Annotated in this window: 56 protein-coding genes and 1 other RNA gene (2 of these 57 running past the window's edge); 30 read left to right on the top strand and 27 right to left on the bottom strand. The window is 67.4% G+C overall.

Going from position 1 to position 55,268, the window contains the following annotated elements:
• A protein-coding gene (locus GRI99_RS10455) for a TonB-dependent receptor domain-containing protein (protein ID WP_160771981.1) crosses the window boundary here: on the bottom strand, nt 1–2,264 show its 5' portion. It extends 736 nt beyond the left edge of the window; the window shows 2,264 of its 3,000 coding nt (coding positions 1–2,264); it begins with the start codon at nt 2,262–2,264; the stop codon falls past the left edge of the window.
• 117 nt (nt 2,265–2,381) lie between these two features.
• On the bottom strand, nt 2,382–2,705 hold the full coding sequence (locus tag GRI99_RS10450) for a hypothetical protein (RefSeq protein ID WP_160771980.1): 324 nt from the start codon (nt 2,703–2,705) through the stop codon (nt 2,382–2,384).
• A gap of 191 nt (nt 2,706–2,896) precedes the next feature.
• On the opposite strand from GRI99_RS10450, the gene purC reads away from it, so the two are divergent.
• Nucleotides 2,897–3,700: a phosphoribosylaminoimidazolesuccinocarboxamide synthase gene (gene purC, locus GRI99_RS10445; RefSeq protein ID WP_160771979.1), complete on the top strand. Its 804-nt coding sequence runs from the start codon at nt 2,897–2,899 to the stop codon at nt 3,698–3,700.
• A gap of 105 nt (nt 3,701–3,805) precedes the next feature.
• On the opposite strand, the gene GRI99_RS10440 is transcribed toward purC, so the two are convergent.
• Nucleotides 3,806–4,612 (bottom strand): aspartyl protease family protein, encoded by an 807-nt coding sequence (locus GRI99_RS10440; protein ID WP_160771978.1) that lies wholly within the window; start codon nt 4,610–4,612, stop codon nt 3,806–3,808.
• Nucleotides 4,613–4,848: 236 nt separating this feature from the next.
• Between GRI99_RS10440 and GRI99_RS10435 the strand changes: the two genes are divergently transcribed.
• Nucleotides 4,849–7,740 carry a M16 family metallopeptidase gene (locus GRI99_RS10435; protein WP_160771977.1) on the top strand — a complete coding sequence of 964 codons (2,892 nt, stop codon included), beginning with the start codon at nt 4,849–4,851 and terminating at the stop codon, nt 7,738–7,740.
• A gap of 82 nt (nt 7,741–7,822) precedes the next feature.
• Here the strand turns inward: GRI99_RS10435 and GRI99_RS10430 are convergent, their stop codons facing one another.
• Nucleotides 7,823–8,971, bottom strand: coding sequence for a PepSY domain-containing protein (locus GRI99_RS10430; protein WP_160771976.1), 1,149 nt, complete (start codon nt 8,969–8,971; stop codon nt 7,823–7,825).
• Nucleotides 8,972–9,159: 188 nt separating this feature from the next.
• Between GRI99_RS10430 and purS the strand changes: the two genes are divergently transcribed.
• Nucleotides 9,160–9,393: a phosphoribosylformylglycinamidine synthase subunit PurS gene (gene purS / locus GRI99_RS10425; protein ID WP_160771975.1), complete on the top strand. Its 234-nt coding sequence runs from the start codon at nt 9,160–9,162 to the stop codon at nt 9,391–9,393.
• Nucleotides 9,393–10,064, top strand: a complete 672-nt coding sequence (gene purQ / locus GRI99_RS10420) for a phosphoribosylformylglycinamidine synthase subunit PurQ (protein WP_160771974.1) — start codon at nt 9,393–9,395, stop codon at nt 10,062–10,064. Before purS ends, purQ begins: the two co-directional genes overlap by 1 nt.
• A gap of 11 nt (nt 10,065–10,075) precedes the next feature.
• On the opposite strand, the gene GRI99_RS10415 is transcribed toward purQ, so the two are convergent.
• The 7 genes from GRI99_RS10415 to glmU all read right to left on the bottom strand — a co-directional run bounded on the left by GRI99_RS10415 (nt 10,076) and on the right by glmU (nt 18,624).
• Nucleotides 10,076–11,665 carry a sulfatase gene (locus GRI99_RS10415; RefSeq protein ID WP_237438265.1) on the bottom strand — a complete coding sequence of 530 codons (1,590 nt, stop codon included), beginning with the start codon at nt 11,663–11,665 and terminating at the stop codon, nt 10,076–10,078.
• 162 nt (nt 11,666–11,827) lie between these two features.
• Nucleotides 11,828–14,182 (bottom strand): putative bifunctional diguanylate cyclase/phosphodiesterase, encoded by a 2,355-nt coding sequence (locus GRI99_RS10410; RefSeq protein WP_337192901.1) that lies wholly within the window; start codon nt 14,180–14,182, stop codon nt 11,828–11,830.
• A 58-nt stretch (nt 14,183–14,240) separates the two neighbouring features.
• Nucleotides 14,241–16,064 (bottom strand): glutamine--fructose-6-phosphate transaminase (isomerizing), encoded by a 1,824-nt coding sequence (gene glmS / locus GRI99_RS10405; protein WP_160771972.1) that lies wholly within the window; start codon nt 16,062–16,064, stop codon nt 14,241–14,243.
• A 17-nt stretch (nt 16,065–16,081) separates the two neighbouring features.
• On the bottom strand, nt 16,082–16,450 hold the full coding sequence (locus tag GRI99_RS10400; protein ID WP_160771971.1) for a PIN domain-containing protein: 369 nt from the start codon (nt 16,448–16,450) through the stop codon (nt 16,082–16,084).
• On the bottom strand, nt 16,447–16,719 hold the full coding sequence (locus tag GRI99_RS10395) for a ribbon-helix-helix domain-containing protein (protein ID WP_160771970.1): 273 nt from the start codon (nt 16,717–16,719) through the stop codon (nt 16,447–16,449). Before GRI99_RS10395 ends, GRI99_RS10400 begins: the two co-directional genes overlap by 4 nt.
• Nucleotides 16,720–16,747: 28 nt before the next feature.
• On the bottom strand, nt 16,748–17,254 hold the full coding sequence (locus GRI99_RS10390; RefSeq protein WP_160771969.1) for a hypothetical protein: 507 nt from the start codon (nt 17,252–17,254) through the stop codon (nt 16,748–16,750).
• The gene (gene glmU, locus GRI99_RS10385; RefSeq protein WP_160771968.1) at nt 17,251–18,624 is read right to left on the bottom strand and encodes a bifunctional UDP-N-acetylglucosamine diphosphorylase/glucosamine-1-phosphate N-acetyltransferase GlmU; all 1,374 of its coding nucleotides are present in this window, start codon (nt 18,622–18,624) and stop codon (nt 17,251–17,253) included. The genes GRI99_RS10390 and glmU overlap by 4 nt, the downstream gene beginning before the upstream one ends.
• 62 nt (nt 18,625–18,686) lie before the next feature.
• Here glmU and GRI99_RS10380 point away from each other — a divergent pair, with 62 nt between their 5' ends.
• Entirely contained in the window at nt 18,687–19,361 is a 675-nt protein-coding gene (locus tag GRI99_RS10380) for an HAD hydrolase-like protein (protein ID WP_160771967.1), read from the top strand.
• On the opposite strand, the gene GRI99_RS10375 is transcribed toward GRI99_RS10380, so the two are convergent.
• From GRI99_RS10375 to GRI99_RS10360, 4 genes are read right to left on the bottom strand one after another with little or no spacing between them, the layout of a single operon-like run.
• Nucleotides 19,358–19,717 (bottom strand): DUF2794 domain-containing protein, encoded by a 360-nt coding sequence (locus GRI99_RS10375; RefSeq protein ID WP_160771966.1) that lies wholly within the window; start codon nt 19,715–19,717, stop codon nt 19,358–19,360. The two genes, GRI99_RS10380 and GRI99_RS10375, sit on opposite strands and share 4 nt — an antisense overlap.
• Nucleotides 19,717–20,415, bottom strand: coding sequence for a serine O-acetyltransferase EpsC (gene epsC, locus GRI99_RS10370; RefSeq protein ID WP_160771965.1), 699 nt, complete (start codon nt 20,413–20,415; stop codon nt 19,717–19,719). Before epsC ends, GRI99_RS10375 begins: the two co-directional genes overlap by 1 nt.
• A gap of 50 nt (nt 20,416–20,465) precedes the next feature.
• Complete coding sequence (locus GRI99_RS10365) at nt 20,466–21,074, bottom strand: P-loop NTPase family protein (RefSeq protein ID WP_160771964.1); 609 nt, start codon at nt 21,072–21,074, stop codon at nt 20,466–20,468.
• Between the two features lie 31 nt (nt 21,075–21,105).
• Nucleotides 21,106–22,380: a heavy-metal-associated domain-containing protein gene (locus tag GRI99_RS10360; RefSeq protein ID WP_202393032.1), complete on the bottom strand. Its 1,275-nt coding sequence runs from the start codon at nt 22,378–22,380 to the stop codon at nt 21,106–21,108.
• Nucleotides 22,381–22,449: 69 nt separating this feature from the next.
• Between GRI99_RS10360 and purM the strand changes: the two genes are divergently transcribed.
• Together purM and purN are read left to right on the top strand one after the other, a co-directional pair.
• Complete coding sequence (gene purM, locus GRI99_RS10355) at nt 22,450–23,547, top strand: phosphoribosylformylglycinamidine cyclo-ligase (protein WP_160771962.1); 1,098 nt, start codon at nt 22,450–22,452, stop codon at nt 23,545–23,547.
• Nucleotides 23,540–24,496, top strand: coding sequence for a phosphoribosylglycinamide formyltransferase (gene purN / locus GRI99_RS10350; protein ID WP_160771961.1), 957 nt, complete (start codon nt 23,540–23,542; stop codon nt 24,494–24,496). Before purM ends, purN begins: the two co-directional genes overlap by 8 nt.
• A gap of 6 nt (nt 24,497–24,502) precedes the next feature.
• Here the strand turns inward: purN and GRI99_RS10345 are convergent, their stop codons facing one another.
• The 7 genes from GRI99_RS10345 to GRI99_RS10315 all read right to left on the bottom strand — a co-directional run bounded on the left by GRI99_RS10345 (nt 24,503) and on the right by GRI99_RS10315 (nt 28,420).
• Nucleotides 24,503–24,754, bottom strand: coding sequence for an HP1242/YdcH family protein (locus tag GRI99_RS10345; RefSeq protein WP_160771960.1), 252 nt, complete (start codon nt 24,752–24,754; stop codon nt 24,503–24,505).
• Nucleotides 24,755–24,837: 83 nt separating this feature from the next.
• Nucleotides 24,838–25,245 (bottom strand): nuclear transport factor 2 family protein, encoded by a 408-nt coding sequence (locus tag GRI99_RS10340; RefSeq protein WP_160771959.1) that lies wholly within the window; start codon nt 25,243–25,245, stop codon nt 24,838–24,840.
• Nucleotides 25,246–25,357: 112 nt separating this feature from the next.
• Complete coding sequence (ndk, locus tag GRI99_RS10335; RefSeq protein WP_160771958.1) at nt 25,358–25,780, bottom strand: nucleoside-diphosphate kinase; 423 nt, start codon at nt 25,778–25,780, stop codon at nt 25,358–25,360.
• Between the two features lie 84 nt (nt 25,781–25,864).
• Complete coding sequence (locus tag GRI99_RS10330; RefSeq protein WP_160771957.1) at nt 25,865–26,326, bottom strand: hypothetical protein; 462 nt, start codon at nt 26,324–26,326, stop codon at nt 25,865–25,867.
• Nucleotides 26,327–26,345: 19 nt separating this feature from the next.
• A complete protein-coding gene (locus GRI99_RS10325; RefSeq protein ID WP_160771956.1) occupies nt 26,346–26,783 on the bottom strand; it encodes a DNA polymerase III subunit chi in 438 nt (145 codons plus the stop codon).
• A complete protein-coding gene (locus GRI99_RS10320; RefSeq protein WP_160771955.1) occupies nt 26,783–26,935 on the bottom strand; it encodes a DUF2256 domain-containing protein in 153 nt (50 codons plus the stop codon). Before GRI99_RS10320 ends, GRI99_RS10325 begins: the two co-directional genes overlap by 1 nt.
• Before the next feature lie 21 nt (nt 26,936–26,956).
• The gene (locus tag GRI99_RS10315) at nt 26,957–28,420 is read right to left on the bottom strand and encodes a leucyl aminopeptidase (RefSeq protein WP_160771954.1); all 1,464 of its coding nucleotides are present in this window, start codon (nt 28,418–28,420) and stop codon (nt 26,957–26,959) included.
• Nucleotides 28,421–28,518: 98 nt separating this feature from the next.
• On the opposite strand from GRI99_RS10315, the gene GRI99_RS10310 reads away from it, so the two are divergent.
• From GRI99_RS10310 to rsmA, 4 genes are all read left to right on the top strand, one after another.
• On the top strand, nt 28,519–30,777 hold the full coding sequence (locus GRI99_RS10310; protein WP_160771953.1) for an LPS-assembly protein LptD: 2,259 nt from the start codon (nt 28,519–28,521) through the stop codon (nt 30,775–30,777).
• A 138-nt stretch (nt 30,778–30,915) separates the two neighbouring features.
• The gene (locus GRI99_RS10305; RefSeq protein WP_337192900.1) at nt 30,916–32,262 is read left to right on the top strand and encodes a peptidylprolyl isomerase; all 1,347 of its coding nucleotides are present in this window, start codon (nt 30,916–30,918) and stop codon (nt 32,260–32,262) included.
• Complete coding sequence (gene pdxA, locus GRI99_RS10300) at nt 32,240–33,307, top strand: 4-hydroxythreonine-4-phosphate dehydrogenase PdxA (RefSeq protein ID WP_160771952.1); 1,068 nt, start codon at nt 32,240–32,242, stop codon at nt 33,305–33,307. The genes GRI99_RS10305 and pdxA overlap by 23 nt, the downstream gene beginning before the upstream one ends.
• A complete protein-coding gene (gene rsmA, locus GRI99_RS10295) occupies nt 33,304–34,125 on the top strand; it encodes a 16S rRNA (adenine(1518)-N(6)/adenine(1519)-N(6))-dimethyltransferase RsmA (protein WP_160771951.1) in 822 nt (273 codons plus the stop codon). The genes pdxA and rsmA overlap by 4 nt, the downstream gene beginning before the upstream one ends.
• Here the strand turns inward: rsmA and GRI99_RS10290 are convergent.
• Complete coding sequence (locus tag GRI99_RS10290) at nt 34,122–34,604, bottom strand: PilZ domain-containing protein (protein WP_160771950.1); 483 nt, start codon at nt 34,602–34,604, stop codon at nt 34,122–34,124. The genes rsmA and GRI99_RS10290 overlap by 4 nt on opposite strands.
• 119 nt (nt 34,605–34,723) lie before the next feature.
• On the opposite strand from GRI99_RS10290, the gene GRI99_RS10285 reads away from it, so the two are divergent.
• From GRI99_RS10285 to GRI99_RS10270, 4 genes are all read left to right on the top strand, one after another.
• Nucleotides 34,724–35,935, top strand: a complete 1,212-nt coding sequence (locus GRI99_RS10285) for a hydrolase (RefSeq protein ID WP_160771949.1) — start codon at nt 34,724–34,726, stop codon at nt 35,933–35,935.
• Nucleotides 35,932–36,960 (top strand): arginine N-succinyltransferase, encoded by a 1,029-nt coding sequence (locus GRI99_RS10280; protein ID WP_160771948.1) that lies wholly within the window; start codon nt 35,932–35,934, stop codon nt 36,958–36,960. The genes GRI99_RS10285 and GRI99_RS10280 overlap by 4 nt, the downstream gene beginning before the upstream one ends.
• A gap of 5 nt (nt 36,961–36,965) precedes the next feature.
• Nucleotides 36,966–38,216 (top strand): N-succinylarginine dihydrolase, encoded by a 1,251-nt coding sequence (locus GRI99_RS10275; protein WP_160772019.1) that lies wholly within the window; start codon nt 36,966–36,968, stop codon nt 38,214–38,216.
• A gap of 122 nt (nt 38,217–38,338) precedes the next feature.
• Nucleotides 38,339–38,578 carry a hypothetical protein gene (locus GRI99_RS10270; protein ID WP_160771947.1) on the top strand — a complete coding sequence of 80 codons (240 nt, stop codon included), beginning with the start codon at nt 38,339–38,341 and terminating at the stop codon, nt 38,576–38,578.
• Nucleotides 38,579–38,806: 228 nt separating this feature from the next.
• On the opposite strand, the gene ssrA is transcribed toward GRI99_RS10270, so the two are convergent.
• Both ssrA and mscL read right to left on the bottom strand, forming a co-directional pair.
• Nucleotides 38,807–39,170: a transfer-messenger RNA gene (ssrA, locus tag GRI99_RS10265) on the bottom strand.
• Between the two features lie 76 nt (nt 39,171–39,246).
• Nucleotides 39,247–39,666 carry a large conductance mechanosensitive channel protein MscL gene (gene mscL, locus GRI99_RS10260; protein ID WP_272917404.1) on the bottom strand — a complete coding sequence of 140 codons (420 nt, stop codon included), beginning with the start codon at nt 39,664–39,666 and terminating at the stop codon, nt 39,247–39,249.
• Nucleotides 39,667–39,814: 148 nt separating this feature from the next.
• Here mscL and GRI99_RS10255 point away from each other — a divergent pair, with 148 nt between their 5' ends.
• From GRI99_RS10255 to GRI99_RS10230, 6 genes are all read left to right on the top strand, one after another.
• Nucleotides 39,815–40,435 (top strand): LemA family protein, encoded by a 621-nt coding sequence (locus GRI99_RS10255; protein WP_160771946.1) that lies wholly within the window; start codon nt 39,815–39,817, stop codon nt 40,433–40,435.
• A 10-nt stretch (nt 40,436–40,445) separates the two neighbouring features.
• On the top strand, nt 40,446–41,297 hold the full coding sequence (locus GRI99_RS10250) for a TPM domain-containing protein (RefSeq protein ID WP_202393031.1): 852 nt from the start codon (nt 40,446–40,448) through the stop codon (nt 41,295–41,297).
• A complete protein-coding gene (locus GRI99_RS10245; protein WP_160771945.1) occupies nt 41,297–41,983 on the top strand; it encodes a TPM domain-containing protein in 687 nt (228 codons plus the stop codon). The genes GRI99_RS10250 and GRI99_RS10245 overlap by 1 nt, the downstream gene beginning before the upstream one ends.
• Nucleotides 41,980–42,519: an NUDIX hydrolase gene (locus tag GRI99_RS10240; protein ID WP_160771944.1), complete on the top strand. Its 540-nt coding sequence runs from the start codon at nt 41,980–41,982 to the stop codon at nt 42,517–42,519. Before GRI99_RS10245 ends, GRI99_RS10240 begins: the two co-directional genes overlap by 4 nt.
• A gap of 4 nt (nt 42,520–42,523) precedes the next feature.
• Nucleotides 42,524–43,441: a ketopantoate reductase family protein gene (locus GRI99_RS10235; protein WP_160771943.1), complete on the top strand. Its 918-nt coding sequence runs from the start codon at nt 42,524–42,526 to the stop codon at nt 43,439–43,441.
• Between the two features lie 88 nt (nt 43,442–43,529).
• Nucleotides 43,530–43,874: a hypothetical protein gene (locus tag GRI99_RS10230; protein WP_160771942.1), complete on the top strand. Its 345-nt coding sequence runs from the start codon at nt 43,530–43,532 to the stop codon at nt 43,872–43,874.
• A 155-nt stretch (nt 43,875–44,029) separates the two neighbouring features.
• Here GRI99_RS10230 and GRI99_RS10225 read toward each other — a convergent pair whose 3' ends face one another.
• A complete protein-coding gene (locus GRI99_RS10225; RefSeq protein WP_160771941.1) occupies nt 44,030–44,242 on the bottom strand; it encodes a hypothetical protein in 213 nt (70 codons plus the stop codon).
• On the opposite strand from GRI99_RS10225, the gene GRI99_RS10220 reads away from it, so the two are divergent.
• From GRI99_RS10220 to GRI99_RS10185, 8 genes are all read left to right on the top strand, one after another.
• Nucleotides 44,232–45,065 carry a beta-etherase gene (locus GRI99_RS10220; RefSeq protein ID WP_160771940.1) on the top strand — a complete coding sequence of 278 codons (834 nt, stop codon included), beginning with the start codon at nt 44,232–44,234 and terminating at the stop codon, nt 45,063–45,065. The genes GRI99_RS10225 and GRI99_RS10220 overlap by 11 nt on opposite strands.
• A gap of 4 nt (nt 45,066–45,069) precedes the next feature.
• On the top strand, nt 45,070–46,026 hold the full coding sequence (locus tag GRI99_RS10215; protein WP_160771939.1) for a 2-hydroxyacid dehydrogenase: 957 nt from the start codon (nt 45,070–45,072) through the stop codon (nt 46,024–46,026).
• A complete protein-coding gene (locus tag GRI99_RS10210; RefSeq protein WP_160771938.1) occupies nt 46,026–46,901 on the top strand; it encodes a kinase in 876 nt (291 codons plus the stop codon). The genes GRI99_RS10215 and GRI99_RS10210 overlap by 1 nt, the downstream gene beginning before the upstream one ends.
• A gap of 66 nt (nt 46,902–46,967) precedes the next feature.
• Nucleotides 46,968–49,073 carry a PQQ-dependent dehydrogenase, methanol/ethanol family gene (locus GRI99_RS10205; RefSeq protein WP_160771937.1) on the top strand — a complete coding sequence of 702 codons (2,106 nt, stop codon included), beginning with the start codon at nt 46,968–46,970 and terminating at the stop codon, nt 49,071–49,073.
• Nucleotides 49,073–50,326 carry an FAD-dependent oxidoreductase gene (locus GRI99_RS10200; RefSeq protein WP_160771936.1) on the top strand — a complete coding sequence of 418 codons (1,254 nt, stop codon included), beginning with the start codon at nt 49,073–49,075 and terminating at the stop codon, nt 50,324–50,326. Before GRI99_RS10205 ends, GRI99_RS10200 begins: the two co-directional genes overlap by 1 nt.
• A gap of 10 nt (nt 50,327–50,336) precedes the next feature.
• The gene (locus GRI99_RS10195) at nt 50,337–51,431 is read left to right on the top strand and encodes an alpha/beta hydrolase (RefSeq protein WP_160771935.1); all 1,095 of its coding nucleotides are present in this window, start codon (nt 50,337–50,339) and stop codon (nt 51,429–51,431) included.
• 63 nt (nt 51,432–51,494) lie between these two features.
• Nucleotides 51,495–53,489, top strand: coding sequence for an outer membrane protein assembly factor BamB family protein (locus tag GRI99_RS10190; protein ID WP_160771934.1), 1,995 nt, complete (start codon nt 51,495–51,497; stop codon nt 53,487–53,489).
• Complete coding sequence (locus GRI99_RS10185; protein WP_160771933.1) at nt 53,486–54,469, top strand: VOC family protein; 984 nt, start codon at nt 53,486–53,488, stop codon at nt 54,467–54,469. The genes GRI99_RS10190 and GRI99_RS10185 overlap by 4 nt, the downstream gene beginning before the upstream one ends.
• Nucleotides 54,470–54,530: 61 nt before the next feature.
• Here GRI99_RS10185 and GRI99_RS10180 read toward each other — a convergent pair whose 3' ends face one another.
• The gene (locus tag GRI99_RS10180) at nt 54,531–54,920 is read right to left on the bottom strand and encodes a c-type cytochrome (RefSeq protein ID WP_160771932.1); all 390 of its coding nucleotides are present in this window, start codon (nt 54,918–54,920) and stop codon (nt 54,531–54,533) included.
• Nucleotides 54,921–55,132: 212 nt separating this feature from the next.
• Here GRI99_RS10180 and GRI99_RS10175 point away from each other — a divergent pair, with 212 nt between their 5' ends.
• Nucleotides 55,133–55,268: the 5' portion of a cytochrome c gene (locus tag GRI99_RS10175; RefSeq protein ID WP_160771931.1), read on the top strand. It continues 368 nt past the right edge of the window; only the first 136 of its 504 coding nucleotides appear in the window; the start codon lies at nt 55,133–55,135; its stop codon lies beyond the right edge, outside the window.

Below are 55,268 nucleotides of genomic sequence, written 5' to 3'. Positions count from 1 at the left end.
CGCCACCAGTCGACACTGAAATGGAAGCCGCCCCTCTCGATCACCGCGCCGGCGTTCCAGGTGGTCGCCTTTTCGGGCGCCAGGCCCGGGTTGGCCAGCAGGTCCACCGCGCGGAAGGCCCCGCCGATGAAGGTCAGCGAGACGAGGTCCGCACTGGTCTGGTTGCGCGGCGCGCCGCGGAAGGTCTGGCCCGCGCCGCCGCGCAGCACCAGCCAGTCCGCCGCCTGCCAGCGCAGCCGCGCCTGCGGATCGAAGCTGGAGCCGCCGTTACCGCTGAAGTCCTCGAACCGGGCGGAGAGCTGCAGGTCCAGGGTGTCGACCAGCGGCACCTGCCATTCGGTGAACAGCGCCGCCACGTCATCCGCCACGGCATAGTTGCGGCCCGCGCCGATGAAGCCCAGCGCGCCGGTCTGCGTGGCGCAGGTGGCCGCCGGGTCCAGCGCCGATCCGGGGCACGGGAAGGCATCCAGGTTGCCCACCCCGCCGAAAGTGCGGGCATAGCGGTTGTGCCGCGTCTGGGCGCCAATCGCAAAGCGCACCGGCCCGCCGCCAAGGTCGATCCCGGTGTTGCCCGACAGCACGGCATCGAACACCAGCTGCGTGGTGTTGGCCGTGCGGGCGGAGACGCGGTAGAAATTGCCGATGGTCGCCAGGTCGTTCACCAGTCCGCGCCCGGGGGCGGTGGACTGGCCGGCAAAGGCCCCGTTGCCGGCATAATTGGGGTTGGCCGTGCCCATCACGGTGTTCATCGCCACGCCGGTGGAGAACGGGTTGAAATACGAACAGCCGTTGGTCCCCGCCACGGCGGCCAGTTGCTGGGCGCTTAACCCCGCGCGGCTCTGCGGCGTGGCATAGGCGCAATTGGCCCCGCCGAAGCCGGCGAGGGCATTCTGCAACAGGTCCACCAGGCTGTCGCCCACCTCGAAATAGCGGGCGTTGCGCGAGAACGTGGCGCCCAGGTCCAGCGCCAGATCGTCGGTCAGGTCGGCCGAGAGGTTGGCGTTGAGCTGGTACAGGCTGGCGCGATAGTCCAGTTCTGCCGTGCCGCGATCGTTGGCAAACAGCGGGTTGCCGCCCAGCAGAAACGGGCGGAAACGCACCGGGAATGCCAGCGCCGGCTGGTCCGGCTGCCCGTTCGCGCCCAGCGAGCAGCCCGCCGCCGCGCCGAATCGCGCGCAATAGTCGGCCAGCGCCGGGGCATAGGCGGGGATCACGAACAGGCCCGTCCCGCCAAAGGCCGCGTGGGCACTGGGGGCGATGGTGGGCAGGAAGCTGGGGCTGGTGTTCAGCACCGTATCGGTATGGCTGTAGAGCCCGCCCACGCGCAGCCGCGCGCCATCGGCCAGGGTAAACTCCAACTCGCCCAGCGCCTGCCAGCGCTCCTCCGGCTCGACCAGGTTGGTGAAGCCGAGGTAGCTGGTGTTGCACAGGTCGGCGGTGGAGCCGGGCAGGCTGCGGAAGCCGCCCAGCCCTTCGCAGCCCAGGTCCGCGGTAAAGGCCGTGCCACCCGCGCTGCCGTTGAAATCGAAGTTGCCGGGATTGCCGCCGCCGGAAAAACCGCCCTGCGGGTTTTCGTCGAAATCGCGCCAGGTGAAATCGCGGTGGGTAATCCGCAGTTCGCTGCGCCGCTGGTAACCGCCGGCCAGGAACACCCGGACCATGCCATAGTCGCGGCCATAGCTGGCACTGGCGCTCCAGTCGCCGTTCGATCCGTCGATCCAGCGATAGTCACCACCCACCAGGAACCCGTCCTGGTCGGTGCGGGTGATGAAGTTGACCACGCCGCCGATGGCGTCCGAGCCATAGGTGGCCGAAGCGCCGTCCTTCAGGATCTCGACCCGGTCCAGCGCGGCTTGCGGGATCAGGTTCACGTCGACCACCGGCAGGTTGCCCGCCCCGGTGGAGACCACGCGGTGGCCGTTCAGCAGCACCAGCGTGCGCTGCGGCCCCAGCCCGCGCAGGTTGATGCTGGCCACGCCCTGGTTGAACTGGCTGCGCGGGTCGAACTGGCTGGCATCGCCGATCACCCCGCTGGACACCGGCAGGCTGCGGGAAAGGTCCATCAGCGTGGGGCTGCCCTGGGCGGCCAGTTCCTCGCCGCCCAGCACGTCCACCGGGGCCGCGCCATCTTCCGCCGATCCGCGGATCAGCGATCCGGTGACCACGATGGTATCGCCATCCTGGGCGAAAGCCGGAAAGGCCAGGGCCGAAGCCATGCCGAAAAGAGCCAGCCGGGAAACCCGGCGCCGCGCCGCTGCTGTCATGTCGCGCCCCTTGTGATCCTGCCAGGCCAGGCCTGTCAGGAGCGGGCGGTTAGTGGGGAAGCTGCCTGATGGCAAACCCGTAATGCGTTGCGTGGCGCAACGTAAGCCCTGCTCAGATCAGCCGATCTGCGCGCAGGTGCCCTCGCCCGTCACGGTCAAATAGGTCGACTGGCCGCGCGCCACGATGCCGCCAGTCTGGCTCGATCCATCGGCGCACTGCACCTCCACCGCGCCGTCATAGGGCGGAATGCCGAAGTATCGCCCGCCCGGCAGGCCCAGCAGGCTGCGCCCGCCGTGAAAGCCGACCACGCTGGCCTGGCTGACCATGCCTGTCCGGTCCACCACCACGACATAGCCGGCATAGGAGGTGAAGGCCGCGCCTGCGACCAACATCACGACAAGGAAGATGCCAAAGGCGCGCAACTGCTTCATGGCGCGCATGTTAACCGTGTCGGGTAAACAAATCGCTGATCCGTGGTGGAACGCTACCTGCCCGCACGTTGCCAGCGCGGCCCCTCGCGTGTATAGGCCGCCCCAGCACGCCCCGGCGGATGCGAGGCAGCGCGCTTCGCCAGCCGGGGCGCTGTCGTTTTCCGGTGCTTGCCAGCACTCCAGAATAAGGTTCCCTGCCCATGTCCCGCCGTCGCCAGATCTACGAAGGCAAGGCCAAGATCCTTTACGAAGGCCCTGAACCCGGCACGCTGATCCAGTATTTCAAAGATGATGCCACCGCTTTCAACGCGGCCAAGAAGGGCACCATCAACGGCAAGGGCGTGATCAACAACCGCATCAGCGAGCATGTGTTCACCCGCCTGGCGCACATCGGCATCCCCACCCACTTCATCCGCCGCCTGAACATGCGCGAGCAACTGGTGCGGCAGGTGGAGATCATCCCGCTGGAAGTGGTCGTGCGCAACGTGGTGGCCGGTTCGCTGTCCAAGCGCGTGGGCCTGCCCGAGGGCGAGATGCTGCCGCACACCCTGATCGAGTACTACCTGAAGAGCGACGAGCTGGGTGATCCGATGGTGGCCGAGGAGCACATCGCCTGCTTCAACTGGGCCGGGCATGACGAGATGCAGGACATCTCGGCCATGGCCATCCGCATCAACGATTTCATGTGCGGCATGTTCGCCGCGATCGGCATCCGGCTGGTGGATTTCAAGCTGGAATTCGGCCGCATCTGGGATGGTGACTATAGCCGCGTGATCCTGGCTGACGAGATCAGCCCGGACAACTGCCGCCTGTGGGACATGACCACCGGCGAAAAGCTCGACAAGGACCGCTTCCGGCGTGACCTGGGGGGCGAGGAAGAAGCCTACCAGGAAGTCGCCCGCCGCCTGGGCCTGCTGCAGGATGACGGTTCGCCCGGCGAGGTGCTGGACATGAGCGCCCACCGCACCCGCCTGCGCAACACCCCGCCCAAGCCGAAGAAGTAACCGCTTCACCGGAAAAACCGGGTCCGGCTTGCGGTGTTGGCCGCCTCCGCCACGGAGGCAGGCCGGGGCTGCTCTCAGGCAAGGGGCAGGACTGGCGAGGGCCGGCTACATGGCCGGTTCGAACCACACCTGCCTGCCGGGGAAATCCACCACCATCCGGGTTTCCAGCAGCCAGTCCATGCCCAGGATCACCGCTGGCCGGTCGGCCACCCCGAAGACCTCGAACACGTTGAGGTCGGCCACCAGCACAGGGGCAACCGCAAGGTGCCGGTCGCCCAGATGGACATCCTGCACCTCAGTAGCTCCCGTCTCCAGCGCCACGTTGGTGGCCCCATAGATCGTATCGCCCGCCGAGAGGTCTTCCGGCGCAATCCCCAGCAACCGGGCAAGGTTCCAGTTGATCCGGGTCTTTCGTGCGCCGGTGTCGATTACGGCCGTGGCGGTGACCGATCCGATGCGGACGGGCACCGTCAGCAGCTCGCCGGCGGTGGGCGTGGCGGCGGCGGGGTTGGTCAGCAGACCGGAGGGAACCTGCCCCGGCGCCAGCAGGGCCACCCGCTGCCTTGGCAGATCGAAATCAAGGGTGCGATCCCCGAAAATATCCAGCCCCACGATCCCGGCAAGCGGCACCCCGTCTGTCCGCGGAGGCAACTTGACGGCTTCGATGGGGCCTTTGCGCACGCCATCAAGCGTCAGCGCCTCGATGCTGGCGGTTGCCAGGCTGGAAGCGCCTGTCTGGCCCTGAAGCTCCATGCTCCCGGCATCGGGAATGGCATGGGTGTTGGCAAAATCCTCGTAGATCGCGCTGCCTTCGGCCCCGGTATCGATGACGAACTGGTGCTCTCCGAAACTGCCAACCACGGGCACGGTCGCATGGCCCGATGCCGCGATCCGGATCGGCACTTCAGCCATAGCGGGGGGCGTGAGCAGCAAGGATGCAAGCACTGCTGCCAGACCCGATCTCGCGGATGCATGTTTCACGCGCAAGCCTTTCAGGTAACCCGGCCGGACCATATGGGCGTGCCAGCCGTTGTGCAATGTGGCCCAAACCGGGGACGCCCCGCCAGGCGGCGGGTGATCCGCCGTTGCCGGCTGGCGCGGATGATAAGCAATTGCCCGTTCAGCATTCCTGCGCCATCAAGCGGGCCATGAACCTGCGTGCCTTTTTCGCGCTGACCAGCGCGCTTGCCGTCACCCTTCCCGCCCCCCTGCTGGCCCAGGCCCCGGAATACCAGCACCCGGAACAGGTCATCCACCACGTCACCGCGCCGGTCAATCCGGCGCTGCTGGAGGCGTTCGGCATCGCGGGGTCCGACCTGCCGTTCGATACCGGCTATCGCATTGGCGTGCTGGACAACGGCCTGAAGTTCATCATCCGCCAGAACGGCACCCCCGCGGGCCAGGGCATGGTCTACCTGTGGATCAACACCGGCTCGCTGGGCGAGGAGGAAGACCAGGCCGGCTTTGCCCATTTCCTGGAACACATGGCCTTCAACGGCAGCACCCGCGTGCCCGAGGGCGAAATGGTCCACCTGCTGGAGCGCGAGGGGCTGGCCTTCGGGCCCGATACCAATGCCAGCACCGGTTTCGACCGCACACTCTACCAGCTCAATCTGCCGCGCAACGATCCAGCGCTGTTGGATACCGCGCTGATGCTGATGCGCGAGACCGCCAGCGAGCTGACGCTGGACCCGGATGCCGTGGCGCGCGAGATCGGCGTGGTGCAGTCCGAGCTGCGGGTTCGTGATACCTACCAGCTCAAGAACTCGCTGGCGCAGTTGAAATTCCTCTATCCCGGCGCGGCCTTTGCCGAGAACTGGCTGGGTGGATCGCCCGAGAGCGTGGGCACCGCCACCAGCCAGCGGCTGCGCGATTTCTACACCCGCTGGTACCGGCCCGATAACGCCGCGATCATCGTGGTGGGGGATTTCGATGCCGCAGCGGTAGAGGCCGCCGTGCGCCAGCACTTTGCCGGCTGGACCGCGCCCACCGTGGAGGAACCGGCCAATGCCGGCCCGTTCGACTTTGCCCGCGCCGGGGAAACGCAGGTGTGGCTGGACCCGGCGCTGGCCGAGCAGGTGACCGCCACCCGCACCGCGCCGTGGATCGACCGGCCCGACACCGTGGCCACCCGCCGCGAACGGGTGCTGCGCGAGATCGGCTATGCCATCGTCAACCGCCGCCTGCAGCGTCTGCAGCGTGACGAGAACCCACCGTTCCGCGGGGCCGGCTTCGTAACCGAGGAAGTGTTCCAGGAGGCGCGCTCCACCTCGCTGGTGGTGCAGGCCGCCGAGGGCGAATGGCAGCGCGGCCTGGCCGCCGCGCAGGAGGAATACCGCCGCGCCCTGCAATTCGGCTTTACCCCGGCCGAAGTGGCCGAGCAGGTGGCCAACCTGCGCGCCTCGCTGGAAGCGAACGCTGCGGGGGCGGCCACGCGCGATAACCGCAATTTCATCACCGGCGCGCTCACACTGCTGGAAGACGCGCAGGTGCCCACCACGCCGCAAAGCGCGCTGGAGCGCTTCATCCAGCACGAGCCGCTGATCACGCCGGAAGCCGTGCTGGCCGCCTTGCAGGCCGATGCCGTGTCGCTGGACAACCCCCTGATCCGCTATTCCGGCCGCACCGCGCCCGCCGGGGGCGAGGCCGCCCTGCGCGCCGCGTGGGATGCCGGCATGGCCACCCCGCTGGTGGCGCGCGAGGAAGCAGCCGCAGGCCAGTTCGCCTATACCGATTTCGGCCCCGTGGGCACGGTGGCAAGCGACGTGGTGGAACCGCTGCTCGGCATCCGCACGATCACTTTCGCCAACGGCCTCAAGCTGAACCTCAAGCGCACCGACCTGCAGGAGAACCGCGTCTCGGTGCAGCTCAACATCGATGGCGGCGAGCTGCTCGACACGCGCGAGAACCCGCTGGCCACGGCCATGACCAGTTCGCTGATCACCGGCGGCCTGGGTGCCCATACGCTGGACGAGCTGGTGACGATCCTGGCCGGCAAGCAGGTGGGCATCAACATCGGCGCTGGCGACGAGACGTTCCAGCTATCCGGCACCACCACGCCGGGCGACCTGGAGCTGCAACTGCAACTGATCGCCGCCGCCGTGACCGATCCCGGCTATCGCCCCACGGGCGAGGAACAGTATCGCCGCAGCCTGGCCAACTTCTTCGCCCGCATCAATGCAACGCCCGCCAGCACGCTGGGCAACGCGCTGGGCGGCATCTTGTCCGACGGGGACCCGCGCTTCACCCTGCAATCGCCGGAGGCCTACCAGGCGTTGACCTTTGCCGGCCTGCGCCAGTCGATCGGCGAGCGCTGGCAGAACGGGGCGATGGAACTGGCGCTGGTGGGCGATTTCGACGAGGAGGCGACCATCGCCCTGGTCGCCCGCACGCTGGGTGCCCTGCCCCCGCGCGAAACGGCCTTCGGGGAATACACGGAAAACCGTGTTCGCAGCTTCACCGCCGACCGCTCCCCCCGCACGCTCTATCACCAGGGCGAGGCCAACCAGGCGCTGATACGGATGATGTGGCCCACCCGCGACGGCGAGGACCTGCGCGCGGCGCTGGAGCTGGACCTGCTGGGCCGCGTGCTGCGCCTGCAACTGACCGACTCCTTGCGCGAACAACTGGGCCAGACGTATTCGCCCGTGGCCGACAGCAACACCAGCCGCGTCTATCCCGGCTGGGGCACCATGTCGGTGGGGGCCGAGATTGCGCCGGACCAGGTGGAAGCGGCCCGCGCAGCGATCCTGGATGTGGTCAGCGCGCTGCGCGCCGCCCCGGTGGATGCCGACGTGCTGCAACGCGCCCGCGCCCCGCTGATCGAGACCTACGAGAACCTGCTGAAGACCAATGGCGGCTGGATCGGCCTGGTCGACCGCGCGCAGACCCAGCCCGACAGGCTGCAGCGCTACATGGCCGGGCAGGAGACGATCCGCAGCGTGACGGCGGAAGACCTCCACGCCATGGCCCAGCGCTACCTCGATCCGGCGCAACGGCTGGAGATCGTGGTGCTGCCGGAACCCGCTGCACAGCAATAGCTGCTCTCCGTTCGCCTCGAGCGAAGTCGAGAGGCCGTTTGACCTGTCTCGACTTCGTTCGCCTCGAACGGGTGGCGGTAAATCAGCGCGCCTTCTTCTTCCCGAACAGTTCGCGCCGGCCCCACACCCACACGCCGCTGATGGCGAGGAAAGTCAGCGCCCAGCCGCTGAGGAACACCAGCACCTGCCAGGCGAAGCCGCCGATGGTGGCATAGTGCGCGCCGCGCATCCAGCCGGCCACCGCGCCCGCGCGGGTGGTGGGCGGCGGCGGTCCCTGGCGGGCAACCTCTTCCTTCACCTGCGGCGCGCCGCCGGCCAGCGGCACGGTCACTTCGGCAGTCTTGCCCGGGCTGGACATGGTCACGGTCCAGGCCTGCGTTTCCTCCATCGGCGCGCGGATGCCGGTCAGGCGACCGTCATAGGCGGCCTGCGCGCTCTGCGCGGCGGCCATCCAGGCGGCGGGCTCCGCCTCCATCGGGGTGCCCTCCGGCCCGCCGGGGCGGCGGCGCTGCGGCTGCTCAACCCCAGGCTCGATCAGCGAGGCGAAGAAGCCGGGGAAGGAAATCCACGCGCCGCTGATGGCCTCGAAGATCAGCACCAGCGAGAGCAGGAAGCCCGACTGGCGGTGCAGGTTGAACATGGCCCCGCTGCGCTTCTGCCACTTCAGCGCCTGCACCGCGCGGCGCAGGCCGGGCCAGAAGATGACGATGCCCGACACGCCGGAAATGACCAGGAACAAGCCCATGATCCCCACCACCTGGCGGCCCACTTCAGGGATCAGCAGGATGCCGTGCAGCAGGTGCATGAAGCTCATGAAATCGGCGGTGTCGCCGCTGTCGATCGTCTCGGCGCTGTCGGGGTCCACCCACACCTGCCGCGCCACCGGCCCGCGGCTGCCAAGCTGCGGCGGAGAATAGGGAACCGAGGTAGCGACAATGGCCGTGCCCGGCTCGCCCAGTTCGATCTCGGCAATGGTGCCGTATTCGGCCAGCGCCGCGCGCGCGGCGGCCACGTGGTCCACGTTGAGCATGGCGGGGTCGGCCGTGGCGGCCACCTCGCGCTCCGGGTTGAACAGGGCCACTGTCTCTTCCGGCCAGACCTGCAGCGATCCGGAGAAGCCCAGCAGGGCCATCGGGACCAGCAGGACGATGCCCAGCCAGCGGTGGATTTGCAGCCACACCTGCCGACGGCGGGCACGGGGCGAGAGGTAGGGGGCGGCCTTGCTGCTCACGAATGTTCTCCAGTCCAGATAATCAGCGCGTAATGCGGCCCTATCGCCCCGCCAAGTCGCAAATTGCACTTTCTGGTATGACCGTTCGCATTGCCAGGCTCTGCCCACCCTTGCCCTTGCGCGCCGCCAGCGCCATAGGCGGACCCAGCAAAGCGACTCCTTACAGCAGCAGAGCGAGGCCAAGCCCCATGAAAGTCCGCGTCTTCGTCAGCCTCAAGTCCGGCGTGCTCGATCCGCAGGGCCGTGCCGTCCACCACGCGCTGGAGGGGCTGGGCTTCACCGGCGTGGAGGATGTCCGCGTGGGCCGCCTGATCGAGCTGGACGTGGCCGATTCGACCAGTGACGAGGCGCTGGACGAGATGTGCCGCAAGCTGCTGGCCAACATGGTCATCGAAAACTACCGGATCGAGAAGGTCGCCTGATGCGCGCCGCGGTCATCACCTTCCCCGGCTCCAACTGCGACCGGGACATGGCCGATGCGATCGCAAAGATCTCCGGCCGCGCGCCATTGCGGCTGTGGCACGGCGATGCCGAGTTGCCCGATGGCCTGGATTTCATCGCCCTGCCCGGCGGCTTTTCCTATGGTGACTACCTGCGCAGCGGCGCGATGGCGGCCAAGAGCCCGATCATGCGCGGCGTGATCGCCGCCGCCGGCAAAGGCGTGCCGGTGCTGGGCGTGTGCAACGGCTTCCAGGTGCTGACCGAGGCCGGCCTGCTGCCGGGCGCGCTGATGCGCAATGCCGGGCAGACCTTCATCTGCCGCACCGTGCCGCTGCGGGTGGAGAGCAGCCAGAGCCTGTTCACCAGCCGCTACCAGGCCGGACAGGTCATCCAGGTGCCCGTGGCGCATCATGACGGCAACTTCTTCGCTGACGAGGCGACGCTCGACCGGCTGGAAGGCGAAGGCCGCGTGGCGTTTCGCTATGCCGAACCGACCAACGGCTCGCAGCGCGACATCGCGGGCGTGCTCAACGATGCCGGCAACGTGCTGGGCATGATGCCGCACCCCGAACGCGCGATCGAAGCCGACCACGGCGGCACCGATGGCCGCGCGCTGTTCGAGAGTGTGTTTGCCACGTTGAGCGTGGGCTGAAGCCGCGCGGGCTAGCCCGCCGCCGGGCAGACCGCCAGGCCCATGATCCCGTCACCGCCGCCGCCACCTGCGGGCGCGCCACCCGGCGCGGTGCGCGGCGCACCGGCGTAGCGGGCGGAGGCACGCAGGCAGTCGTTTTCGGGATCGTATTGCGACCGGTCCTGCAAAGCCTCGACCGGTTCGGGCGGCAGCATCGCACGCAGCAGTTCAACTGCGCCCGCATAGCGCGGATCGTCGGCCAGGTTGACCTGCTCGAAGGGGTCGCTGGAATGATCGTACAGCTCGCGTCCCCGGCGGCCGCTTTCCCACTCGGTATAGCGATAGCGCTCGGTCCGCACGCTGCGCCCGCCGGTCACCTGCGATAGCGCGGGCTTGGTCCAGCTATCCAGATCGGGCTGATCCAGCAGCCGGGTCAGGCTCTCGCCTTCGTTGCGGCTGTAATGGGGAAGCCCGGCAAGATCGGTCAAAGTGGGATAGATATCGACCATCTCCACCGTCCGCGGCGAACGCTGCCCGGCATTGCGGGTGCCCGGTACGCGGATGATCAGCGGCACGCGGGCCGATTCCTCGAACAGAAGCTGCTTCTGCCACTGCCCGTGCTCGCCCAGCAGGAAGCCGTGGTCGCTGGTGAAGACCACGATGGTGTCATCGGCCAGCTCCAGCTCGTCCAGCGCGGCCAGCAACCGGCCCACCTGGGCATCCATGAAGCTGGTTGCCGCGTAATAGGCATGGATGAACTGGCGCTGCTCGTCCGCCGTCATGCCCAGGTTGTCGGGCGTCCAGGTGCGCGAGGCGGGCAGGACGGCGGCAAGCTGCTCCGGCATGGTCTGGGCAATGACCACCTGCTCCGGCGAATAGAGATCGAACCAGGCTTCCGGCACCACTTCGGGAACGTGCGGGCGATAGAAGCCGGCGGCGATGAAGAACTGCTGGCCGTTGGCGGCAGCCTCGCGCAGCAGGGCAATGGTCTGCGTGGCCACCATCCCGTCGGTCTGCTGGGCATCTCCGCACTCATGGCGCAGATAGGTCAGCGCCCCGCCATAGGGTATCCCCGGCGTCAGGTTAACCAGCCGATCAAGCGCCTGCATGTCGCAGCCGGAAGGATTGTAGCGTTCGTCCCACGAAGCGGGGTCGTCCAGCCCGTCACGGCCCACACCGCCGGGCACCCCCTGGTGGAATATCTTGCCCACGCGCGCAGTGTGATAGCCGCTCTGCCGGAAATACTGCGGCAGGGTCACAATGTCCGGCAGGTGTGTGCGGATCGGCGTGTTGAGGTCGATCACCCCCACCGTGTTGGGCCGCGTACCGGTGAGGAACGAAGCCCGGCTGGGTCCGCACCACGGATACTGGCTGTATGCCCGGTCAAAGGTGACGCCCTGCGCAGCCAGCCGGTCCAGGTTGGGCGTGATGGCCTTCCCGCCATAGGGCGCGATGCGGGCGTTGAGGTCGTCCGCGATGATAAACAGCACGTTGGGGCGGTGAACCTGCGCCTCCCCAGGCGCGGCGGCAGGAGCCGATTCCTGCGCACTGACCGCCGGCAAGCCCGCAAGCTGCACCAGGGCTGCGGTTGCCAGGGCGGCTGCCTTCAGAGTTTTCCGCATGGATCGCATAGCTGGTCTCTCGCCAAATTGGCCTGACCAGTTCATATTCGATCAGATCAGAGCCGCAAATTAGGTAAGACCAATTGGCTCACAGCTTCTCGCTTTGCAAGGTAATTCGCGGCCGGCGGAATTAGTCGGCCCTGCCAACGCAGGTGCGGCCGATCAGGCTGCGGCGATGTTCCGCCGCTTAACCACCAGGCTGCGCGCTTCCAGCGCCGGCATGGGGCGGCCGAAGTAGTAGCCCTGGATCTTGGTGCAGCCCAGGTCGCGGATCATCGCCGCCTGTGCGGCATCCTCCACGCCTTCGGCCGTGGTGGACATCTCCAGGCTGTTGGCCATGGCCACCACCGCGTTGATGATCGCCAGGCTCTCGGCGTTGTTCTGCGCCGCGCCCTGCACGAAGCTGCGGTCCACCTTGATGGTGGAGAAGCGCAGCGTGCGCAGATATCCGAGCGAGGAATAGCCGGTGCCGAAATCGTCAAGCGCGATCGAGCAGCCCAGGGCCAGGATTTCCTCCAGCGTCTGGCGCGCGGTGCGGCCATCGCGCAGGAACACGCTTTCGGTTACTTCCACCTCCAGCCGGTGTGACGGCAGGCCGGTATCGGCCAGCGCGCGCACCACGGTGCTGGCGAAGTTGGGTTCCAGCAACTGCTCGCCCGAAACGTTCACCGCCACGCGGATGGCGTTGGGCCAGGTCATCGCCTCGCGGCAGGCCTCGCGCAGCACCCATTCGCCGATCGGCACGATCAGGCGGGTGTCCTCGGCCAGGGGGATGAACTTGGCCGGGCTGACGAAACCATGATCCTTGCTGTTCCAGCGCAGCAGCGCCTCGAAGCTGACCACGTGCTCGCTGCGGGTGTTGACCACCGGCTGGAAGGCCAGCTCCAGTTCCTGCTTGCCGATCGCGTGGCGCAAGGATGCTTCCAGCTTCAGCCGCTCCTCGGCATTGGCGTGGAGGGTCGGCTCGAACCGGGCGTGGGCGTTGCCGCCCTCGTCCTTGGCGCGATAGAGCGCCAGGTCGGCGTTGCGCATCAGCGTTTCCACGTTGGACCCGTCACGCGGGCCCAGTGCAGAGCCGATCGAGGCACCGATGTACAGCGTGTGGTTGTCCACCGAATAGGGTGCGGCGATGGCAGCGATGATCGCCTGCGCCAGGTCCGCCACATAGCTGGCGCGCGAGGCATCGCGCACCACCACGGCAAATTCGTCACCCCCGAGCCGGCCGACCTGTTCGTTGGGGCCGATCACCTGCTGCAAGCGCTGCGCGACCTGCGCCAGCAGCTTGTCGCCAATATGGTGGCCCAGCGAATCGTTGACCGACTTGAAGCGGTCGAGGTCGATCATCAGGAAGGCGCAGCGGGCCTTCCACTGGGCGGAATAGCGCAGCGCCTCGTTGACGCTTTCGGTCAGCATCAGGCGGTTGGGCAGGCCCGTCAGCGTGTCATAGCGCGCCAGCCAGGCAATCTTTTCCGACGATTCGCGCTGCTCGGTCACATCGCTGCCCACGCCGCGGAAACCGGTGAACCGCCCCGAATCGTCGAACGCCGGGGTGCCCGAAAGCTCCCACCAGCGCCGCCCGCTGGCGAATTCGGCCTGCACGGTCAGGTTGGAGAAACTCTCGCGGCGCTTCAGCCGTTCGGCCAGCTCGTGCAGCGAAGGGGGCAGCGTCCCGGCCTGCCAGCGCTCGCCGGCCACCAGTTCGATCAGCCGCTGGCCCTCGGCCTGCTTGGGATCGAGCCCCAGGGCAAAGGCAAAGCGCGGGCTGGCCGCGCGGATGCGGCCCTGCGGATCGACCTGCCACAGCCAGTCGGCCTCGTTCTCCTCGAACTCGCGCAGCAGCAGGCTGACCACCTCGTCCTTCTCCGCCGCTCCCGCCTCGGCGATGCGGGCGATCAGGAACGTGCGCGCAGTGGAGACCGACCCGACGATGATGATGGCACTGAAGGCCAGGCTGGACATGGCCAGCAGCGGCTCCCCGGAAATGACGAAGGAAATGGCCGAGGCCAGGCCGCAGACGCTGGCCCAGACCAGCGAGGAGATGGGCGCCTGGGCCATGTTGGCGGCCGATCCCGCCGCCAACATGGCCAGCACGGTCCACATCGCGTGGTGATCGCCCTCGTCGCCGAAGGTGAACAGGCCCAGCATCGGCAACGACCACAGCGCGGCCATCATGGCGATGGCCCGGGCATGGCCGGTGAATTCGCTGCGGGTCATCACCCGGCTGTCAATGTTGGACAGGCGGTGTTCGATCTTCACCGTGTTGAACACGGCCAGGGCCACCAGGACCAGCCAGGCTGCCAGCAACCACCAGGGATTGTCGTCATGCAGCAGCGAAACGGCAATCGCCGCCGCCATCGAGTGGCCGGCCACGCGCAGCATGGCGTGGCGGTGAAGGTCACGATATTGCAGGGACCGCAGCCGCGCCCAATCGCCCTCCACCGGATCCTTCAACCCGATGATTTCCTTCGCGCCCAGGTTGAGCGGCAGGCTGGGCAATAGTGAGAAATTCTGCGTCACGCCCCTGCGATACGTTTAAAGCGTTAGCTTCAGGTAAAGCCGGGGCAGTGGGGAAGCACTATTCCACCGTCACCGATTTCGCCAGGTTGCGCGGCTGGTCCACGTCGGTGCCCTTCACGCAGGCCACGTGATACGCCAGCAACTGCACCGGCACGGCATAGACCAGCGGGGCGATCAGCGGGTGGACCTTGGGCATTTCGATCGTGGCGAGGCAGCCTACCCCCGCCTCGGCCAGCCCTTCGGCATCGGAAATCAGCACGATCTTGCCGCCACGCGCACGCACTTCCTGCATGTTGGAAACGGTCTTTTCGAACAGCGGGCCGCTGGGGGCGATCACGATCACCGGTACGGCCTCGTCGATCAGCGCGATGGGCCCGTGCTTCATCTCGCCGCTGGCATAGCCTTCGGCGTGGATATAGCTGATTTCCTTCAATTTCAGCGCGCCTTCCAGGGCCAGCGGAAAGTCCTGCCCGCGGCCCAGGTACAGCACGTCGCGCGCCGGGGCGATCAGCGGGGCCATGGCCCTGATCTCGGCATCGTGGTCCAGCGCGGCGTTGAGGCAGGCCGGCGCTTCCAGCAGGTGGGCGACGATCTCGGCCTCCTGCTCGGCAGACAGGCGCCCCTTCTTCACCGCGAAGTGCGCTGCCAGCGCGGCCAGCACGGCAAGCTGGCAGGTGAAGGCCTTGGTGGAGGCCACGCCGATTTCCGGCCCCGCGTGGGTGGGCAGCAGCAGGTCTGCCTCGCGTGCCATGGTGCTGGTGGGCACGTTGACCACCACGGCGATGGTCTGGCCGTTGGCCTTGCAGTGGCGCAGCGCCGCCAGGGTATCGGCCGTCTCGCCGCTCTGGCTGATGAACAGCGCCAGCCCGCCGGGTGGCAGGATCGGGTCGCGATAGCGGAACTCGCTGGCGAAATCGATGTCCACCGGCACGCGGGCAAAGCTTTCGAACCAGTACTTGGCGACCATGCCGGCATAGTAGCTGGTGCCGCAGGCGACGATGGTCACGCGCTCGATCCGGCTGATGTCGAAGTCCATCTGCGGCAGGGCCACCTGCCGCTCCAGTGGCCGCAGGTAGGAGCGCAGGGTCTGCGCCACCACGGTCGGCTGCTCGAAGATCTCCTTCTGCATGAAGTGCTGGAAGGTGCCCTTCTCGATCGCTGCCGCGCTGGCGCCGCTGGCCACCACGGGCCGCTCCACCGCAGCCCCATTGGCATCGAACACGCGGGCCTGCTGGCGGTCGATCACCACCCAGTCGCCCTCTTCCAGGTAGGTGATCCGCTGCGTCAGCGAGGCGAGCGCCAGCGCGTCCGACCCCAGGTACATCTCCCCTTCCCCGTACCCCACCACCAGCGGAGAGCCGAGGCGCGCGCCGATCAGGATGTCCGGATGGGCGCGGAAGGCGATGGCGAGGGCAAACGCCCCGCGCAGGCGCGGCAGCACTTCGGCCACGGCTTCCTGCGGCCCCTTCCCCGCCTCGACCTGTTCGGAGACAAGGTGGGCCACCACCTCGCTGTCGGTCTGGCTTTCGAACCGGCGGCCGCGGCCTTCCAGCTCGGCGCGCAGCTGCGCGAAGTTCTCGATGATACCGTTATGCACGATTGCCACCTCGCCCGTGGCGTGCGGGTGGGCGTTGACCGCCGTGGGCGCGCCGTGGGTGGCCCAGCGGGTGTGCGCGATGCCGACGAGGCCGGGGGCCGGATTGGCCGCCACCTCGCGCACCAGGTTGTTGAGCTTGCCCTCTGCCCGGCGGCGCACCAGTCCACCGCCCGCCAGGGTGCAGATGCCGGCGCTGTCATAGCCGCGGTATTCCATCCGCCTGAGGCCGTCGATCAGCCTGTCTGCCACCGGTTCCTTGCCGACGATGCCGATAATTCCACACATGCTGCTTCAGGCTTTCACTAGAGGGTATAGGGAACGCGGATGCCGGGCATCTCTGCCGGGAAATCCTTGGTATTTCGTGTCACCAGGATACGCCCGGAAACCTGTGCCGAGGCGAGGATGATGGCATCGGGTGACTTGAGCGACTTGCGCTGGTGCCGCAGCGCCGCAGCGCGGCGGCCGATCTCCTCGTCGATCTCGCTCATGGCGAACAGCCGGAGGAATTCCTCGGTTTCGGCGGCAAGGTTGTCAGGTGCCCCGGACATGACCTCGATCCAGGTCATCCGGCTGATCCAGGCGCGGCTGACGGCGCGCACCTCGGCCCATGCAGCAGGCCTGTTGTGCAGCATGTCGATCACGATGTTGGTATCGAAGAAGCGCTCACTCACGCAGCGGTGCGCTTTGTCTTGGGCGTGGCCAGCACCGGTGCATCCGGCCACTCGCTGCGCATCTGTTCCTCATAGGTCAGCCCGTCGACAGTGGAGCCATGCCGCTCCCACAGGCCGAAATACTTCTCGAAACCCTGCTTCGATTCGGCGGCAATGTAATCGGCCACCGCCTCGCGCAGGATTGCCGCGCGCGACTTGCCTTCAGCCTTGGCCAGCGCATCCAGCCGCGCCAGATCTTCTTCAGGAATGTCGACGAGAAACCGTGCCATGATGATATATTGATATCATATCATGATATCATGTCAAGGCGAACAGCGTAGTCCCTACCATCCTGCCGCCGGATTCGTCGCCGAACACTGCCCGGCCCACTGCCTCGGGGACCAGCTTGCCCAGGGCCAGCTGGCTCTTCTCGCCCTCGCCCCCGGCATCGATGCGATAGGGCTGGAACACCAGGCGGGCATAGTCGGGCATTTCCAGATGCACGCGAATCGCCTGGAAGAAACCGTGCCCCAGCACGCGCTCCTCGCCCTGGACCGGGGCGACCAGCGCCACCGCCTGCAGGTCATGGGCGTCGGCCTGGTCAGCCATGGCCTGCTCCACGATGGCATAGAGCTGGTCCAGCGGCGTATCGGTTTCCTCGCTGGCGACGCGATAGATATCGACTGCGCCCGATCCCGCCACACGCACGGCAAAGGGGATCACCCGCCGCCCCTCGGACATGCGGCCGAAAGCGGTGTCGAGGCCCACCTGCAGCAGGTAGGCCAGCTTGTGCTCGCGCTCGTCCATGTAACCCTCGTCGCTCACTTCTTCGCCGCCTCTTTCTTCTTCTTCATCGCATCGTGGAAGCGGTCGGCCCAGCCCGGTTTCACCAGTTGCTCGGCGCGCACCATTCGCAATTCGCCATCGGCGACATCGCGGCTGACCGCGCTGCCCGCCGCCACGATCGCATCGCGGCCGATCGAGACCGGCGCGATCAGTGCGGAGTTGCTGCCGATGAACGCGCCGGCGCCGATCTCGGTCCGGTGCTTGAAATAGCCGTCATAGTTGCAGGTGATGGTGCCCGCGCCGATGTTGGCCCGCGCGCCTACCGTGGCATCGCCGATGTAGGACAGGTGGTTGGCCTTGGCCCCTTCGCCCAGCGTGGCGTTCTTCACTTCCACGAAGTTGCCCACCTTGGCACCCGTTTCCAGCACGGCACCCGGCCTCAGCCTGGCATAGGGGCCGATCTCCACCCCTTCGGCCAGGGTGGCCCCTTCCAGGTGGCTGAAGGCGCGGATGGTGACGTTGTCGGCCACCGTCACACCGGGGCCGAAGACCACGTTGGGTTCCACCAGCACATCCTTGCCCAGCACGGTATCGTGGCTGAAGAACACCGTTTCGGGCGCGACCAGCGTGGCCCCTTGCGCCATGGCCTTGGCGCGGCGGCCGTGCTGCCAGTGGCTCTCCGCAGCGGCCAGTTCCTCGCGGCTGTTGATGCCGGTCACCTCGTCCGGATCGGGGGTAACCAGCACGGCGCAGGGCACCTCTGCGCGGATCGCCACGTTGACCACATCGGGCAGGTAGAATTCACCTTGCGCGTTGTTGTTGCCCACCTGGCCCAGCAGGGCGAACAGCACGTCGCCGCGCACCGCCATGACGCCGGAATTGCACAGCGGGCAATCGCGCTCCTCGTCGGTGGCGTCCTTGTATTCCACCATCTTCACGATGGTATCGCCTTCGGTGATGACGCGGCCATACTGGCGCGCGTCCCACGGCTTGAAGCCCAGCACCACGGCGGCGGGCGCGTCCTCGCCGTGCAGGCGCTTCAACATGGCGAGCATGGTATCGGCGCGGATGAAGGGCACATCGCCGAACATCACCAGCACATCGCCCGTGAAGCCTGCCAGCGCATCCTTCGCCTGCATCACCGCATGGCCGGTGCCAAGCTGGCGATCCTGCACGGCAAAACTGACACGGCCGGCCAGGCGCGCTTCCACCTGCTCGCGCCCCTCGCCCACCACCACCACGGTGCGTTCTGCACCGATCTGGTCAACCTGGTCCAGCAGGTGCTCGATCATCGGCTTGCCGGCGATCTTGTGCAGCACCTTGTGGGTGGCGCTCATCATCCGTGTGCCCTTGCCCGCGGCAAGGATGACGACGGCGACGGGAGCGGCAAGATCGGGGGTATCGGTCATGTTGGGGCCATGCCACCAAATCGTTGCGGTTTCCACAAGGCTCAGCCACAGGCTGCAGGCATATGACCAACTTTCCCTTCCGTATCGTGGGTTTCGACCTTGATGGCACGCTGGTGGACAGCGCGCTGGACCTGTGCCCGGCGGTCAACGTGGCCTTGCGCGCCGAGGGGCGGCCGGAGGTGAGCCTTGATGTCACCCGCGGCCTGATCGGCGGCGGCGCGCGGCGGATGCTGGAACGCGCGCTGGAGGTGACCGGCGGGCCTGTCCACGGCGCCCGGTTCGAGCAACTGGTGGGCGTGCTGCTGGAGCATTACACGGCCAATATCGCAAAAGGCACCGTGCCCTACCCCGGCTGCCTGGCCGCGCTAGACGATCTGGCCGCGCGCGGCGTGCTGCTGGCAGTGGTTACCAACAAGGCGGAAGACCTGGCGCTGAAGCTGCTGGCCGAACTGGGGCTGACCCACCGCTTCGCCAGCATCGTGGGCGGCGACACGCTGGGCCGCGAACGCGCCAAGCCCGCGCCCGACCTGATCCACGAAACCGTGGGCCGCTGCGGCGGCGGCAGCTTTGCCATGGTGGGCGATTCCACCTTCGACGTGCTGGCCGCGCGCAATGCCGGGATGCCGGTGGTGGCCCTCAGCTTCGGCTATCACGATGTGCCGCCAGCGGAACTGGGGGCGGACCTGCTGATCGACCACTTCGACCAGCTTGTGGGGGCACTGCAAGCCCTCGGCTAGCTTTCCACCGCCTTCACCAGCCGCCGCTCGATCGGGGCCAGCACGCCGGAGAGGTCGTGGCCGCGCTTCAGGACCTGGCCGTGTTCGCCGAACAGCGCCCACATTCCCTGCCGCCCGCGCAGTTCGGGGCGCTTTTCCACCCGCATCTGTGGCTGGTCGGCGGTGCGCCGGAAGGCGCTGAAGGCGGCATAGTCGCGGGTGAAGCTCATGGCATAGTCGCGCCATTCGCCAGCGGCGACCATGCGGCCGTAGAGGTCAAGGATGCGCGCCAGCTCGGCGCGTTCGAAGCCCACCTGAAGGGGAGCACGGTGGCCGGGAAAGGGAACGATGGTGGCCCCCTGGGGTGAGCCCGCCATCAGCCGTCGGTCCCGCTCTTGCGCGTGGCGGCCACGGGTTTGCGCGCCTGCCGCAGTTCGGCCAGCTCGGCGCGCAAGGCGGCCAGTTCGCGCTCCATCGCATCGATGCGGCCGTTCTCGCTTTCGCACGGCTCGTCACACGGGGTGCCGTAGGGGATGAATTCGCGCAGCCACGTTTCCGCCGGCACCAGGGTGCTGCGGGCCTTGAGGCCGATCATCGTCGCGCCTTCGGGCACGTCATCGGTCACCACGGCATTGGCCCCCACGCGGGCGCGTTCGCCCACGGTGATCGGGCCGATCACCTGCGCACCGGACCCGATGATCACATTGTCCTTCAGGGTGGGGTGGCGCTTGCCGCCAACGCCGTTGGTGGGGTTGGTGCCGCCCAGGGTGACGCACTGGTAGATGGTCACGTTGTCGCCAATCTCGGCCGTCTCCCCGATCACGGTAAAGCCGTGGTCGATGAAGAAATTCTTGCCGATGGTGGCGCCGGGATGGATGTCGATCGCGGTCAGCCAGCGGCTGAGGTGGTTGACCAGGCGGGCCAGGAAATACAGCTCCCCCACGAACAGCCAGTGCGCCACGCGGTGGAAAGCCAGCGCCCAGACTCCGGGATAGAGCAGGATTTCCCCGCGTGACCGGGGCGAAGGGTCCCGCGCTCTGACCGAATCCAGGTAGGATATCAGCTTGTCGAACATCGCTTCACTTGACCCGTTGCTGTGGAAAACCTTGTTTCATCAAACGCCGATCAAAGCAAGCGCGGCTCCTCGGGCCCGTGCAATGCCTCAAGCGCAGCGCGCCAGATAGACAGCGTAGGTGGGGATTTTCTTTCCAGGCTCAAGCGGTCGATCATGGCCACCAGTTTCTCGATGTCGGCCTGGGTGCGCGGCGCACGCGGGACCAGGTAGGCGGCGGCATCCGGGCCCAGCGGCAGGCCCCGCTCGGCCGCCAGCGACAGCAGCAGTTCGCCCGCCATGGTATCGTCCGGCTGGCCGATCTCCAGGTGCAGGGCAGCGCCAAGGCGGCTTTTCAGGTCAGGCAGCGCGATGGTCCAGGGCGGCGTGCCGCCCACCAGCAGCAGCGGGCGGCCCTGTTCGCGGGCGCGGTTCCAGCGGTGGAACAGCTCCTCCTCCGGCTGCAGGTGGGCATCGTCGATCACCTCCGCCGTGCCGGTGGCCGCCAGCCAGCGGGCGAAAAGGCTCTTGCCCGACCGCGGCGGGCCGGTGAGCACGGCGGTGCCGAAGGGCCAGCTCTCCGGCTGGCCCAGCGCCTGCGCCACGCGGTCGTTGGCGGCACCGATCACGATACGCGCGGGGCCGGTGGTTCCGGCGGTCAGCGGCAGGGCAATCTGCGACATCGGGGGGACGCGCTCCGCCGCCCGCACCGCCTCAGCGGGCAATCGCCAGCGCGTTGCCGCCTTCGGTAACGCGCCAGCCTGCCGCCCTGAGGGCTGCGGCGAGTGTGGCAATGTCGCCGGCATAGGTGACCTGGATCACCGAGGTGCCGCCGATGGCGGTGCTGGTCACCGCCACGCCGCGCACCCCGCCAACGCCGTGCAAGGCGCCAAGGGTGCTGTCAAACGAGCGCGGATCGGGGGTTGCCGCCTGCACCGTAATGGTGGTGATCGCCGCTGCCGGCGTGGCCGGTGCGCCATCAAGCACGGCCTCCGCCGCCAGCGCAGGCACTTCGCCCGCCGCCAGCGCCCGCTCTGCCGCCTCGGCCGCCATGCCTTCTTCCAGCAGGGCGCGCAGTTCCGGCGTCAGCTCGAAGTTCTCCAGCGCCAGCGAGGGGTCGGGCCGCAGCACGCCCTGCGCCAGGGCGCGGCGGAAGATGCCGTCCATCCGCGTCACCGCCTGCTCCAACATGGCGGGCACCTGCGCCGGGCTGTCGGCGCGCAGGTCAAACTCGCCCAGCCAGCGGTTGTCCGGGCCATAGCGGGCGGTGAAATGGCCGCGCACCGGCCCGCCGGGATATTCGTACTCCAGCCGGGCAATCGGCACCAGCACGTCGGCCGCGCCGAACTGGTCCAGGATGGTGTTCCACCAGTTGCGGCTGCGGCGGCCGGTCTGGCCATAGGTCAGCAGCAGCGATTCGCCGCCCGCCCCTTCGGGCCGCACATAATCGATGGTGGAAGCGCCGAACTGGGTTTCCGCCCATACCCGCTGCCAGGCGGTGCGGGTTTCGAACATGGTGCCCGTGCCGCCGCTCAACAGCACCGGCAGGGTCAGCATGGGGGCCGACCGGGCCGCGCCCCCTGCCCCGCCCAGCGCGCCGCCCACGCGCGACCGGTCAAAGATCACGCCGAGGCGCGCGACATAGCGGCGCGGGCCGATCTGCTCGCGCTCGATCAGGATCGCGCCGACCATGCCCTGCAACTGCGAATCACTGATGGCCGGGCCACCGATCCGCTCCCACGCCTTGCGCTGGGCTTCTTCGTACCCCTTGCGGCGGGCATCATCGGCATTGTCGCCGGTGACGTTCACCTCGATCCCGCGCACCTCGATATCGGTGCTGCTGGCCACGGGCATGATGCCCCGGTCACCGCCCACCTGCGCCAGCAGCGATCCGCCCGCCACTACGCCCAGCGCCAGCAGCACCGGCGCGGCAAGCGCCAGAAGCGGACGGTGCGACGGCGCGATGGAAAGGGCTGCTTGGCTTGGCATCGGGGAAATCGCGGTCCTTTTGGCGAAAGGCGAGTGGAAATCCAAGCCCGAATGCGCCAAGGGCTGGGCATGACTTCCAACACCCCATCCTATACCTACGAGCAGGCCGGTGTTTCGATCGATGCCGGCAACCGCCTCGTCAAGGCCATCGGCCCGCTGGTGAAGGCCACCGCCCGCCCGGGCGCCGATGGCGAGATCGGCGGCTTCGGCGGCTTCTTCGATCCGCGCGCGGCGGGCTACAAGGATCCGCTGCTGGTGGCGGGCAACGATGGCGTGGGCACCAAGGTCAAGCTGGCCATCGACCATGACCGGCACGACGCCATCGGCATCGACCTGGTCGCCATGTGCGTGAACGACCTGATCGTGCAGGGCGCGGAGCCGCTGTTCTTCCTCGACTACTTCGCCACCGGCAAGCTGGAAAACGGCATTGCCGAGCGGGTGATTGCGGGCATTGCCGAAGGCTGCAAGATCGCCGGCTGCGCGCTGATCGGCGGCGAGACGGCGGAGATGCCGGGGCTTTATGCTGCGGGCGATTATGACCTGGCGGGCTTCTGCGTGGGCGCGGTGGAACGCGGCGAGCAGTTGACGGGTGACCGGGTGGCTCCGGGCCATGTGCTGCTGGGGCTGGCCAGCAGCGGTGTCCATTCCAACGGTTATTCGCTGGTGCGACGGCTGGCGGCGGACAAGGGCTGGAAGCTGGACCGCCCCGCCCTGTTCGATGCCGAAAGGCTGCTGCTCGATTACCTGATTGAGCCGACGCGGATCTATGTGAAGAGCCTGCTGCCCGTGGTCCGCGCCGGGCTGGTCGATGCGCTGGCCCACATCACCGGCGGCGGCCTGCTGGAAAACGTGCCGCGTGTGCTGCCTGCGGGCGCCCATGCGGTGATCGATGCCGATAGCTGGCCCCTGCCGCGCCTGATGGCCTTCCTGCAGGCGCAGGGGAACATCGAACCGGCGGAGATGGCACGCACCTTCAACACCGGCATTGGCATGGTGCTGGCGGTGACGGAGGCCAACGTGGCCGAAGTGACCAGCCGCCTGGAAGCGGCGGGGGAAACCGTGTTCCGCATCGGCGCAATCACCGAAGGCCCCAAGGGCTGCACGGTCAAGGGTTCGGCCGAAACCTGGTCCGCCCGTGAGGCCTGGGAAGCCACCCACAATGCCTGACAAGGCGCGCGTCGCCATACTGGTGTCCGGTAGCGGCACCAACATGGCCGCGCTGCTTTATGCCAGCCGCCAGCCCGGTTGCCCCTATGAGGTGGTGCTGGTCAGCGGCGACAAGGCCGATTGCGGCGGCATCGCCCTGGCCGAGGCCGAGGGCGTGCCGGTGGCGCGGCTACCGAAGCTGAGCAAGGATGAACTGTTCCCCGCGCTCGATGCCGCCATCCGCGCTGCGGGTGCGGAGTATATTGCGCTGGCAGGCTTCATGCGCGTGCTGCCGGCAGATTTCGTCTCGGGCTGGGACGGCCGCATCCTCAACATCCACCCCTCGCTGCTGCCCAGGTACAAGGGCCTGCACACCCACGAACGGGCGCTGGCGGCAGGCGACAGCAAGGCCGGGGCCAGCGTCCACGTGGTCACCGCCGCGCTCGACGATGGCCCCCTTCTAGCGCAGGCCGAAGTGGCCGTGCAGCCGGGCGATACGGCAGAAAAGCTGGCCGCCCGTGTGCTGATCGCCGAACACCAGATCTATTCGCGCGCCCTGGCGGAATATGTGAGCCGCCCCTACAACTCCGAATGGCTGACCGCGCGCGTGGGCGACCTGGCGATTCAGATGCCCGAAGCAGAGGCACGCACCAGCCACGGATCGCCCGGATGGAAGCTGGCGGGCAAGAGCGGCAAGTTCTTCGCCTTCATGGCCGATCGCCACCACGGTGACCGCCACGTGCTGCTGGTGGTCAAGACAAGCGGGCTGGACGAACTGCACGCGCTGGTGGAGCAGCAGCCCGAGGTCTACTGCAAGCCCGCCTACTGGGGCGCAGGCGGCTGGATCGGGCTGATCCTTGACCGGCCCGACCTGGACTGGGACCACGTGCGCGGCTGGATCGAACGCAGCTGGCGCGCCGTGGCCCCTGCCCGCCTCACCCGGTTGATGAATGTGGCGGACGAGTTCTAGGCGGCCTTAGGCTTCCGCCCGCGCCTTCGCCAGGATCGCGCCGATCTCGTCGGCCAGGGCCAAGCGCTTCTTCTTCAATGTTTCGGTGCGTTCGTCGCTGGCGGCTTCCACTTCGCTTTCGATGCGGTGAATCTCGCGGTTCAGATCGTGATAGGTGTCGGCCAGATTGGCGAAGTGCGGGTCGCTGATCTTCAGCTTGTGAATGATGGCCGCATCCTGCGGAAATTCGGCGGCGAGTTCGTGCGGGGTGTGGGACATGGGCTGATCCTCCTGTTGCTTGCCGTTGTCTGGCACAAGTCTAGCGCCCCGGGGCCGTCGCGCCTTGCGCGAGGTCAAACCCGCTATTTGCCTTCGCCGTTATGGCCCAGCGCCCGCAGCAGGCCCACCAGCGAACCGTCTGCCGGGCGGCCGAAAGCCTGCCATTCCACCAGCAGCCCCTTGCGTACCCGCGCGCTCCACTGGGTGGCCACAGTAAGCGCAGGATTGGCAGACAGCGAGCGGCCCGACAGCAGGACCAGCTCACCGCGCTGCACCGCCTGGTCGATCTCCACCCGCAGGTCGGGCGCCACGGCGTTGACGCGCGCGACGGCCTCCAGCACGGCGGCGGCCCCCTCCAGCCGTTCGCCCCGGCTGTCGCTGAACACCATGGCGGGATCGAGCAGGGCCTTTACGCCTGCGATATCGCGCGCGTTGCACGCCGCGACAAAGGCCAATGCCACATCCTTGGGTGAACGGTGCCGACCGAACATGGCAGAGCCCCCTTGCCGCTGGATGAAAACCAGCCGGGCGGCAATCGTATCACGACTGCCGCCCGGAAGCAAAGGTATCAAAAATCAGGGTTAATTGCCCCGAAGGGCAGGATCAGCCGACGATTTCTTCCGGCTTGAAGAAGTAGGCGATCTCGATCGCGGCGTTCTCGTCGCTATCCGAACCGTGGACGGTGTTCTCGCCGATCGACAGGGCGTGGGTCTTGCGGATGGTGCCCTCGGCAGCATCGGCCGGGTTGGTGGCGCCCATCACTTCGCGGTTGCGGGCCACGGCATCCTCGCCTTCCAGCACCTGCACCACCACCGGCTCGCTCATCATGAACTCGCACAGTTCGCCGAAGAAGGGGCGTTCCTTGTGCACGGCATAGAAACCTTCGGCCTGTTCGCGGGTCATGTGGATGCGCTTGGAGGCGACGACGCGCAGGCCGGCTTCTTCCAGCATCTTGGTGACCGCGCCGGTCAGGTTGCGGCGCGTGGCATCGGGCTTGATGATCGAGAAAGTGCGGGTAACCGCCATGGTCTTGTCCTTCGATATAAGGGGGTGATCTGCTGGTGCGCGCCCCTAGCGGCCCCGCAGCCGCAGGGCAAGCGTGCTGAAACGTCAGTCACGCCCCACGGTAAGCTGCACGATCGTGCCATCCGGCCCGTCTGCCGCGCTGGCGGAAAAGGCCAGCCCATCTTCGCCCTCGCCGCCGATCAACGTGTTGGAGCCGGTGGTCACCGTGCCATCCAGCCGCACCCCGGCGGCGGTGGCCTGGGTGGTATAGAACTCGATCACGTCCGCCACCGGATCGTCGGTCTGCATCACCAGGATCACCCCGCCGCCGGTGCCGGTGGCTATGGCGGTGGAGCTGGTGACCTGTGCCCCGGGATAGGCGGTAAAGCCCGGCGGCAGCGCGGCCAGCGCCTCGTCTCCCCCGGCTACCTGCACTTCCTCGCCATCATCGCCGGTAATGCTGATCCCGGCGGAAGCCTGCGCCGACGGTGCGGCGGCATCGTCTCCGGCAGAGCCGCAGGCGGCCAGCAGCAGGGTGGCGGCGGCGATCAGGGTTGGGAAACGCATGGGTCTTGTCCTCTCGTGGTCAGGCCTTGCGGGCCCATTTGCCGCCGTCCAGCTCGTAGAATTCGCGCTCCACGTCCTCGCGCCTGTCGAACTGGCGCCATGTCTGGCGGGCGGCGGCGCGGCCGCTCTCGTCGAAGAACAGGAACACGCGGGCAAAGGCTTCTGCTTCCTCGCGCCACACGCCATCGGCCAGGGCCAGCAGCTCGGCCCCGTTGGCAGCAGCGCAGCCATCGGCCAGCAGGATCGGCTGGCGCGCCTCGTGCGGGCCGCCCGCCAGGCCATGGGCCAGGAAATGCTCGGGCTGGTGCTCCCACAGCGCATTGTCCAGCCGGACGATCTGCTCGTCATCGCCCGAGACCACCAGCAGCCGCTGCCCCTGCCCCAGCGCGGCGCGGGCGATCAGCGGCAGCACCCGCTCCACGGGCTGGTTGCCGGAGAGATAGAAGCCGAGGCGCATCAAACGGTTTTCCCTTTGGCGCTGCGGCACCGTTCAGAGCAGAAGCGCACGTTGTCCCAATCCCGCTCCCACTTCTTGCGCCAGGCGAACGGCAAGCCGCAAGCCGCGCACAGCTTGCTGGGCAGGTCCGCCTTCTTGCGCATCTTCGGCATGAAAACGGACCTTCCGCCTGCTTACCCTTCCACCGTTGCGCGCACGAACTGGTCCATCAGCCGCACGCCATAGCCGGTGGCACCCTTGTCCCAGGTAGCGCCGGGCTTGTCGGCCCAGACCATGCCGGCGATGTCGCAGTGGGCCCAGGCCACGCCCGACTCCACATAGCGCTGGATGAACTGCGCCGCGGTGATCGATCCGGCAAAGCGCGGCCCCACGTTCTTCATGTCGGCAATCGGGCTGTCGATCAGCCGGTCGTATTCGGCCGACAGCGGGAAACGCCACAGCTTGTCGCCGCTGGCCTTGCCGGCCGCCAGCAGCTTGTCGGCCAGGTCATCGGTGTTGGCGAAGACGCCCGCGTGCTCGCTGCCAAGCGCAATCATCATCGCCCCGGTCAGGGTGGCGAAGTCGACCACGGTCTTCGGCTTGAACTCGCGCTGCACCCAGGTGAGCGCGTCGCACAGCACCAGCCGCCCTTCGGCGTCGGTGTTGATAACTTCCACGGTCTGCCCGCTCATCGTGGTCACGATATCGCCGGGGCGCTGGGCATTGCCATCGGGCATGTTCTCCACCAGGCCGCACACGCCCACCACGTTGGCCTTGGCCTTGCGCAGCACCAGCGCCAGCATGGCCCCGGCCACCGCGCCCGCACCGCCCATGTCCCACTTCATGTCTTCCATGCCGGCGGCGGGCTTGATGCTGATGCCGCCGGTATCGAAGGTGACACCCTTGCCCACAAAGGCCAGTGGCGCCTCGCCCGCAGCCCCGCCCTGCCAGCGGATCACCAGCATGCGCGGCGGCCGGGCCGAGCCCTGGGCCACGCCCAGCAGCGCGCCCATGCCCAGGTCCGCCATCTGCTTTTCGTCCAGCACGGACACTTCCGCGCCGGTTCCGGCAAAGCGGGCCTGGCAGCGTTCCACGAAGCTTTCCGGGTAGATCACGTTGGCGGGTTCGGCCACAAGTTCGCGGGTGAACTCCACCCCGGTGGCCAGCGCCCCGGCCTCGGCCCAGGCGGCTTCGGTGCCTTCCGGCGCGCCGGTTACGCTGACAGCCTTGAGCGTGATCTTCTGCTCGTCCTTCAGCTTGGTACGGTAGGCATCCCAGCGCCAGGCGCGCAGGCGCAGGCCCAGCAGGAAGGCGGCCACGCCGGTCGCATCCATGCTGGAACCGTCCGCCTCAAGCACCAGCGCTTCCTCGCCCGAAGTCAGGTAACGCGCCGCCAGCGCCGCCCCGGCGCGTTCCAGGTTGGGGATGCGGTCCTCGCCCGCCGCCTTGCCCCCGCCAACCAGCGCCAGCCGTACCAGCGTGCCGCCCTCGTCCGCAAAAGTCTCGAACACCTGGCCCACCTTGCCGGAAAAGCGCGAGGCCGCAGCGGCGGCGGCCGTGGTGGCGGGCAGATCGGCGGGGAAGCTGTCCTGGTCGACCAGGCGAGCCCGCAGGCGGGGCAGCGAGGACAGGGCAGCAGCGGTAAAGGAAATGTCCATGGTAACTCCGGCAAACGGAAACGGGGGAGCAGCGGCCTGTTGGAAATGCCGCCAATTGCTGCGTTGCAGTTAAGGCGCGCCGGTGCGATAGGCAAGCCATGCTCCCCCCCGCCAAGTTGCCGCCGCAAGGCTTGCCCACCTGCTTGTCTGCCCGGCACCTGCTTGCCTGCGGCCTGCTTGGCGTATCTATCGTCCACGGCGCTCCCGTGGCGGCGCAGGACCAGGAGCAGGCGGCAGAAAACCCGCTGGCCGGGCGCGAGATCGCTTTCGAGGCGGACGGGCTGGCCTATGACAACAACGCCGATACGGTGACCGCCACCGGCAATGTACTGGCCCGTTCCGGCGACCAGTCGGTGCGTGCCGATGCCATCACATGGAACCGCACCAGCGGCGAGATCGTGGCCACCGGCAACGTGCAACTGGTTGACGATGACGGCAACCAGCTGTTCACCGAACGGCTGGAACTGACCGACGAGCTGAAGGCCGGCGCGATGAGCAACATGCTGCTCGCCTTCCGCCAGGGCGGGCGGCTGGCCGCCGACATGGCCCGGCGCGACGATGCGGGCGACATCGTGCTGGACATGGCCGCCTATTCCAGTTGCGCCGTGGTCGATGCCGAGGGCTGCCCTAGGGACCCGAGCTGGCGGGTCACCGCGCGACGGGTGTTCTACGATTCGACCACCCAGCGGATCCGCTTCGAGGGCGCGCACCTGGAACTGTTCGGGGCGCAGGTCCTGCCGCTGCCCGGCCTGGTGCTCAGCGCCGACGGCAGCCCCGCCAGCGGCGTGCTGATGCCCGATGCCGGCTATTCCGCCAGCAACGGCTTCGAGCTGTCGCAGGGTTATTACTGGCGCCTGGCCGAGAACCGCGACCTGACCCTGATGGGCTATTTCTACACCGGCGCGGTGCCCATGGTGTCGGCCCAGTACCGGCAACTGAACCAGACCGGGGCCTTCCAGGTCAGCGCCTATGGCACCTATTCCACGCGCATTCCGCTCAATTCCACCGTGCCCACCGCGCAGGAGGAACTGCGCGGCTACCTGTTCACCAACGGTCGCTGGCAGCTCGATCCCAACTGGAGCGTCACCGGATCGCTGCGCGTGGCGAGCGACCGCACCTTCCTGCGCCGGTACGACATCACGCGCGAGGATCGCCTGCGCTCCACCTTCAACATCGAGCGGATCGATGCCGACAGCTACCTGTCGATCAGCGGCTGGGCCACCCAGGCCCTGCTGATCCCGCAGGACCAGAAGACCGTGCCGCTGGCCCTGCCGCTGCTGGATTACCGGCTGCGGCTGCGCAATCCGGTACTCGGCGGGCGGGTCAGCCTGCAGGCCAACACCCTGGCGATCACCCGCGCCGAGGGGCAGGACACGCAGCGCGCCTTCGTCCGCGCGCAGTGGGACATGCGCCGCATCACCCCGCTGGGCCAGGAGGTGACGCTGACCGCACTGGTGCGCGGCGATGCCTACAATTCCGACCAGAACCTGCTGACGCAGACGCCCAGTTATCGCGGCCTGCCCGGCTGGCAGATGCGCGGCGTGGCCACGACTGCGGTGGACGTGAAGTGGCCGCTGCTGGGCGATTTCCTGGGCGGCACGCAGGTGATAACCCCGCGCGTGCAACTGGTGGCCACGCCGCCCACACGCAACCTGGCCATCCCGAACGAGGATGCCCGCGCCATCGACCTGGAGGACAGCAACCTCTTCGCGCTCAACCGCTTCGCCGGGTATGACCGGGTGGAAGACGGCGTGCGCATGACCTATGGCCTGGACTGGCAGGCCAACCTGCCCGGCTGGCGGCTGGAATCGAGCTTCGGGCAATCCTATCGTCTCACCGACCGCGCCGCCCTGTTCCCCGATGGCACGGGCCTGAACGAGCAGTTCTCGGACTTCGTGGGCCGCAGCACGGTGCGCTATCGCGACGTGGTCAAGTTCACCCACCGCTTCCGGCTGGACAAGGACAACCTGGCGGTGCGCCGCAACGAGATCGACGCCACCTTCGGCAACGATCGCAACTATGTGGAAGTGGGCTACCTGCGCCTCAACCGCGATGTCGATGTGACCTTCGAGGATTTGCAGGACCGCGAGGAACTGCGCGTGGCCGGCCGCGTCACCTTTGCCCGCTACTGGTCGGTGTTCGGCTCGGCGGTGACCAACCTTACCAACCGGGCGGAAGATCCCACGCTGAACTCGGACGGGTTCGAGCCACTGCGCACCCGGCTGGGCGTGGCCTATTCGGACGACTGCCTGGAGATGAGCTTCACCTGGCGACGGGATTTCGTGGCGCTGGCCGATGCACGGCGCGGCAACTCGTTCCGCGTCAATTTCTCCTTACGCAACATCGGATTCCGCTGATAGCCGGGCTGCGCGCGTTGGCATCCACGGGCAAAGCGGCTATCAGGCCGATCAGCTTGGGTTCAGCCTGCCGGATGCAGGTGACCGCGCAGGACCAGAAGGCGCCCTCGGCGCACCGTTTACAGGATTGAAAACATAGTGATCAGGTTTGCCCGGAACCACCTTCTCTTTGGCCGCGTGCTCGCCGCGCCGCTGGCACTGGCCATGCTGTTGCCGATTGGCGCGGCCGCCCAGAGCGACGGGTTCAATTTCCCTGACGACATCAATTTCTTGCAGCAGCCCGATCCCAACCTGCGCCGCGCCACCGCGCGGGTGAACGGCAACATCATCACCGGGACTGACGTGGACCACCGCGTGGCCCTGATCGTTGCTTCCAACGAGGCGCAGATCCCGCCCGAGCAGATGCAGAGCCTGCGCCTGCAGGTGCTGCGCAGCCTGATCGACGAGACGCTGCAGGTGCAGGAAGCCGTGGCCCAGGAAATGGAAGTCACGGCCGAGGAAGTGAACGAGAGCTATGCCAGCTATGCGCTGGAGCAGTTCAACCGCACGCCCGAGCAGATGGACGAGTTCCTCACCTCCATCGGTGCCAGCCCGCGCACGATGAAGCGGCAGATCCAGGGCCAGCTTGCCTGGGAACGGCTGCTGCGCCGCAATGTCACCCCCTTCATCAACGTGTCGGCGGAGGAGGTGAACGAACTGCTGGCCCAGATGCAGGCATCGCGCGGCCAGTTTGAATACCGCATCGGCGAGATCTACCTCTCGGCCAACCCCAACACGCGTGACCAGGTGCGCGCTAACGCCCAGCAGATCGTCAACCTGCTGCGCCAGGGCGGCTCGTTCGTGGCTGCCGCGCAGACCTATTCCGAAGCGTCGAGCAAGGTGACCGGCGGTGACCTTGGCTGGCTGCAGCTGGAACGGTTGCAGAACCCGACGATGGAAGGCGCGGTGCGCGAGATGGTGCCCGGCCAGCTTGTCGGCCCGCTGGAAATTCCCGGCGGCTTTTCGATCATCTACCTGATCGACAAGCGCCAGATCGGCATGTCCGATCCACGCGATGCCGTGCTCAGCCTGAAGCAGGTGTCGATCGAGTTCGCCCCCGGCACCACCGAGACGGAGGCCCAGCTGCGCGCCGAACAGTTCGCCAGCGCGGTCGAGCAGTTCCAGGGATGCGGCGATGCCGATGCCCGCGCCGCCGCCATCGGCGCGACGGTGCAGCAAAACGACCAGATGTCGGCTCGTGACTTGCCCGAGGCCCTGCAAACCCTGCTGCTGCGGATGAACGTGGGCGAGGCTACCCCGCCCTTCGGTGACCTGCAGAACGGGGTGCGCGTGCTGCTGCTGTGCGGGCGTGACGATCCGCCGGCACAGGCGCAGGCCCCGCAGTTCGACCAGTTGATGAACTCGCTGGAGCAGGAACGCATCAACCGCCGCGCGCAAAGCTATCTGCGCGACCTGCGGCGCGATGCGGTCATCGATTACGACTGACGCGCGCGCCGTGGCTCCACTCGCCAACGCGCCTCTCGCCCTGTCGCCCCTTGCCGTGTCCCTGGGCGATCCGGCGGGCGTAGGCCCGGAACTGATCGCTGCTGCCTGGGCAGACCGCGCGGCGCTGGACCTGCCGCCCTTCCTGGTGGCGGGCGGGGCCCATGTGCTCGAAGCGGCGGCCAAGTCGCGCGGGCTGGACGTGCCCGTACGCATTATCGAGGACCCGCGCGAAGCCCTGGCCATGTATGCCCACGCCCTGCCGGTGCTGGGAGCGGGCGGCGATGGCCGCTACACTCCCGGCAAGCCCGACCGTGAAGGTGCGGCGCTGGCGCTGCATTCGCTGGAACTGGCCACCTCGCTGGCCCTGTCCGGCGCAGCTTCGGCGGTGGTCACCGCCCCCGTCAGCAAGGCGGCGCTCGCCGAAGTGGGCTTTGCCTTCCCCGGCCAGACCGAATACCTCGCCCATGCCTGCGATGTGCCTGAGGATGACGCGGTGATGCTGCTGGCCGGCCCCAGCCTCAAGGCCGTGCCGCTGACCATCCACGTCGCCATATCCGAAGTCGCCGGCCTGATTACGCAAGAGCTGATCCTGCGCCGCGCGCGGGTGATCGACCGGGCGCTGCGGCGCGATTTCGGCCTTGCCGCCCCGCGCATCGCCGTGGCCGGCCTCAATCCCCATGCGGGCGAGAAGGGCCGGATGGGGATGGAGGAACGCGAGATTATCGGCCCCGCCATCGGCCGCCTGATTGCCGAAGGGATCGCCGCCACCGGCCCGCACCCCGCCGATACGATGTTCGCCCCCCACAAGCGCGGCACCTATGACGTGGCGCTGGCCATGTATCACGACCAGGCGCTGGTGCCGCTGAAAACGCTCGATTTCGACGAGGGCGTGAACATGACGCTGGGCCTGCCCATCGTGCGCACATCGCCCGATCACGGCACCGCCATCGACATCGCCGGACAGGGCATCGCCAACCCGGCCTCGCTGGTGGCCGCCCTGCGGATGGCCGCGCAGGCCGTCGCGCACCGGGCTGCCAGCAGGTGAGCCTGCCGCCCTTACGTGAAGTCATCGCCCGCCACGGGCTCAGCGCCAGCAAGGCGCTGGGGCAGAACTTCCTGTTCGACGAACAGTTGCTGGACCGCATTGCCGCCATCCCGGGCGATCTTTCGGACAAGGCCGTGCTGGAAGTGGGCCCCGGCCCCGGCGGCCTGACTCGCGCCCTGCTGCGCGCCGGGGCCCGCGTAACCGCCATCGAGATGGACCGGCGCTGCCTGCCTGCCCTCGCCGAACTAGGCGAAGCCTTTCCCGGAAAGCTGCGGGTGATCGAGGGCGATGCCCTGGCCATCAACCATGCCGAGCTGATGGGCGAGCCCTTCGCCATTGCCAGCAACCTGCCCTACAACGTGGGCACCGCGCTGTTCACCCGCTGGCTTGACGGAGAAGGCTGGCCGCCGCTGTGGACCAGCCTGACGCTGATGTTCCAGCAGGAAGTGGCGCAGCGGATTGTCGCCGATCCGGACAGCGGCGCCTATGGCCGCCTCGCCGTCCTGGCCCAGTGGCGCAGCAACGCCCGGCTGGCGATGAAGGTGCACCGCAGCGCCTTCACGCCCCCGCCCAAGGTGATGAGCGCCATCGTCCACGTAACCCCCGCCGCCATGCCCGAAGGGGTATCCGCAAAACGGCTGGCGCAGGTGACCGAAGCGGCATTCGGCCAGCGACGCAAGATGCTGCGGCAGAGCCTGAAGGGCCTGCCAGGGGCCGTCGAGGCGCTGGAAGGCCTGGGGATCGACCCCACCCGCCGCGCCGAAACGCTGGCGGTGGCCGATTTCGTGGCGCTGGCCCGCAAGCTGGGCCCGCGCTAGCGCGCGCGCATCGCTTCCTGCAGCGGGGCGAAGGCCTCGCCGATCGAATCGAACGCGATGTAGCCCACGCAGGCCACCGCCACCACGCGCAGGGCAAAATCGAACATTCGCCCCAGCATCTGCGGGTTGCTGAGCAAGGCATCGCCGGTGGAACGCCGCGCGCGGACCTGGCTGACCGATCGGGCCAGCTCCACCGGCTCGTTGCCGCCTTCGGCCATCGCCGCCACGCTTACCCGTTCGCGCAGGGATACCCCGAAGCGGTGGTCACCCGTCCACTTGACCTGCCCTGCCAGCCGGTTGCGCCCGATCTGCAGCTCGACGAATTCGCCGCGCCTTGGGGGATGTTCTGCCGTGGCCAGCACGCCGCGCGTGGAAATGTCTATCAGGCACACGTCCCGCTCGCCCTGGGCGTCGCGCAGGCGGGCACGCACCATCGCGCGCGTGCGCGGTTCCACCCGGGGATTGTTGGCAGCAAACATGGCTCGTGCCTTTCTGTGCAGCCCGCACGCGCCCTAGCGCACAAGTTCCTACCCGCCCGTTAAGCCTGCACCGATGGCACGATTGACAGGCGGGAACTCTGCCTTAAACCCGGTTGCACATGAAACAACTGACCGCCCCCGAAGCCAGCCTGATCGACCGCATCGATGCTGCGCCCATGCTGCAGCACACGCTGGGCTGGGCGGCGATCAATACCGGGACCGGAAACCTTGCGGGGCTGGCCCTGCTGGCAGACCAATTGGCCCACGCCTTCAGCGTGCTGCCGGGCGAGGTTTCGCTGCGCGAGCCGGCCACCGTCACCGCGCTCGACGCTACGGGCAAGAAGGTGGAAAAGCCGCATGGCCGCCACCTGCTGCTGCGCGTCCGGCCCGAGGCGGAACGGCGCTTCCTGCTGACCGGGCACATGGACACGGTGTTCCCGGCCGATCACCCGTTCCAGCAGGTCGCATGGCTGGATGATGCCACCCTGAACGGCCCCGGCACCGCCGACATGAAGGGCGGCATTGCCGTGATCCTGGGCGCGCTGCAGGCGTTCGAGACGCTGCCCCAGGCCAAGGCTTGCGGTTACGACGTGCTGATCAATTCGGACGAGGAGACGGGCTCGCTCTCCTCGGCCCCGCTGATCGCCAGCCTGGCGCGGGGCAAGTTCGCCGCGCTTACCTATGAACCCAGCGCCCTGGCCGATGGCACGCTGGCCTATGCCCGTGGCGGCAGCGGCAATTATTCGGTATGCTTCACCGGCCGCTCCGCCCATGCCGGGCGCAATCCGCAGGACGGGCGCAACGCGCTGGTCGCGGCAGCCGACTGCGCGGTGCGGCTGAAGCTGATGAGCCACGCGGACCTGCCCATCAACCCGGCCAGGATCGAAGGCGGATCGGCCAACAACGTGGTGCCCGACCACGCCGTGCTGCGCTTCAACATCCGCCCGCGCACCGATCAGGCGGCCGAGGATTTCCTTTCGGACTTCAACGATTTGCTGCAGGTTATTGAGCGGCTGCACGAAGTATCGATCCACTGCCATGGCGGCATCACCCGCCCGCCCAAGCCGGTTGACAGCCGTGCCGCGCAGCTCTTCGCCCTGGTGCGTGATTGCGGGGCAGCACTGGGGCAGACAATCGGCTGGCAGGACTCCGGGGGAGTGTGCGATGGCAACAACATCGCCGCCTGCGGGGTGCCGGTGGTCGATACAATGGGGGTGCGCGGCGGATCGATCCATTCGCCGCAGGAATTCATGATCGTGCCGTCGCTGCACGAACGGGCCGCGCTGTCCGCCCTGGTCCTGGCGCGGCTGGCCGAAGGGGAACTGTTGTGACACACCGCATCCGCGCCGCCACGCCGGGGGATCTGCAGGCGCTCTATGAAATGGCCAAGCTGACCGGGGGCGGGTTCACCAACCTGCCGCCCGATCGCAAGGCACTGATTACCAAGCTGGAAAAGAGCGCCGCCGCTTTCACCCGCGATGATGACGAACCGGCGGATGACCTTTTCGTCTTCGTGCTGGAAAACGTTGCCACCGGCGAAGTGCGCGGCACCTGCCAGGTCTTTGCCATGGTGGGACAGAAGTGGCCCTTCTATTCCTACCGCATCGGCGCGCTGACCCAGCACAGCGAGGAACTGGGCCGCACGTTCCGCGCCGATATCCTCAACCTCTCCACCGACCTGGAAGGGGCCAGCGAGGTGGGCGGCCTGTTCCTGCATCCGGGGGAACGCGCGGGCGGCCTGGGGATGCTGATCGCCCGCAGCCGCTACCTGTTCATCCGCAACCACCGCGCCCGCTTTGCCGATCGCACGCTGGCCGAACTGCGCGGGGTGATCGACGAGGCAGGCGGATCGCCGTTCTGGGACGGGGTGGCGGGTCGCTTCTTCGGCATGAGCTTCCAGGAAGCCGACGAGTTCAACGCCAAGTACGGCAACCAGTTCATCGCCGACCTGATGCCCAAGCACCCGGTCTATATCGCCATGCTGTCCGAGCACGCCCGCAGCGTGATCGGCAAGCCCCACCCATCGGGCCGCGCCGCCATGCGAATGCTGGAGGATGAAGGGTTCGCCTGGGAAAACTACGTCGACATCTTTGACGGCGGCCCCACCATGACCGCGCGGACCGACCAGATCCGCTCCGTGCGCGAGGCGGTGGAAAGCCCGGTAGCGCGCATCGATCCGTCGCTGTGCGAAGGCCAGGGCGACAAGCGCCTTGTTTCCGCCGGAAGGCTCGCGGGATTCCGGGCCGCCTATGGCTGGGTGCAGTCTGGCGAAGACGGCGTGGCCATCGACCCCGCCTGCGCTGCCGCGCTTGGCGTGGCCGAGGGTGACAGCATCACCCACGTGGCGCGGTGGTGAGCGCCATGCCGCTGGTGGAAATCAACTTCGATGGCATCGTGGGCCCCAGCCACAACTATGCCGGCCTCAGCCTGGGCAACCTGGCGGCTACGAGGAACGCCGGGGCCCCCAGCTATCCGCGCTCGGCGGCCTTGCAGGGACTGGCCAAGATGCGCGGTAACCGCGGGCTGGGCCTGGCGCAGGGTTTCTTCGTCCCCCTGCCCCGTCCCAGCACCGGCTGGCTGGAGCAGCTTGCAGCCGACAGCGCCACCGATCCCGCACTGGTGGCGGGCGCCTGGTCGGCCAGCAGCATGTGGACCGCCAATGCCGCCACCGTCAGCCCCGCGCCCGATACGGCAGACGGGCGCTGCCACCTGTCGGTCGCCAACCTCGTCACCATGCCGCACCGCAGCCACGAATGGCCAGACACGCTGCGCCAGTTGCAACTGGCCTTTGCCGACAGGGCGCATTTCGCCGTGCACGGCCCGGTGCCGCCCACCTTCGGGGATGAAGGCGCGGCCAACCACATGCGGCTGTGCGGCGGGCACGGCGCACCGGGCGTGGAGGTGTTCGTCTATGGCCGCCCCGGTGGCCCCTTCCCCGCCCGCCAGAACGTGGAGGCCAGCCGCATCATCGCCCGCCGCCATGGCCTTGATCCCGCCCGCGTTTTGTTCATCGAACAGAGCCCCGAGGCGATTGCCGCCGGCGCCTTCCACAACGATGTGGTGGCCGTGGCCGACGGGCTGACGCTGTTCACCCACGAACAGGCCTTCGCCGATCCTGCGGCCGCCTGTGCCGCAATCCGCGCCGCCTGCCCGGGCGCGCAGATCGTGGAAGTGCCCGCCAGCGCGGTGCCGCTGGCAGAGGCGATCCGGTCCTACCTGTTCAACGCCCAGCTCCTCACCCTGCCCGGCGGGCAGCAGGCGCTGGTGGTACCCGGCGAATGCCGCGAGAGCGCGCCGGTCTGGAGTTACCTGCAGGACATGCTGTCAGGGAGCGGCCCGATCCGCCGGGTGGAAGTGGTGGACGTGCGCCAGTCGATGGCCAACGGCGGCGGCCCTGCCTGCCTGCGGCTGCGCGTGGTGGCCGATCCCGCCACGGTGGACCCGCGCTTCCTGCTGGACGAGCGGCGCGCCGATATGATCGAGCAGGTGGTGGCCCGATACTGGCCCGAACAGATCGATACGGCAGACGTGGGCAGCGAGGCGCTGGCCACCACGGTCATCGCGGCACGGGCGCGCTTGCTCGAAGCGCTGGACCTTTCCGCCCTTTCCTGAGTTTCCCCTAGACCTGTCGGATTGCCTTACACCCGGTCGGCGGTTAACCATCGGTAACCGCACGATTCTGCCACTGGCACGGGTTTTGCGGATGCAGGTGTTAAGGAAAAAAAGGGTTGGCAATGCTGCGCAAGGTCTCACGGCTGTTCACGATCAAGACGCGGGTTGAAGCCTTCCTGATCATCTATGCCCTGGCGCTGGGTGCCTGCACCCGCGGCGCGCATTACCTGGAACAGTTCCCCGGAACCGGCGGCTGGCTGCTGTTCCTGGCCTGCACCGGCGCGGTCTTCATCGCGGGCGCCAAGATCCTCGACTGCCTGAAGTACGAGCGGGCCGAGCGCGAAGCGGTGGCAGAGGGCTGAGCCCTGCCGAGCCCCCCGATCAAGCCCGGGGTGGCGAGATAGCAGGCGATTTGCCGCTGGTCTGCCTTCAGAACGAGCCGAGAAGGGTGAGTGGCGAGGACCGGCGCGCAGCGGTCTCATGGGCCGTGAGCACCGGAAACGCAGAGCGGTGGAATTCGCAACCCGGCATGGACGGAATTGCGGGCAAAGGAAGGTGGGGGATTCTGTTGCTAGGCTCCCCCGGGCCCCCGGAATCCGTTCTGTTGCCCGGTCGGTCCAACCGCGCTTAAGCTTTGTAACGTCTGGCCGTTAGGCCGTCATGTTACGCGGCAAGAGCGAGTGCTTCGTTGTCGTTGGCACTTGTGTGTTTTGAGCCTTTAACGGGTTACTCAGCCCGGGCGAAAACAGTGCTTTTCAACACACGTCGATCCTGGTTCGGCCCCGTCAACACCCCTGCGACAACAGGGCCCCGGTGCGTGCACCGGGTGGTGATGGTGGAGCCGCCGGGTACTGCCCCCGGGTCCGCTGTGCCTATTGCACACCGCAATTTATCGCCATAGCCGGCCGAAACCGGCAGGACCCATATAGGCGACCGATCCTGAATTGGAAGTGTATGCTTGGCCCCGAGCCCGTCATTGCGGGGCGGCAACCAGTGCCTGCACCCGCAATGACGAGATGGTTGCCCGCGCCTACTTTTTCAGCGCGTCGCGGATCTCGGCCAGCAGCTCCACCTCGGTCGGGCCGGCAGGCGCGGCGGGTGCCTCCTTCTTGGGCATCAGGCGGTTGGCCGCCTTCACGATCTGGAAGATCACGAAGGCCAGGATCAGGAAGTTGATGAAGGTGCTGATGAAATTGCCATAGGCCAGCACGTTGGCCCCGCCCTCGCGCGCGGCGGCCAGCGAGGTGCCGGGTGCCACTTCGCCGCTGAGCACCACGTAGAGGTTCGAGAAATCCATGTTGCCGAACACGCGGCCCACCAGCGGCATGATCAGGTCATCGGTCAGCGACTTGACGATGGTGCCGAAGGCCCCGCCGATGATCACGCCGACGGCCAGGTCCAGCACGTTGCCGCGATTGATGAACTCCTTGAACTCGGTAAGCATTCCCATCGTCTGTTCCTCCTCCTCGTCTAACCGGCTGAATTGCATGAAAGATGGTTAACGGCAAGCAGGGGCCGCAGTTCTTGAAAGCGGGTCCAGCCGTGCTATATCCGCAATACACCTGAGAGGATCAGGGATATTGGAGGACGAGAGCACAATGGTCACCCGCATTCCCCGCCTGGCGCTGGTCGCCGTTGCCAGCATGGCGCTGGCCGGTTGCGGCATCAATTCGGTGCCCAGCAAGGAGGAAGCCGCCAAGGCCCAGTGGGCCAACGTGGAGAACGCCCTGCAGCGCCGCAGCGACCTGATCCCCAACCTGGTCTCCGTGGTGCAGGCCGCCGCCATCTCCGAAGGCGATATTCTGGCCCGCGTGACCGAGGCGCGCGCCAGCGCCACCAGCATCAACATCACCACCGAAGACCTGTCGAACCCGGAGGAATTCCGCCGCTTCCAGGACTCGCAGAACCAGCTCACCCAGGCGCTGGGCCAGTTGCGCACCGTGGTGGAAAACTACCCCCAGCTCGCCAGCCAGCCGCGCTTTGGCGACCTGATGGTGGCGCTGGACGAGAGCAACAACCTGATCAGCACCGAGCGCAACCGCTACAACGAGATGGCGCGCGATTATAACACCGAGATCCGCACCTTCCCCGCCACCATCGCCGCCAACGTGATCTACGGCGCGGAGCCGCTGGAATACTTCGAGGCGGCCGAGGGTGCCGAGGAGAACCCGGAGGTCAACTTCGACGGGATCACCGGCGGCGCGGCCTCGGCCAATTGATCGCGCGACCATGATCCGCACCCTGGCCCCCACGCGGTGGCTGGCGGCCCTGGCAGCGCTGCTGATGGCGGCGCTGCTGGTCCTGCCGGCGCAGGCGCAGGACTATCCGCCGCGCCCGGAAGGCCCGGTCTATGACGGGGCGGACATGCTCTCCCCCGCCGTGGAGGCGCAGCTTGACCAGCGGCTGCGCGCCTACAATGCCGAGACGGGCCGCGCGCTGGTAGTGGCCACGGTGCCCAGCCTGAACGGACAGGTGATCGAGCCCTATGCCACCGGCCTGTTCACCGAATGGGGCATCGGCGGCGCGGCGCGCGACCAGGGCCTGCTGCTGCTGATCGCCCGCGATGACCGCAAGCTGCGGATCGAGGTCGGCTATGGCCTCCACCCCTATTTCGGCGGGATCATGGCTGGACGCGTGATCAACGATGTGATTACGCCCCGCTTCAAGGCGGGCGATTTCGACGGCGGCGTGACCAGCGGCATCGATGCCATCATGGAGCACCTCAACCGCAGCCCCGCCGATGCGGCCGCCGTGGCCGAGGCGGCGGAAGCCGCGCAGGCGAATGAACAGAGCGAGGGCGGTTTCCCCTTCGGCCTGCTGATCTGGCTGGGCTTCCTGTTCTTCTTCTTCATCCTGCCCGCCATGAGCGGGCGCGGCGGGCGGCGGCGCTACCGCGGCAGCGGAGGGGGCGATGCGGTGACCAACATCGTGCTGTGGGAGGCCGGAAAGGCGATCTCGCGCGGGCTGTCCGACAACGGCGGCGGCTGGGGTGGCGGCGGCTTCGGCGGTGGCGGGGGCGGCGGCTTCGGCGGCTTCGGCGGCGGCATGTCAGGGGGCGGTGGCGCCTCCGGGGGGTGGTGATGCTGGACCAGGACAGCCAGAGGATCGTGACCCAGGCAGTCGCGGCAGCCGAGCAGAATACCAGTGGCGAGATCGTGACCGTGCTGGCCGCGCAGTCTGACGGCTATGCCGACGTAGCCCTGTGGTGGTCGGTCGGGGTGGCCTTTACCGCCATGTCGTTCGTGGCCGTGTTCGCCGATTTCTACACCGGCCTGTGGGACGCGCTGTTCCATTCCGGCTGGTCGAGCGACTGGACGCCCGGCCAGGTGCTGACGCTGGTGCTGGCCGTGGGCGTGCTGAAATTCGCCGCCATGCAGGCGCTGCAATGGTGGAAGCCGCTGCGGCTGTTCCTGATCCCCCGCCCGATCAAGGCCGCCCGCGTGCGCAACGCCGCCGTGCGCCATTTCAAGGTGGGGGCGGAGCGGCGCACCCACGGGCGCACCGGGGTGCTGATCTACCTGTCGATGGACGAGCATCGGGCCGAAATCGTGGCTGACGAGGCCATCGCCGCGCAGGTTCCCGCCGAGGTATGGGGCGTGGCCATGGCCGACATGCTGGTGGAAATCCGCAAGGGGTGCGTGGCCGAAGGCATCGCCGCCGGGGTGCGTGACGTGGGGGCCGTGCTGGCCGAGAAATTCCCACGCGGGTCCGATGACGTGAACGAGTTGCCGGATCGCCTGATCGTCCTTTATGAGCTGTCGGCATGACAGTTGAAGACGCAGATGCGCCCGAAGAGACCATGTGGGCGGGCAAGTGGATTACCGCCCACCGGCGCGGCAAGTGGGAATACGTCTCCCGAGCGCGCGGCATCAAGGCGGCGGTGATCCTGGCACTGGACGGCGATCACGTGATCCTGGTTGAGCAATACCGCGTGCCCGTGGGCGGCCCGGTGCTGGAACTGCCGGCCGGGCTGGTGGGTGACGAGGACGGAACCGAGGGCGAAGCAGCGATCGATTCCGCGCAACGCGAGCTGATCGAGGAAACCGGCTATGCCGCCGCCCACTGGGAGGATTGCGGCGTGTTCCAGAGCTCGCCCGGCCTGACCGGCGAGACCTTCACCCTGCTGAAGGCCACGGACCTGACGAAGGTGGGCGAAGGCGGCGGCACGGAAGCCGAGAACATCGTGGTCCACCGCCTGCCGCTGGCGGGCTTTGCCGAGGCGCTGGCCCCGTTCCGCGCACGCGGCGTGGCGATGGATGTGCGCTTGCTGGCCGTGCTCGGCCCGCAGCTTCTGGGAGTATGACAGCATGAAGGTTGCCATTCTTGGCTCGGGCGCAATGGGCTGCCTGTTCGGCGCGGCCTTTCACCGGGCAGGCTGCGATGTCACGCTGGTGGACGTCAGCCAGCCGCATGTCGATGCGATCAACGCCTCCGGGCTGGAGCTGGACCTGCGCGGCGGGGTGGAGCATCTGCCCATCCCCGCCCGCCTGCCTGCCGATGCGGAAGGGCCGTTTGACCTGGTGGTGGTCTTCACCAAGACTTTCCATACCGAAGGCGCGTTGCAGGGGCTGGCCCATGCCATCGGGCCGGATACGCACCTGCTGTCCCTGCAGAACGGCCTGGGCAATGCCGAGAAGCTGGCCGGTTTCGTGCCCGACGCGCAGGTGATGGTGGGCGCATCCATGATGCCCAGCGATCTTGTCGGCCCCGGCAAGGTGCGCAGCCACGGTGATGGTCATTCCCGCCTGTACCCCGCCTTCGGGGGCAATCCGGCCAGGGCGGAAGCGGTGGCCGATGCGCTGACCCGCGGCGGGCTGGACACCCAGCTCGACCCCGCCATTCACGAGGCGATCTGGTCCAAGGTGATCTTCAACGCGGCGATGAACCCGCTGTGCGCCCTCACCCGCCGCACCCCCGGCTTCCTGGGCGCCAACCCGGAAGCCCGCGCCACCATCCGCGCCGTGGTGGAGGAAGGCGTCGCCGCCGCCCATGCCAACGGCCGCATGATCGACCCCGCGCCGATCCATGCCCTGACCGAAGTCTCCATGACCGACCACGCCGATCACGAAGCCTCCATGTTGCAAGACGTGAAGGCGGGCCGCCGCACCGAGGTGGATGCCATCAACGGCGCAATCGTGCTGGCGGCAGAGGCCAAGGGTCTGGCCGCGCCGGTCACGCGGACGCTGTGGCATCTGGTGAAGCTGGAAGAGGCGAAGTTGGGGTGAGGGTTTGGTGTGCGGGCGAAAGCTGACATCCCGCAAACGACCCCATTGCGGACCTGCATGCCAGGGCTATTCTTCCCGCATGAAACGAATGAGCGCCATCCTGATCATTTTGGCGAGCGCATTCAGTTGCACCACCTATCCACCCTCGTCCGGTCTGCGCCGCTACGCGGACCTTGAGGGACAGTTGGGTCAGAATGTAACCTTGGTGGGCTACTGGTCATCCCAACATGAGGCCACTGGCATCTACTTCGGCAATCGATGGTATCGGGATGCTCCAGAGCAATGCGTTTCGGTGGAACCCATCCTTCCCGCACAGCATCGCGATGCCGTGCGTGTCGCTGGGTTTTTGGAAAAGAGCGGCTGTGGCGACGAGCTGATCTGCCTTACAGTGTGCCAACCTTACGTCCTCAAAAACGCTCACATGATCCAGTAAAGCGCGCGTCCGCTTTTCACCCCCAATGCGGCCGTTCGCCAGCAAGTGACAATCACCCGTCACGGCACATCACCCTTTCCTACACCCGCCCGCCAGTCCATGCCCCTTCCCGCACCCACGCCTCCCGCAACGTGGCACACCTGCCCCGCGAAAGGTCACACATGCCACACCACTTTTCCGCAAATTCCGGCTTTATCCCAGCACCTTGCGCCAAAGGTCACACCAAACAAAAACGCCGTTCCACGTTCCACATCCACCCGTTTCAGCCGCTTTGTGATCCCGATCAAAGCCAGCCCCTTCCCTTTTGCCCCATGGCCGCATAACCAACCGGACAAACTCAACGAGAGGACTCGCGTCATGGCGGCCAACAACACCATCACCTTCTATGATCTGACCATGGCGCACGGGGCCACGACCAGTCCGTTCGTCTGGGCCACCAAGTATGCGTTGAAGCACAAGGGCTTCGATATCGACGTGGTGCCCGGCGGCTTCACCGGCATCCTTGAGCGGACCGGCGGCAAGACCGAGCGGCTGCCGGCCATCGTGGACGATGGCAAGTGGGTGCTGGATAGCTGGGGCATCGTCGAATACCTCGATGCCACCTACCCCGACCGGCCGATGCTGATCCCGCACGAGAGCGTGGCCGCGCTGACCAAGGCGCTCGATGCGTGGTGGTGGCCCACCGCCGTGGGGCCGTGGATGCGCTGCTTCTGCGCCGACTATCGCGACCTGTGCTTCGAGCATGACAAGGACTACGTCACCACCAGCCGCGAGAAGATGCTGGGGATGAAGCTGGAAGACATGCAGGCGGGCCGTGAGGAGCGGCTGCCGCAGATCTCCGCCGCGATCGAGCCGCTGCGCATGGCCCTGCGCGAACACCAGTGGCTGGGCGGGTCCAGCCCCAACTATGCGGACTACCGCATCCTTGGGCCGATCCTGTTCCTGGCATCGGTGGGCAAGGTCCCCTCGCTGGCCGAGGACGACCCCCTGCGCGACTGGATCGAGCGCTGCCGTGACCTGTTCGGCGGGCTTGGCCGCCATCCTGGCCTGATAAACCTCTATGGCCTGAAGGTGCCGGAAGGCGGGCCGGAACCCTACATGCGCGAAAGCTGGCGCGGCGGGATCTACAAGCGCAACACCGGCCCGGCATCCACCCGCGCCGAAACCGAACACATCACGAAGAAGGACTGACCGTTTGCGCGTACTGGTAACCCGCCGCTGGCCGGAAGCGGTCGAAGCCGCCCTGGCCGCGCGCTTTGACGTGACCTTCAACGATGGCGACAAGCCGCTGAGCCAGGACGACCTGGCGGCGGCGATGGGCGCATACGACGTGCTGTGTCCCACCGTGTCCGACCGGATCGACGCCGGCGTGATCGCCGGTGGAGACAGGGTGCGCCTGATCGCCAACTATGGCGTGGGCTTCGATCACATCGACCTGGCGGCAGCGCGGGCCAAGGGCATCGCGGTCACCAACACCCCCGGCGTGCTGACCGATGCCACGGCGGACATCGCCCTGACCCTGATCCTCATGGCCACCCGCCGCGCCGGGGAAGGCGAGCGCGAACTGCGCGCCGGCCAGTGGAGCGGCTGGCGGCCCACCCACCTCGTGGGGCAGGCGCTGAAGGGCAAGGTGCTGGGCTGCGTGGGCTTCGGCCGCATCGGCATCGCCACAGCGCGCCGCGCACACCACGGCTTCGGCATGAAGATCGCCTATTACGGGCGGCGGCCTTGCGAGGACGCCGTTGCAGCGGAACTTGGCGCAACCTTTCACCCTGATCTCAACAGCCTGTTGGCCACTTCTGACGTGGTTTCGCTGCACGCCCCCGGCGGTGCGGGCACGGCCAACATGATCGATGCAGGCGCCATCGCCGCGATGAAGCCGGGCGCCTACCTGATCAACACCGCGCGCGGCACGCTGGTGGACCACGCCGCGCTGGCCGCTGCCCTGCGTTCCGGTCACCTCGCCGGTGCGGGGCTAGACGTCTATCCCGCAGAGCCGCAGGTGCCCGCAGAACTGCTGGGGCTGGAGAACGTTGTCCTCCTCCCCCACCTGGGCAGCGCCAACCGCGAAACGCGCGAGGCGATGGGTTTCTGCGCCCTGGCCAACGTGGAAGCTTTCGTTGAAGGGGCGGACCTGCCAAACGCTGTTTGATGAACGACGATCCGGTTGCCGCGCTGATTGCCCAGCATCGCCTGCCCGGCACTTACCGGATGGTGGTGGACCGCTACTGGCGCCCGCTGGCGGACGAGATCGCCCGGCAGACCGACCGCAAGAATCCTGTGATCGTTGGCATCAATGGCGCGCAAGGCTCTGGCAAGTCTACGCTTTGCGCGTTCCTTGAAGTGCTGCTGGACGAGCACGGGTTGAAAGCCGCCACCCTTTCGCTGGATGATCTCTACCTCGGCAAGGCAGACCGGCAGCGGCTGGCAGAGCAGGTCCATCCGCTGTTCGCCACGCGCGGCGTGCCCGGCACCCATGCTCCCGCGCGGGGGCTGGCGATCTTCGACGACCTCGCGGCGGGCCGCAACCTGGCCCTGCCCCGCTTCGACAAGGGAACGGACGAGCCCCTGAACGTCACCGAACGCATCGAGGGGCCCGTTGACGTGCTGCTGTTCGAAGGCTGGTGCGTGGGATGCCCGCCGCAGGCCGACATGGACCTGCTGCAACCCGTCAACCGGCTGGAGCAGGGCGAGGATTCGGACGGTGTGTGGCGCAGCGTCGCCAACATCTGGCTGAAGGGTGACTATGCCGCTCTGTTTGCCCGGCTGGACCTGCTGGTCATGCTGGCCGTCGATGGTTTCGATGCGGTACTTGCCAACCGCCAGCGGCAGGAAGACCGGCTGCGCGCCACCCGCCCCGATGCACCGGGGCTGATGGACCAGGCCGCCCTCGCCCGCTTCTGCCAGCATTACGAACGGCTGACCCGGCACATGCTGGCCGCGCTGCCGGACCAGGCGGACATCGTGTTCCGCATTGGCCCCGACCAGACACCGCACGGACCCGTGAAGGGACTCGCGTCGGGCTGAATTTGATTCTAACGTTCGTGATAATGACGCCCGCCAAGAGGCGCATTGATTGGGTGGGGAGTTAGCATGATTGTGGGCCGCAAGACCCTGATTTTTGCCGCCGTGGCGCTGCTGCTGGCGGGCTGTGACGCGCAACCCGAATACGGTAACGTCACCGAGGAGCGCCTGCTCGCCGCCGCCGGGGATCCCGACAACTGGCTGAGCCACGGCCGCACCTATGCCGAGGACCGCTTCAGCCCGCTGGACGACATCACCACCGATAACGTGGGCCAGCTATCCCTCGCCTATGCGGTGGAGTTCGATACCAACCGCGGGCAGGAAGCCACTCCCATCGTAGTCGACGGCACGATGTACCTGTCCACCGCGTGGGACAAGGTTCTGGCCGTAAACGCCGCCACCGGCGAGGTGCTGTGGCGCTTCGATCCGCAAGTTGACGGGGCCAAGGGCGCCCATGCCTGTTGCGATGTGGTCAACCGCGGCGTGGCCGTGTGGGAAGGCAAGGTCTTCATCGGCACCATCGACGGGCGACTGATCGCGCTAGATGCCGCAGACGGCAGCAAGCTGTGGGACGTGGTAACGGTGGACCAGGCCAAGCCCTATACCATCACCGGCGCACCGCGCGTGGTGCGGGGCAAGGTGATCATCGGCAATTCCGGCGCGGAAATGGGCGTGCGCGGCTATGTCTCGGCCTACGATGCGGACAGCGGCGACATGGTGTGGCGCTTCTACACCGTGCCCGGCAACCCGGCAGACGGGCCGGACGGGGCCGCAAGCGACGAGATCATGGCCCGCATGGCGCAGAGCACCTGGAGCGGCGACTGGTGGGAGCTGGGCGGCGGCGGGACTGTGTGGGATTCGATCGTGTATGACGCGGATTTCGACCAGTTGCTGATAGGCGTGGGCAACGGCAGCCCCTGGAACCACCGGGTGCGCAGCGACGGGGTGGGCGACAACCTGTTCCTCACATCCATCCTGGCGCTCGATCCCGATACCGGGGCCTACAAGTGGCACTACCAGCTCAATCCCGGCGAGACATGGGACTATACCGCCACCCAGCAGATGACGCTGGCCGATCTCACTATCGACGGCCAGCCCCGCAAGGTGGTGATGCAGGCGCCGAAGAACGGGTTCTTCTATGTCATCGACCGCAGCAACGGAAAGCTGATCAGCGCCGAGGAGTTTACCGACCAGACCTGGGCCGAACGGATTGATCTGGCCACCGGCCGCCCCGTGGAAGTGCCCGAGGCGCGCTTTGCCGATGCCCCGTTCCTGATCACCCCCAGCGGCCTTGGTGCCCACGCCTGGCACCCGATGAGCTATTCGCCGCAGACGGGCCTCGTCTATATCCCCTCCATGCAGGTGCCCAGCGCCTATGCCGATGACAGCGATTTCGAACGCCACATCGGCCGCTGGAACACGGGCGTCTCGTTCCTGGCTCCGCCCGAAGGCATGGTGCCGGGCGCCACCCCGGAAGCGCGCCGCGCCTACCTGACCGCACGCACCAAGGGCCGGCTGGTGGCCTGGGACCCGGTGAACCAGCGTGAAGTATGGGGGATCGACCGCGACTGGCCGTGGAGCGGCGGCACGCTGGCGACCGGCGGCAACCTGGTGTTCCAGGGCACGGCCGATGGCACCTTCCATGCCTATGACGCGCGCGATGGGAAGGAGCTGTGGACCTTCCGGCAGGAGCGCGGGATCATGGCCGGGCCGATCACCTTCCGCGCCGACGGGGTGCAGTATGTGGCGGTGCTGGCCGGCTATGGCGGGTCGATGGGTATGGCCAGCCAGAGCGACCAGATGCGCCGTCCTGCCGCCAACGGCATGCTGCTGGTGTTCCGCATCGGCGGCACGGGCACGCTGCCCGAATTGCCGCCCTATGTGCCGCCGCCCTATGTCTCCACAGACGAACAGTTTACCCCTTCGCAGGTGGCCGAGGGGCAGGCGCAATACCTGGCGTTCTGCACCATTTGCCACAATGGCCCGGTCAACCCCAACCTGATGCGCAGCCCCGTGGCCACCAGTGCGCAGGCATGGAAGGCCGTGGTGGCTGGCGGCACCCTGGCCCAGCGCGGCATGATCAGCTTCAGCCCGTGGTTGAGCGACAGCCAGATCGAGGCCGTGCGCGCCTATGTCGTAACCGAAGCAGAACGCCGCGCGGCGGAGGAGAATTGATGACTGCGAAGACCGATGTCCTGATTGTCGGTGCGGGCCCGGTGGGAATGCTCACCGCCCTCACCCTAGCACAGGGCGGAGCCAGCGTGCGGGTGATCGAGCGTGAGCCCCACATCATCAACAGCCCCCGCGCCGCCGTCTATTTCCCCTCCACACTGGTGGTGCTGGAGGAACTGGGGATCCTGGACGATCTTGACGCGATCGGCTTTCGCAACCGCGCCTTTGGCACCCATGTCCCCGAATTCGGCTACAGCTCGGTGGTCATCACCCAGCCGGTGGAGGGCATCAAGTACGATTACCAGATCCACGTGGGCCAGCACGATGTTGCGCGCGTAGCCATGGAACACGCGCAGAAGCTGGGGGTGGAGGTGCTGTTCGGGCGCGAACTCCTCTCGTTCACCGATGGCGCAGACGGGGTAGTGGCGCAGGTCCACGGGCCGGACGGGGCGGAGACATTCGCCGCGAAGTGGCTGATCGGCTGCGATGGCGCGCGCAGCACCGTGCGCAAGTTGGCAGGCATCGAATTCGAGGGCCACACCTGGCCGGAGCGGTTCGTGGCCACCAACGTCAAATTCCCCTTCACCGAACTCGGCTACCAGCAGGCCAACTTCGTGTGCGACCCGGTGAACATGGCGGTGATTGCCCAGCTTGATACGCACGGGCTGTGGCGCTGCACCTACATGGAGGATTCCGCATTGCCGGAGGAAAGCTTCGAGGAGCGCATCCACCAGCGGTACGAGTGGTTCATGCAGGGACGCAAGGATTACCAGATCGTCTCCGCCAGCCCCTACATGCTGCACCAGCGGGCGGCGGAAACGCTGGTGAAAGGCCACGTGCTGCTGGCGGGCGATGCCGCCCACGCCACCAACCCGTGCGGTGGGCTGGGCCTTACCAGCGGGCTGTGGACCGGCGTGGTCCTGGCCGATGTGCTGGGCGCGGTGCTGCGTGGGGAAGAGGATGAAGGCATCCTGCAGCGGTTCAGCGATGAGCGGCGGCGGGTGTTCTGGGAAGTCGTCTCCCCCGCCGCCACCGAGAACAAGCGGATGTTGCAGGAAAAGGACCCGGAGCAGCGGCAGAAGGACCTGGGCTTCATCAAGGCGCTGGATAGCAATCCGGAAAGCGGCGCGCTGCTGATGCTGTTTGCCTACAAGGTGATCGGTGATGTGCTGCGGCCCGCCAGCCGCTGGGCCGATGCCGACCCCAGCGACCGGGTGGCGATCAACATCCGTGACCGCAAGGGCCAGATTCATTGAGGAGGTTCGCATGAGTGAGACTGGCCGCAGATCCTATCGCCCGGCTGACCTGCACGCGGCAGGCCAGGCCAATCCGCTGCGGCTGGCCGCGCAGGGCTTCTTCTGGACCGGGGGCGAGCTGGTCGACCATCCGCAGGCGGGCAAGGCCATGCGCGGGCAGCAGTACGTGGAATACTGGATCCCGCAGGAATTGCGCCATCCCCTGCCGATCGTGATGATCCACGGCGGCGGCGGCCAGGGCACCGACTTCCTGGGCACGGCGGACGGGCGCGAAGGCTGGGTCCACTGGTTCGTGCGCCGCGGCTGGGCGGTCTACGTGGTGGATCGCCCGCAGCACGGCCGCAGCCCGTTCCACCCTGCGGTGCAGGGCGAGATAGCCGCGCCTGGCCCGAACATTGCACTGGAGCGGCTGTTCTCGCGCCCCGAGGCGTTCCCCGACAATTACCCGCAGGCACGCCTGCACACCCAGTGGCCGGGCAGCGGCACGCTGGAGGACCCGGCGTTCCTGTCGTTCCTGGCGGGCACCGGGCCCACGCTGGCCGATCCCGCGCAGTGGCAGAAGGATGCCCAGCGCGCAGGGGCGGAGCTGCTGTGCCGCATCGGACCCGCAGTGCTGCTGACCCACTCCGCCGGTGGCCCGCCGGGCTGGCTGATTGCCGATGCGCGGCCCGATCTGGTCAAGGCGCTGGTGGCGGTGGAGCCGCTCGGCCCACCGTTCAGCGCCATCAGCGGCGCCCTGCCCTTTGGCATCACCCATGCCCCGCTCACCTTCGATCCGCCGCTGGCCGATGGCGAGGTTCTGGCCAGCATGGATCTGCCCAGCCCCGGCCCTGACCTGGTGGCCTACAAGGTGCAGGCTGAACCCGCCCGCCGCTTGCCCGCGCTCTCCCGCATGCCCGTCGTGGTAGTGACGGCGGAGGCAAGCTGGATGGCGGCGGACAACCACGCCATCGTCCATTTCCTGCGCCAGGCTGGCGCCAGCGTGGAGCACCTGAAGCTGGCCGAGCACGGCATCCACGGCAATGGCCATGCCATTCAGCTTGAGAAGAACAGCGACGACGTCGCCGCCGTGATCGAGGGGTGGATCGCGCGGCAGGACTTGTAATCGTTATGGTAATGAACGATTGATCGCGGCAAGACAGACAAGATCAATCTGGGGGGAGTCGCCATGGTGAAGGTTCATGCAAGCAGGCTGGCGGTGCTGGCGCTGGCGGCCACCGTCCTCTCCACCCCGCTGACGGCGCAGGATGCCGATCCGGGTGACTGGCCGCTCTATGCGCGTGACCATTCCGGCCAGCGCTATTCCCCCCTCACCCAGATCGACCGGAGCAACGTGAACCGGTTGCAACGCGCCTGGTCGTTCCGCCTGCGCCCCGAAGGCGGGGCGACGATCCTGGCCGGCACCGTGCCCGTGGTAGTCGATGGGGTAATGTACGTGCCGCTGGGCAATGCCATAGTGGCGCTGGAAGCCGATACCGGCCGCGAGATATGGCGCCATCCGCTGGGCGAGGGGCAACTGGCGCGCCGTTCCGTCACCTACTGGCCCGGCGACCGGCACACCCGCCCGCGCGTCTACTACAATCCCGGCAATTCCATTGTGGCGCTGGATGCCCGCACCGGCCGGGTGGACCGGCGTTTTGCCAACGATGGCGAGCTGACGTGGGACGGCGCCAGCTATCCCTATCCGCCCAGCATTTTCCGCAACACCCTGGTGATCGGTGCCTGGACACCCGAGCGCCCGATTGTTTCCGAGGTGGATGGGGGCGATGGTGACACCCGCGCCTTCGATGCCCGCACCGGGGCCTTCAAGTGGCGCTTCAACACCATTCCGCATCCGGGCGAACCGGGCAACGAGACCTGGGGCAACGACAGCTGGCGCGACCGGCCCGGAGCCAACATGTGGGTGTGGTACACCACGGCGGACGTGGAAACGGGCATGCTCTACATGACGCTGGGCAGCCCCGGCCCCAACTATTACGGCGGCGACCGGCCAGGCGACAACCTCTACTCCAATTCCGTGGTGGCGGTGGACATCGAGACCGGTGCCTATCGCTGGCACTTCCAGACGATCCACCACGAGTTGTGGGACTGGGACCTGCCCGCCCCGCCGGTGCTGTTTGACGTGACCATCGACGGGCAGCGCATCCCCGCCCTGGCGGAGACCGGTAAGAACGGCCTGATGTATATCCTTAACCGCCGCACGGGTGAGCCGATCCACGGCGTGAACGAGATGCTGGTGGCGCGCGGTGACGTGCCGGGCGAATGGTACAGCCCCACCCAGCCCTTCCCCGTGCGCCCCGAACCCCTGCAGCGAATGCACTGGAGCCCGGACGACGTGGTGACGGCAGAGGACACCACCCCCGAGCACGCCGCCGCCTGCCGCGCCCTGCTCGACAGCTATGGTGGCACCTTCTTCAACGCGGGCCCCTTCACCCCGTTCTTCCTGCACAAGGAAGGCGATCCCCCGCGCGCCTCCATCAACATGCCGCACAACGGCGGGTCGGTTTGGGGTGGCAGTTCGGCCGATCCCACCACCGGCTATGTCTATGTCAACATCAGCGAGGGCGGCTCGATCGGCTGGATCGAGGAGCGCGATCCCAACGGCAACTACGGCAGCGGCACCGATGGCTCCAACCAGCCTTACGACCGCGGCAGCCTGATCGGCCCGGGCGCCTATTCCGGCTTCAACGCCCGCTTCACCGATGCCAGCGGGCGGCAGGCCACCCTGCCCTGCATCCGCCCGCCATGGGGGCGGATGATCGCGGTGGATGCCAACACCGGCAACATCGCCTGGGCCGTGCCGCTGGGCACATCGCCGCAACTGCCCGAAGGGCGGCGCGAGACGGGGGCCAACAATTCGGCCGGTGGCTCGATGGTTACCGCCGGCGGCCTGGTGTTCATCGGGGCCACCAGCGATGCCGTGTTCCGCGCCTTCGACGCTACTACCGGCGAACTGGCGTGGCAGGAACAGCTCGATTACACCACCAACACCATCCCCATCTCCTACAAGGGGAAGGATGGCCGCCAGTATATTGCCGTGCTGGCCACGGGCGGCACCGCAAAGGGCACGCCGCGCAACGAGGCCGGGGCTCCGGCCAATGAAGAAAGCCTGATCGTCTGGGCCCTGCCCCGGGCGGGGGAACATGGGAGAGACCGCCGATGACCACAAAAACCCTGATCGCCGCAGGCGCTGCCGCGCTGGCCCTGCTGGCCGGCCCCGCGCTGGGTCAGAGCACCACCCGTACGCCCGAAGGCGCAGTGATGGACCTCGATCACGGCCTCGCCTATCCGGTGGGCGCTTTGTCCGAAGCGCAGTTGCACGGCACCGCGCATCACCTGTTCCGCCAGACATCGGCCAACGTCTTCCGCCGTTTTCCGCGCGGGATGACCGAGCAGATGGTCAACTTCTACGTCAACGCCCTGGCACTCCGCTCGCTGAACCCCATCCAGCTCACCAGCACCCAGCAGATGATCCTGACCGGGGTTGGCAGCGGGCAGATCAAGCTGTCTGCCGGGCAGGAGGGGGAGCGACTCTACAACCTGTCTGGCGGCGTAACCGGCGGCACCGGCATCCGTTACCTGCGGCTGACCTATCCCGATGCCGCCGCTGTCAGCGGCCGGTTCACCGCCGCCGGCCTTGCCGCGCCCGAATTCCGCACCACGCCGCAGGGCCAGCAGGCGCTTGTCAATGACCCGGCCGGCCTGCCGATCCTGCTGGTGATCGATCCCGATGCGCAGGACCATTCCGACGATGGCGTGGGGATCGGCATCGGCGTGGCCGACCTGGCGCGCAGCCAGGAGTTCTATCGCGGCTTCGTGGGCCTGGAAGAACTTGCACCCATGCGAAACGAGGCGCTCGGCGTGATGGTCCATCCCTTCCGCCACCAGCAGACCACGATCTACCTGCACCAGGTGGCTGCCGGCCTACCTGCCGATACCGGCAGTAGCGGCATCCAGTACGTGGTCAGCGATGCGCCTTATGTGGCGGCCATGGCGGCGCACCGCAGCGTGGCGGTGGAAACCCCGCTCAACCGGCTGCGCGGGTTTGACCTGACGACCATCTGGCTGAACGATCCCGATGGCGTGACCAACTATTTCGCGCAGGTCGGCCCCACCAGCCGCACCGCGCGCGGGGCCAACTGAGGGACACAAAAAGGGGGCCGGTCTCCCGGCCCCCTCTTTCGTTTCCGGCTGGCGGATTGGCTTACTGCTTCACCTGCACGATGTAGGCGGCAAGCAGGTCGATCTCTTCATCAGAAAGCTGGCCGCCAAAGCCAGGCATTGCGCCCTGGCCGTTGGTGATGCGACCGACCACGAAAGCCTTGTCGATCGTGGCATTGCCATCCAGCGCCGGGCCGATCTGGCCGTGGGCATTGGCATCGCCCAGCACGTGGCAGGCGCCGCAAGACCAGGAGTTGAACAGGCTGCGGCCCTGGGCCACCTGCTCGGCAGTCAGCGCCTCTCCGGTTGCTTCGGTCGCCTGCTCCTGGAACTCCGGCCCTTGCGCCAGCGCCACGGCCAGCGGGATCGCCAGCGAGGCGGCGCCCAGAGTAGCAAGGCCCAGCTTGTGCCACTTGCCGACAATTGCAGTCATTGATCGAAAACCCTTCCTGATCCTTTGGCCCGGCGGCCCTTTACCGACTTGGTCCACCAAGGGAATAGGTGAGCCGAGATTTACCGCCGATTTATGCGGCGTTCGCCTAGCGGTAGTTTTCGGACATTGTCAACCATTGTCACAGGGAGACCGTCAGGCTAGTGTCAGGTTTCGGGCTGAGGATCGACCGCATACGAAAGGTCTGACATACGGTGAAAATCAATTTCCGCGTTGTTGCCGGCAGCCTTGCCGCAACCCTCGCCCTTGCCTCGTGCGCCAAGGAGCCGGTGGACCTGCCCTTTGGCACGGTCCAGCAGATGATGGCCAACGAAGTCCAGCCCACGGCGG

The organism is Alteraurantiacibacter buctensis, from assembly GCF_009827655.1.
Taxonomy (GTDB): domain Bacteria; phylum Pseudomonadota; class Alphaproteobacteria; order Sphingomonadales; family Sphingomonadaceae; genus Alteraurantiacibacter; species Alteraurantiacibacter buctensis.
This window is presented reverse-complemented; position numbering and strand designations above follow the sequence as displayed.

Coding starts and splice junctions, on each gene's coding strand:
- GRI99_RS10450 (WP_160771980.1), bottom strand. CDS start 2,705: ATGCGCGCCATGAAGCAGTTGCGCGCCTTTGGCATCTTCCTTGTCGTG.
- purC (WP_160771979.1), top strand. CDS start 2,897: ATGTCCCGCCGTCGCCAGATCTACGAAGGCAAGGCCAAGATCCTTTAC.
- GRI99_RS10440 (WP_160771978.1), bottom strand. CDS start 4,612: ATGGCTGAAGTGCCGATCCGGATCGCGGCATCGGGCCATGCGACCGTG.
- GRI99_RS10435 (WP_160771977.1), top strand. CDS start 4,849: ATGAACCTGCGTGCCTTTTTCGCGCTGACCAGCGCGCTTGCCGTCACC.
- purS (WP_160771975.1), top strand. CDS start 9,160: ATGAAAGTCCGCGTCTTCGTCAGCCTCAAGTCCGGCGTGCTCGATCCG.
- purQ (WP_160771974.1), top strand. CDS start 9,393: ATGCGCGCCGCGGTCATCACCTTCCCCGGCTCCAACTGCGACCGGGAC.
- GRI99_RS10415 (WP_237438265.1), bottom strand. CDS start 11,665: ATGCGGAAAACTCTGAAGGCAGCCGCCCTGGCAACCGCAGCCCTGGTG.
- glmS (WP_160771972.1), bottom strand. CDS start 16,064: ATGTGTGGAATTATCGGCATCGTCGGCAAGGAACCGGTGGCAGACAGG.
- GRI99_RS10395 (WP_160771970.1), bottom strand. CDS start 16,719: ATGGCACGGTTTCTCGTCGACATTCCTGAAGAAGATCTGGCGCGGCTG.
- glmU (WP_160771968.1), bottom strand. CDS start 18,624: ATGACCGATACCCCCGATCTTGCCGCTCCCGTCGCCGTCGTCATCCTT.
- GRI99_RS10380 (WP_160771967.1), top strand. CDS start 18,687: ATGACCAACTTTCCCTTCCGTATCGTGGGTTTCGACCTTGATGGCACG.
- GRI99_RS10375 (WP_160771966.1), bottom strand. CDS start 19,717: ATGGCGGGCTCACCCCAGGGGGCCACCATCGTTCCCTTTCCCGGCCAC.
- epsC (WP_160771965.1), bottom strand. CDS start 20,415: ATGTTCGACAAGCTGATATCCTACCTGGATTCGGTCAGAGCGCGGGAC.
- GRI99_RS10365 (WP_160771964.1), bottom strand. CDS start 21,074: ATGTCGCAGATTGCCCTGCCGCTGACCGCCGGAACCACCGGCCCCGCG.
- GRI99_RS10360 (WP_202393032.1), bottom strand. CDS start 22,380: ATGCCAAGCCAAGCAGCCCTTTCCATCGCGCCGTCGCACCGTCCGCTT.
- purM (WP_160771962.1), top strand. CDS start 22,450: ATGACTTCCAACACCCCATCCTATACCTACGAGCAGGCCGGTGTTTCG.
- purN (WP_160771961.1), top strand. CDS start 23,540: ATGCCTGACAAGGCGCGCGTCGCCATACTGGTGTCCGGTAGCGGCACC.
- GRI99_RS10345 (WP_160771960.1), bottom strand. CDS start 24,754: ATGTCCCACACCCCGCACGAACTCGCCGCCGAATTTCCGCAGGATGCG.
- GRI99_RS10340 (WP_160771959.1), bottom strand. CDS start 25,245: ATGTTCGGTCGGCACCGTTCACCCAAGGATGTGGCATTGGCCTTTGTC.
- ndk (WP_160771958.1), bottom strand. CDS start 25,780: ATGGCGGTTACCCGCACTTTCTCGATCATCAAGCCCGATGCCACGCGC.
- GRI99_RS10330 (WP_160771957.1), bottom strand. CDS start 26,326: ATGCGTTTCCCAACCCTGATCGCCGCCGCCACCCTGCTGCTGGCCGCC.
- GRI99_RS10325 (WP_160771956.1), bottom strand. CDS start 26,783: ATGCGCCTCGGCTTCTATCTCTCCGGCAACCAGCCCGTGGAGCGGGTG.
- GRI99_RS10320 (WP_160771955.1), bottom strand. CDS start 26,935: ATGCCGAAGATGCGCAAGAAGGCGGACCTGCCCAGCAAGCTGTGCGCG.
- GRI99_RS10315 (WP_160771954.1), bottom strand. CDS start 28,420: ATGGACATTTCCTTTACCGCTGCTGCCCTGTCCTCGCTGCCCCGCCTG.
- GRI99_RS10310 (WP_160771953.1), top strand. CDS start 28,519: ATGCTCCCCCCCGCCAAGTTGCCGCCGCAAGGCTTGCCCACCTGCTTG.
- pdxA (WP_160771952.1), top strand. CDS start 32,240: ATGCGGTCATCGATTACGACTGACGCGCGCGCCGTGGCTCCACTCGCC.
- GRI99_RS10290 (WP_160771950.1), bottom strand. CDS start 34,604: ATGTTTGCTGCCAACAATCCCCGGGTGGAACCGCGCACGCGCGCGATG.
- GRI99_RS10285 (WP_160771949.1), top strand. CDS start 34,724: ATGAAACAACTGACCGCCCCCGAAGCCAGCCTGATCGACCGCATCGAT.
- GRI99_RS10275 (WP_160772019.1), top strand. CDS start 36,966: ATGCCGCTGGTGGAAATCAACTTCGATGGCATCGTGGGCCCCAGCCAC.
- GRI99_RS10270 (WP_160771947.1), top strand. CDS start 38,339: ATGCTGCGCAAGGTCTCACGGCTGTTCACGATCAAGACGCGGGTTGAA.
- mscL (WP_272917404.1), bottom strand. CDS start 39,666: ATGGGAATGCTTACCGAGTTCAAGGAGTTCATCAATCGCGGCAACGTG.
- GRI99_RS10255 (WP_160771946.1), top strand. CDS start 39,815: ATGGTCACCCGCATTCCCCGCCTGGCGCTGGTCGCCGTTGCCAGCATG.
- GRI99_RS10250 (WP_202393031.1), top strand. CDS start 40,446: ATGATCCGCACCCTGGCCCCCACGCGGTGGCTGGCGGCCCTGGCAGCG.
- GRI99_RS10245 (WP_160771945.1), top strand. CDS start 41,297: ATGCTGGACCAGGACAGCCAGAGGATCGTGACCCAGGCAGTCGCGGCA.
- GRI99_RS10240 (WP_160771944.1), top strand. CDS start 41,980: ATGACAGTTGAAGACGCAGATGCGCCCGAAGAGACCATGTGGGCGGGC.
- GRI99_RS10235 (WP_160771943.1), top strand. CDS start 42,524: ATGAAGGTTGCCATTCTTGGCTCGGGCGCAATGGGCTGCCTGTTCGGC.
- GRI99_RS10230 (WP_160771942.1), top strand. CDS start 43,530: ATGAGCGCCATCCTGATCATTTTGGCGAGCGCATTCAGTTGCACCACC.
- GRI99_RS10220 (WP_160771940.1), top strand. CDS start 44,232: ATGGCGGCCAACAACACCATCACCTTCTATGATCTGACCATGGCGCAC.
- GRI99_RS10210 (WP_160771938.1), top strand. CDS start 46,026: ATGAACGACGATCCGGTTGCCGCGCTGATTGCCCAGCATCGCCTGCCC.
- GRI99_RS10205 (WP_160771937.1), top strand. CDS start 46,968: ATGATTGTGGGCCGCAAGACCCTGATTTTTGCCGCCGTGGCGCTGCTG.
- GRI99_RS10200 (WP_160771936.1), top strand. CDS start 49,073: ATGACTGCGAAGACCGATGTCCTGATTGTCGGTGCGGGCCCGGTGGGA.
- GRI99_RS10195 (WP_160771935.1), top strand. CDS start 50,337: ATGAGTGAGACTGGCCGCAGATCCTATCGCCCGGCTGACCTGCACGCG.
- GRI99_RS10190 (WP_160771934.1), top strand. CDS start 51,495: ATGGTGAAGGTTCATGCAAGCAGGCTGGCGGTGCTGGCGCTGGCGGCC.
- GRI99_RS10185 (WP_160771933.1), top strand. CDS start 53,486: ATGACCACAAAAACCCTGATCGCCGCAGGCGCTGCCGCGCTGGCCCTG.
- GRI99_RS10180 (WP_160771932.1), bottom strand. CDS start 54,920: ATGACTGCAATTGTCGGCAAGTGGCACAAGCTGGGCCTTGCTACTCTG.